A 57,671-nucleotide genomic window follows, 5' to 3' on the forward strand; every position below is an offset into this window, starting at 1 on the left:
CATCCAGCCGAAGCTGAATCGAGGTTATTTGGCATTTGACAAGTGCACGCTGTTGAGTTCTCAAGGATCGGATGCTCCCACGACCCAGTCATCACAACCAGGCCCGAAGGGCAACTTCTCTATCTTATCTGTGCCATTCGGCCTGTCAAATCGACACGCCGTGAGGCTCAGAACCAGATCTGCAGCTCGGGGCTCAAGGCCGCCGAGGCAACTTCACTAGCTTATCCGTTCCGGAGTCGCTGTCAAATCGACCGTTTCTCCGAAGTGGAAGCTCCAGGTCAGACAGAAGTGTGTCTGCGATCTGCTCCGAGGAGCTGATCGAGTGGAGGTGGTTCTCCGCTTGAGGGGGGTAAGGCTCTCGGCCTCTCCGCTTCCCTGTGGGGCGAACAAGTAATAAGTTACGTGGGTTCCGGGGTTCCGGCAAATCCGGGCTGTCCGCCGGGCGTGTCGCCCGGCGGACAGGGCGTCACGCCCCGAGAACCAGCTTCAGCTGCTCGACCGCCCAGTCGAGTTCGGTCGCGCGGATCACCAGCGGAGGGGCGATGCGGATCGTCTGACCGTGGGTGTCCTTGACGAGCACACCCCGGTCGAGGAGCTTCTCCGCGATCTCGCGGCCGGTCCCCTTGGCGGGGTCGATGTCGACGCCGGCCCACAGCCCGGCGATGCGCACCTCGGTCACCCCGTGCCCGATCAGCGGCTCGAGGCCGGCGGCGAGGTGGGCGCCGAGTGCGCGAGCGCGCTCCTGGAACTCCCCGGACTCGAGCATCTCGACGACCCGCAGGCCGACGGCCGCGGCGAGCGGGTTGCCCCCGAACGTCGAACCGTGTTCACCCGGGCGGATGACTCCGAGCACATCCGCGTCGCCGACGACCGCCGACACCGGAAGGATCCCGCCGCCCAGCGCCTTGCCCAGGAGATACAGGTCGGGCACGACGCCCTCCCGATCGCAGGCGAAGGTCTCGCCGACCCGGCCGAGACCCGACTGGATCTCATCGGCGATGAACAGCACGTTCTTCTCGTCGCAGATCTCGCGGATGCGGCGCAGGTATCCCTCCGGGGGGATCACCACTCCGCCCTCGCCCTGGATCGGCTCGATCAGCACGGCGGCGGTGTTCTCGGTGATGGCCGCTGCGACGGCATCCGCGTCCCCATAGGGAACCACGTCGAATCCCGGCGTGTACGGGCCGAAGTCCGTCCGCGCCTCGGGGTCGTCGCTGAAGCTGACGATGGTCGTGGTGCGGCCGTGGAAGTTGCCGGCCGCGACGATGATGCGCGCCTGGTCGTCCGCGATGCCCTTGACGCGATACCCCCATGCGCGAGCGACCTTGATGCCGGTCTCGACCGCTTCGGCGCCGGTGTTCATCGGCAGCACCATGTCTTTGCCGGCGAGAGTCGACAGCGCGGCGGCGAACGGCTCGAGCCGATCGCTCATGAAGGCGCGGCTCGTGAGGGTGACGCGACCGAGCTGCTCGGTCAGGGCCGCCACGAGAGCCGGATGCCGGTGCCCGAAGTTCACCGCCGAATAGGCGGCGAGCAGATCGAGGTACCGCTTGCCCTCGACATCCGTCACCCACGCACCCTCACCCCGGGCGATGTTGACCGGCAGCGGGTGGTAGTTGTGGGCGACGTGCGGCTCCGCCGTCACCTCGGCGCTCACGCCCGGGTCGACGGCGGTCACACCGCACCGCGCAGTTCGAGGGTGCAGCACTTGATGCCGCCGCCGCCGAGCAGCAGCTCGGACAGGTCGATCATGATCGGGTTGTAGCCGCGCTCGCGCAGCTGCTTCTCGAAGCCCTTCGCGCGCGGCGAGATGATCACGTTGTAGCCGTCGCTCGCGGAGTTGAGACCGAAGACGGATCCGTCCTCGTCGGACACGAGGATCGCCTCGGGGAAGCGCTCCTCGAGGATCGCCCGGCTCTCGTCATCGAACGCGCCGGGCAGATACGCGATGTTCGCGCGCTCGGGGCCGCCGTTCTCTACGCCCTGCACGGGGTCGAGCACCGCGATCGCGGTGTCCAGGTGGTAGAAGCGCGGGTCGACCAGGTTGAGCGACACGACCTCACGGCCGAAGACGTCGCCGACCTCGCGGTGGCTGTCGCCGGTCGAGCGGAACCCCGTGCCGGCGAGGATCACGTCGCCGACGAGCAGGAAGTCGCCCTCGCCCTCGTTGACCTCTTCGGGGATCACGGTGTCGTAGCCCGCGGCGCGGAACCAGTCGGCGAACGCGGGCGCCTCGCCCTGGCGCTCGACGAAGCGGAACTTCGGCACGTAGGCGCGGCCGTCGATCAGGAACCCGCCGTTCGCCGTGTAGACCATGTCGGGGAACCCGGCGAGAGGCTCGATCAGCTCGACCTCATGGCCGAGCTCGAGGTACAGGTCGTGCAGCTTCTGCCACTGCTCGACCGCCCTGGCCGTGTCGGTCGGCTTCGAGGGCTCCATCCACGGGTTGATCGAGTAGTTCACCGTGAAGTGCGACGGCGTGCACATCAGGTAGTGACGGTGGTGTGCGGTGCGGACCGGAGCTGCGGTCTCGGATGCCGGCGCAGTGGTTTCGACAGACATGGGGCTCCTCGAACGGATGCGGCGGACGCTGTCCAGGGGCCCGGCGGTCCTTCGACCCGCGCCGCTCGATGAGAGACGGCGCCCGGGGAAGATGCGACTCGGGCACGCCAGCATCCATTCTGTCACCCGCCCCCTGGACGCCGCCAGAGCGCAGGCGCTTCTCGCTCAGGCTCCGCGGACGACGACCTTGCCGACCGTATGACCGGCTTCGAGGTGCGCGAGGGCCGCGCGGGCCTCGTCGAATCCGAATTCGCGCTCGATCACGGGTGTGATCCGCCCCTCGGCGGTGAGCTCGAGCAGCTTCGCGAGGATCTCCGGACGAGGGCTCGCCGCGAGCGGGCGGATGCGGCGGCTCGAACCGATCGACAGGAACGCCGCCTTCACCATCCGCGGGATCGGGCCCAGCACGGGGCCGCCGTCACCCGTCACGAGCACCACCCGTCCGCCGGAGATCACGAGGCGCTGCAGGTCGCGCAGCGGCATCCCTCCGGCGATGTCGATCACCGCGTCGAAGTGCGCTGCGGGCAGCTCCGTCAGCGGCGAGCAACGGTGGTCGAGGGTGCGCACGGCGCCGAGGTGCTCGACGAGGCGCGCGTTGCGTTCACCGCACGTCGCCCAGACCTCGGCACCGCGCAGCGCCGCGAGCTGCACCACGAAGGTGCCCACTCCCCCGGAGGCGCCGAGCACCAGGACTCGAGGGACATGGCCCGCCGCAGTGTGCCTGACGGAGCGGAAGCCGGTCCCCGCGTGGTCGAGGGCCTGCCATGCGGTACCTGCGGCGATCGGCAGGCAGGCCGCAGTCACGGAGGTCACATCCGGCGGGATCGGGACGAGGCGCGTCGCGGGCACAGCGACATGCGATGCGAGTCCCCCTCCTCCGACGAGCTCGCCCACCACGCGCTCGCCGACCTCGGCGCCGATCTCCTGGGATCCGACGGCGACGACGGTGCCGGCCACCTCCATTCCCCGCACCGGATGCTTCGGGCGCGTCAGGCCGAAGACCGGACGCACGAGCAGGGGGTCTCCGAGCATGAGGCGGATATCACCGGCGTTGAGGGCGGTCGCCTCGACGCGCAGCACCACCTCGCCCGGACGCGGGATCGGAACGGGGATCTGCTCGAGGTGCACTCCGTCGGACGGGCCGTACGTCTCACGCACCCAGGCAGGCATCGTCTCGGTCATCTCACACCTCCGTGGTCGTGGGCTCGGGGTACTGGAACAGGTCGTCGATGCCGACGCCGAATGCCCGGGCGATCTGAAAGGCCAGTTCGAGGGTCGGCGAGTACTTCTCCTGCTCGATCGCGATCAGCGTCTGGCGAGTCACGCCGACGCGGCGGGCGAGCTCGGCCTGGGTCAGACCGGCGGCCTCCCGATGCGCACGGATGCGGTTGGAGACGAGCGTCGGCTTGACCATCAGACGAGACCCCTTCGATAGGCCACGACCCGCGCGATCCCGCCCACGATCGTCGCGATCACGAAGCCCGCGAACATGGCGTGGGCGATCCAGAAGACGTCCGCGTTCATCGCGCAGAGCAGGATCACGCCGGTGCCCGCGATGGCCACGAACGCCTGCTCGACACGACTCCCCATGCGACCGATGTCCCGATCGCGGATGTCGGACCTGCCCACGCCGTCGGGGTCGCGGGCGCCGGCGATCATGCCCCAGATGATGCTGATCGCGATGGTCACGACGATTCCGCCGCCGATCATCCACAGCATCAGCGGCGGCCAGTCGACCTCGGTCACGGGACCGCCGGCCGCCTGCTGCAGCACCACGACGACGTACGCCGTGATGGCGATCAGGCTGACGACGAGACCGACCCAGACGTTGCGCTCCTCGTAGACCATGACACCCTCCCGTGTAAAAGATTCTTGACACGAGGTTACGCCTGCGGCAGCCGCTGTGTCAAGAATTCTTTACACCGCGCTCGCGCGGCGTCAGATGACGGAAGCGCTCCAGGCGTCGGGGTTGCCGTAGCGGTGCGCGGTGATCGCGATGGCCTGCTCGTGCACGAAGGGCAGCAGCTCGATGCGCCCGGCGGAGGTGACCTCGCCGTCGTACACCGCGAGGTCGGGATCGCCGCCGACGGCTGTCGCCAGTGCGCGGTGCAGCGCTGCCACGGAGTCGCGGGGCCCGACCAGTCGCACCCGGCTCGGTCGCAATTCGTCGTCGAGGGATTCGAGCGTCGCGGACGACTGCTCGCCGCGCCGCCGCATCCGCTCGATCCACTCGTCGTCGCTCTCCATGTGGACGACGGCGCCGAGCTCGCCGAGAGCGCGGCGAACCGGCGCCGGAAGACCGACGGGCGTCGAGAGCACGAACCGGGCGCCGGCGCGCACCGCGGCGACGACGACGCGCAGCAGCTCCTGCCAGCCGGCATCCGCGGTGGCTCTGATCGCGACCGGAACCGGGCGGTAGCGGAACAGGTTGCGCTCGATCCCGAGGTGCGACACGTCGCGCACCTGCCCGAACTCGCGGTCCCAGGCGAGCGCATCCGAGAGCGCAGAACGACGCAGCCACTCGAAGGCCTCGAAGTCGAGCGACGGCTGCGCTGACTCGATGAGGTCGGTGATGCGCGAGTCCAGCCCGCGCAGATGGAGAGTGCTCGAGACGGTGCCGGACCCGCTCGACCGCCAGGATCCGAGTCCGATGAGGTAGTTCGGGCCGCCGGCCTTGGCGCCGGGGCCCACCGAGGAGCGCTTCCACCCGCCGAACGGCTGGCGCTGCACGATCGCACCGGTGATGCCCCGGTTCACGTAGAGGTTGCCGGCCTGCACGCGGTCGAGCCAGAGCGCGAGCTCAGCCGGGTCCTGCGTGTGCAGTCCGGCGGTCAGACCGTACTCGACCGCATTCTGCAGATCGATCGCCCGCTCCAGCGTCGGCGCGTGCATGACGCCGAGCACCGGGCCGAAGAACTCCTCGGTGTGGAACCGAGAACCCGGCTGCACTCCCACACGGATGCCGGGTCGCCAGAGGCGCCCCGTGGGGTCGTCGGTCGAGACGGCGGGCTCGATGAGCCACTGCTCGTCGCCTTCGAGCTCGGTGAGCGCCCACGCGAGCTTGCCCTCGGGTCGCTCGATCACGGGTCCGACCTCGGCGAGCGGATCGGTGGGCCAGCCGACATGCAGCGACCGAGTGGCATCGGCCAGCTGACGGGCGAAGCGCTGGGAGCGTCCGACGGGTCCGACGAGGATCGCGAGGGAGGCCGCCGAGCACTTCTGCCCCGCGTGCCCGAAGGCGCTGCGCACCAGATCGGCGACCGCGAGATCGAGATCAGCCGAGGGTGTGATGATCATCGCGTTCTTGCCGCTGGTCTCGGCGAGCAGCGGAAGTTCGGGGCGCCACGAGCGGAACAGCGCCGCCGTCTCCCACGAACCGGTGAGGATGACCCGATCGACGGACTCGTGCGAGATCAGCTCACGGCCGAGATCGCCCTCTTCGATGTCGACGAGGGCGAGCACGTCGCGGGGAACGCCGACCTCCCAGAGCGTCTCGGCGATGACCGCCGCGCAGCGGCGAGCCTGCGGAGCCGGCTTGAAGACGACTCCGGAGCCCGCGGCGAGCGCGGCGAGCACGCCGCCCGCGGGGATCGCGAGAGGGAAGTTCCACGGTGGGGTGACGACCGTCACGCGCGCCGGGTCGAACGTGGCGCCGGCGACGGCATCCAACTCCCGCGCCTTGGCGGCGTAGTAGCGCGCGAAGTCCACGGCCTCGCTGACCTCGACGTCGGCCTCGGCGAAGACCTTGCCGGTCTCGGAGGCGGCGACCTCGATCAGGTCTCCGCGGCGCCCTTCCAGAGCGGCGGCCGCGCGCAGCAGCACTTCGGCCCGCTCGGCGGCGGGGCGAGCACCCCAGAGCGCCGCGGCGTCGTGCACGCCCGCGATCGTGGCCTCGAGCGTGTCCGCATCGTCGATCCGGGCGGCCTCGATCGTCGAGACGCCGAGGGTGGAGTCGTCGATCCGGGCGGTGATCTCGCGGGCCCAGTCCCGGTTGGCCGGAAGCGACGGGTCGCTGTCGGGCGTGTTCGCGAAGCCCGGCGCGCCGCCGGTCGCCTCATCGATCTCGCGTGGGGCGTAGACCGCGGTCTCCAGGAACGGCCCGGTCGGGTCATCCGATCCGCGCGAGATTCCGAGCACCGCCTGGGTCAGCCCCTCCTCGGGCGCAGGCGCCACGGGCACGGGCCGCATGGACTCGTGCACGGGTGCGAGTCGGTCCTGGCTGCGCAGCGCCCCCACCTGCAGCGTCGGGGACGCCGAGCGGTCGACCGCATCGAGGAACCTGTCGCGCTCACGCACGAACAGCGCCTCATCGTCACCGAGGCGGAATGCTGCGGACAGGAAGTTGTCGCTCGACGCGTTCTCTTCGAGCCTCCGCACCAGGTAGCTGATGGCGACGTCGAACTCGCTCGGCTTCACGACCGGGACATAGAGAAGCACCTCGCCGACCTCGCGGGAGACGGCCTGCACCTGCCCCTGCGCCATGCCGAGGAGCATCTCGAATTCGATCGGCGGCTGCGAGTTCGCGGCGGTCGCCGATCCCGGATCGAGAGCGCGGACACCCCGCTCCCCCGCGAGCAGCCACGCATAGGCGATGCCGAACAGGTTGTGACCCGCGATCCCCAGACGCACGGCGGCGACGTTCTCGGGGCGCAGCGCCCAGTCGAGGCAGCGCAGATAGTTGGCGTCGGTGTCGAGCTTCGTGTCGTACGTCGCCTGCGTCCATCCGTGCATCCGCGCCTCGACCCGCTCCATCGCGAGGTTGGCTCCCTTGACGAGCCGCACCTTGATGGGGGCGCCGCCGTGGTCGACGCGCTCGCGAGCCCAGGCGGTGAGCTGCTGCAGCGCCGGCAGGGCGTCGGGCAGATAGGCCTGCAGCACGATGCCGGCCTCGAGACCTTCGAGCCGCGGATCCTCGAGGATGCGCGTGAACACCGCGATCGTCAGATCGAGGTCGCGATACTCCTCCATGTCGAGGTTGATGAAGGTGCGATCCGCCGCGGCGGTCAGATATAGCGGAAGGAGTCGCTCGACGACCGACTCCACGACCTCGTCGAACGCCCACATCGAGATGTGGCTGACGATCGCCGACACCTTCACCGAGACGTAGTCGACATCGGGACGACGGATCAGCTCATGGATGCCGTCGAGCCGCCGCTGCGCCTCGGCCTCGCCGAGCACGGCCTCTCCCAGCAGATTGAGGTTGAGTCGTGCGCCCGATTCGCGGATCTTCGCGATCGCAGGACCGAGCTTCGCCGGTCGGGCGTCGACGACCAGGTGACCGACCATCTCGCGCAGCACCCGGCGGGCGATGGGCACCACGGGGCTCGGCAGCATCTGTGCGACTCCGCCGCCGATGCGCACGGCCGACCGCAGGTACCACGGCAGGAACTCGGGCACGATCGGGGCGATGCGGTGCAGCTGGGATGCTGCGGCGCTCAGGCTCTCGGGGCGCATGACCCCGTCGACGAATCCGAGCGTGAACGGCAGCCCGTTGGCATCCTGCAGCACACCGGCCAGGCGCTCGGCCGCCGGATCGACATCGGCGGCCGCGGCCTCGATCACCCAGCGGCGCGCGAGCTCGACCGCACGGTCCGCGAGCGAGACGGATTCGGGATCCGTGGAGGGCATCGGGTCGGCCATGAGCTCAGCCTAGGACCGCGGTGAGCGCCTGGCCCTGAGCGACGATCGCGTCGTGCGGTTCCGGCCGCAGTTCGTGCCGTCGAACGCGCGGGCGGGCGACACGAACTGCGACCGGAAGAGGTGGAACCGCTCAGAGCGCGGCGATCATCTCGTCGTATCCCTCGCGGAACGTCGGGTAGTCGAGATCGCCGAGGAACTCCTGCAGCAGATGCCCGTCGAGCACCGTCCCGCCGCCGACCTCGGGGTCGAGGTGCGGCGGCGGCTCGACGCCGAGCCGGGTGGCGATATGCGCGACCACGTCCCCGAGCAGCACCGGCTCCCGATCGACGGCGTGGATCAGCGGTGGCGCGGAGTCGGCGCGCAGCATCGCCTCGAGCAGCCGCACGAGGTCCGTCTCGTGGATCCGGTTCGTGCGACGCGTGTGGTCGACCGGTGCCGCCTCTCGCACCCGTCGGATGAGGAAGTCGCGTCCCGGGCCGTAGATGCCGGCGGGCCGCACGATGCGGGCACCGAACAGCTCCATGGCCAGCTGCTCGCCCTCGACCAGATCGCCGCCTCGCTCGCTCGAGACCCGCGTCGCGTCGCGCTCGGTCAGCGGTGTCTCGCCAGGACGCCCCTCGAACACGCGCGTCGATGACACGAACACGACCCGCTCCGGCATCGACGGCAGGGCCTTCGCGAGCCCGCGCAGCGCCGGTGGATAGATCGAGTCGCCCTCGGTGCTGGGCGGCAGCGTGACCACGACCGAGTCGAAGGCCGGAAGGTCGCGGTCGAGCGGATGCCGCAGATCCGCCTCGATCGTCGGGAAGGGCAGCTCCCCCGCACTCCGGCGCATGGCCGTGACCTGCGCGCCCTGCTCGACGAGCCGCTCGCCGAGTCGCACGCCGAGCTTGCCGCATCCCACCAGCAGCACCGAGCCCGGTGCGCGCGTCTCGAGACCCCACGGATCGGTCACGGCGTCAGTTCCACACGCTCGGCGCGGAGGTGCGCACGGGAGGCAGAGCGGATGCCGCGGCCCAGTCGTGCACCCACGGATCGATCTCGGGCACGCCCTCGGGCTTGCCCACTGCGGCGAACAGCTCTTCGTTGCTGACCGCGCCTCCGGTGCGGCGCAGCATCCGCGAGCGCACGATCACCCGCGCGTAGATCTCGCCGCCGACGACGGCTCGGTGCTCGAGGAACACGGCCTTGTCGTCGTGTCCGATGAACCGGGACTGCACCTCGAACCGCTGCCAGAGCTGCAGGGACTTGCGGAAGGTGACGGTCTCGCTCGACACGACGGCGTACCAGCCGCGCTCGTTCATCGCGTCGAACAGCCCCGTGCGGATCAGCAGGTCCCAGCGACCGAGGTCGAACAGCGACAGGTAGCGACCGTTGTTCATGTGGCGCAGGATGTCGATGTCGGTGGGGAGCGTCGTCAGTGTGATGCTGCTGACGGAGCCCGCGTCGAGGGTCTTGCCTCGCCGCACGCGGCGACGGGCGGAGAGGATCACGAGGAGAGTGCGCCAGATCACGTTCACGAGCACTGATCGTAGCCAGCGACGAACGATTCGCGAACATCGTTGTGCGATGTCTCCAGCGGCATATCGGTGCTGCGGGAACGCTTCCGTTCGATTTCCTCTTCGCGGACCCCGCGCGTAGAGTCGCGATATGAGCGCCGAAGCCCAGCCTGAAGTCATCGTCCGTCCGGTCCGTGATGTGGATGCGGAAGCCCTGGGTCGCGTGCACGCGCAGTGCTGGCACGAGACCTACGACCACCTGATCAGCAAGGCAGCCCTCGAGAAGGTCTCGCCCCGCCGCATGGCCGAGCTGTGGACGCACTGGGCCTCGCAGGGCCCCGAGTTCACCATGCGCGCCGCGCTCGTCGACGGAGAGATCGTCGGGTTCGTCGGCTCCGGCCCCGCCCGCGACAAGGACGCCCCGGCGTTCCGCGAGCTGTACTTCATCTACCTGCTCGACGCGTACCACTCCACGGGCATCGGCCAGAAGCTGTTCGACGCCGCCGTCGAGAAGGACGAACCTCTCTACCTGTGGGTCGCGGAGGACAACCCCCGCGCCCACCGCTTCTACACGCGCAACGGATTCACGCTCGACGGCGCCAGCCACACCGAGCCGTTCCTCGGCGAGACGCTGACCGAGGTGCGCTTCGTGCGCTGAGCCCGCGCCTCGTGGCCCTCGCGCTCACGTTTTCGCATGAACGGCCCCCTGCCTCAGGCAGGGGGCCGTTTCGCTGCGTCGGAAGCAGTCTGGGCTGAATCGTGGACGCGTCAACGTCCGGAGACGGTGCCGAACAGCTTCGCGATCGGGGCGATGACGAGCGGCCGGGCGGCGACCCAGCCGAGGGCGATCACCACGAGGGATGCCACGAAGACCCAGAATCCGGTCCAGCCGACGGCGTCCGAGGAGGCGTACATGTGGTTGAGGTTGCGCAGGAACCCGGTGAGGAACACCAGCGCGACGTGGCCGATGATGAACACCACGAAGTAGATCATGATCGGGAAGTGCAGCGCGCGGGCCCACTCGATCGGGTAGGCCTTCGAGAGACGCTCGGCCTTCTTCGGCCACATCCCCGACATGCGGAACCCGGTCGCCGCCGCCAAGGGAGCCGCGACGAACACCGTGACGAAGTAGGCCAGCTGCTGCAGGCTGTTGTAGTTCACCCAGCCGTGTTCGGTCGGCCAGTCGAACGACACGTACTGCAGCGCGGCCGACAGCGCGTTGGGGATGACCTCCCAGCTCGTCGGCACGATGCGCGCCCAGTGTCCGGTGACGAACAGCAGCACCACGAAGATCATGCCGTTCACGAGCCAGAGGATGTCGAGCGCCTGGTGGAACCAGATCGTCAGGCTGACCTTGCCCTTGGGATCGTTGCGCGGGGTCCAGAACGCGGTCGGGCGCTTCTCGTTGCGGATGCGGAGGCCCGACCGGATGATCAGCACCATCAGGAACACGTTGAAGAAGTGCGCCCAGTTGGTCCACGGGGCGAATCCCGGTTCGACGGCGACGGCCGGCTCGTATTCGCCGGGGAACGCGGCGAGGAAGTCCTGCATGAACGGGAAGCTCAGCAGCGCCCGCACGAACGCCACGGCAGCGGCCGCCAGGATGCCGAGCGCCGCGGCGCCGAGGAGGACGGCGATCGCCTGGGTCCAGGTCGGCCGAGGTCGGTCGGATGCCGGAGCGGTCGCCGTGACGTGCCGAGGCGCACTGCCGTTCCAGACGGTGCGGGGAGCGGGCAGCGGGATCGAAGGATCCCCGAGCGCGAACGCGGCGGCGGTGGCGACGGCCGTGGTGGGTGCGGATGCCGGAGCGGCGGCCGGTGCGGATGCCGCGACCTCGGGGGCTGCATCCGCGGAGGCCGGGGCATCCGCGGCAGCCGGGGCATCCGCGGCAGCCGGGGCATCGACGGCGATGGAGGAGGCCGCGTCCGAGGCGACTGCGATCAGCGGAACGGTATCCGCCGGGGGCCACGGATCTCCGCCGGCGACTCGCGGCAGACCGCGACGCACGGATCCCGTCTGCGCGACGACCGGGGCCGACTCAGGCGTCGGCTCGTCGAGCGTGGACGGCGAGGCGGACCGGGTCGGCACGTCTGCTGCGGCGTCGGTGGCAGCATCCGCCGGCTCCGGCCTCGAAGACGATGTCCGCGCCGCGGCAGCGCCTGCGCCTGCGCCTGCGACAGCCGCCACGCTCGCGGGAGGCCACGGTTCGCCACCCGGCGTGCGCGGAAGGCCCCGGCGAAGAGACGCGCCACTCGCCGCAGACGGCACCGCGTGCTCGACGACCGAGGACTCGGGCTCCGGCACGGTAGCCACCGGAGCGGCAGCCGCCGGGGCGGCCTCCTCCGACTCATCGAGCGAGGTCGACGGCGCCGAGAGCGGCGATGCGTACTCGGCATCCGCAGGCGCCTCAACGGCGATGTCGCCGGGAGGCCACGGCTCGCCGCCGGGAACGCGCGGGAGCCCGCGCCTGAGCATCCGCGTCGCCATGGCTACTTCTTCCGCGCCTCGAGGGCCGCGATCACCTGCGGGACGATCGTGAACAGATCGCCGACGATGCCGAAGTCGGCGACGTCGAAGATCGGCGCCTCGCCGTCCTTGTTGATCGCGACGATGTTCTTCGCCGTCTGCATGCCCGCGCGATGCTGGATCGCACCCGAGATGCCGAGGGCGACATACAGCTGCGGCGAGACCGAGACGCCCGTCTGACCGACCTGATGCGACTGGGGGATGTAGCCGGCGTCGACCGCCGCGCGCGAGGCGCCGACCGCTGCGCCGAGAGCGTCGGCGAGCTCTTCGACGAGCACGAACTTCTCCTTCGAGGCGAGGCCGCGACCACCCGAGACGACCCGCGTGGCGCCGCGCAGCTCAGGCCGCGTCGACGTGGACTCGACGGCCTCGACCGCGCCGACGGTCGCCCCGACGGTGCCGGATGCCGACACGGAGAGCGCGTCGATCGTCGGCGACTCCACCGCCTCGGCTCGCGCGTCGACCGCGCCCTGACGCACCGTGATGACCGGTGCGCCGAACGTGGGAGCCGAGTCGGTGAGGTACGCGCCTCCGTAGACGGAGTGGTGGGCGACGATGCCCTCGTCATCCCTCGAGACGCCGACGGCGTCGACCGACAGCGCCAGCTTCGCGCGCACGGCGAACCTCCCGGCGACATCGCGTCCGCTGATCGAGTTCGAGATCAGCACAGCATCCGGCCGCACCTGCTCGAAGGCCGCGTGCAGTGCATCGACGATCGGCACGGTGAGCACTGACTGGTCGCCGTCGGCCGTGAGCACGACCGACGCTCCGGCCGCGGCGACCTGAGCCGCCGCGTCTGCGGACCCTCCGACGACGAGCGCGACCGGAGCGCCGACGGTCGAGGCCGCGCCGATCAGTGCCGCCGTGCTGCTGGCGGGGTTGCCCGCGGGGTCGAGGTCGACGAGGACGAGGATGGGGTTCTCGGGGTAGGTCATGTCACACCAGCCTGTTCTGCACGAGGTACTCGACCAGCTTCTCGGCGGCATCGCCCTCATCGACGATCTTCACGCCGGCCGCGCGCGGCGGCTTCTCGGCGACCGACGTCATGATGGTGCGCGGTGCGGCCGCCGGGTCCGCGGAGACACCGAGGTCGTCGAGGGTGAGCACCTCGAGCGGCTTCTTCTTCGCCGCCATGATGCCCTTGAAGTTGGGGAAGCGCGCGTCGGGCAGTGCCTCGGTGATCGAGATCACCGCCGGGAGGGATGCCGAGATCGGCTGCGCTCCGGCATCCGCCCCTCGGGTTCCGGTGATGCCGTCCGAGGAGATCTCGACCGAGGTCAGCGCCGTCGCCTGCGCCCACCCCAGGTGCTCGGCGAGCATCGCCGCCATGACGCCGCCCGAGCCGTCGGTCGACAGGTTGCCGGTGATCACCAGGTCGGGTTCGCCGCGACGGATCGCCGCGGCCAGCGTCTCGGCAGTGAGGCCGAGGTCGGCCCCCGCGAGCTGCTCGTCGGCGATGTGCACTGCGGAGCCTGCGCCGATCGCGAGCGCTCGGCGCACCGATGCCGTCGAGCCGCCAGGAGCCATCGCGACCGCGACCACCTCGGTGCCCTCGTTCTTGTCGGCATGACTCAGCGCGACCTCGAGCGCGCGCTCCGTGATCTCATCGAGCACCACGTCGCCGGCGCCTCTGTCGGCGAGGCCGGTCTCGAGGTTCAGCTTGCGGTCGCTATAGGTGTCCGGCACCTCTTTGACCAGGACGAAGATCTTCATCGATTGCTCCTCACGACTGCGTCGATTCTAGTCCCTTGATACTGAGTCCCACCCGATGAGCGACTGAGGACCACCAGTCGTCTCCCGGGTGCCGGGTCCCGGCTGCGGCGACGCGATGGCCTACCGTAGAACCGTGAACCGACCGCGTCCGCTGCCCGTCGATCCGCTCGCCGAGGCGAAGCGGCAGTGGCTCGCGCACGGATGGACCGATGCCGCCGACGGCATGACCGTCGTCACCTCCGTCATGCGCGCACAGCAGCTGCTGCTCGCGCGGGTCGACGCGACGCTCAAGCCCTTCGCGCTCAGCTTCGCCCGATACGAGATGCTGCGTCTGCTGGCGTTCAGCCGGTCGGGCCGACTGCCGCTGTCGAGCGTCGTCGCCCGACTGCAGGTGCACGCGACAACCGTCACGAGCACCGCGGAGCGCCTCGTGCGCGACGGACTCATCGTGCGCGAACCGCACCCGCACGACGGCCGTGCGGCACTGCTCGCCCTGACCGAGCCGGGCCGAGAACTCGTGGCTCGCGCCACGGACGCCCTGAACGCCGACGTCTTCGCCGACCCGGGGATGAGCCGCGAGGATGCCGCCGAGCTCGTCGCGATCGTCGCCCGCATGCGCAAGGCCGCCGGCGACTTCACCGACCCCAGGCCGCAGCCCGAGCCGCTCTGACATGGCCGCGTTCGTGCTCGAGACGGTCATCGCCGCACCGCGTGAGACGGTGTTCGCAGTCGCTCTCGACCCCGGGATGCACCTGCGGTCGATGGCGCGATACCGGGAGACCATGATCGAGGCTCCGGCCGGCGGCGTGTTCACGGAGGGGTCGACCGTCACGTGGCGAGCACGGCACTTCGGCATCCCGTTCCGGCTGCGGACGATCGTGTACGACGTCGACCCGCCGCGTGGGTTCCGCGATCGGCAGCTCTCCGGGCCGTTCGGAGCGTTCGAGCACGAGCACGTGTTCGAGGAGCATCCGCAGGGAACCCTGGCCCGCGACACGATCGTCTTCCACTCGCCGTTCGGTCCGATCGGACGCCTCGTCGACCGTCTGATCCTTCGCGAGTACATGCGACGCCTGATCGAGGAGCGCAACGCCCACCTGGCATCCGAGGCCGAGGGACGCGGGCGTACACTGCCCGCATGAGCGAACTGCGCCTGCACACCATCCTCGAAGGCCGTGGCCCCGCCGCCGCGATCATCCTCACCGACGAGCAGGTCGCCTCGTTCGGAGCGGGGAAGGCGTTCCCCGTCGCGGTCACGATCGGAGGACGCACCGCCCGGCTGCGCCTGGCCCGGATGGGAGGTGCGAACATGATCGGCTTCAGCAAGGCTGTGCGCGCCGACCTCGGCGTCGAGATCGACGAGGAGGTCGATGCGGTGATCCGGCTGGATGCGGCCGAGCGCACTGTCGAGGTGCCCGCCTCCCTCGCGGAGGTGCTCGACGCCGACACCGCGCTGCGCGCCGCCTTCGACGCGCTCCCCTATTCCGTGCGCAAAGAGCACGCCCGCTCGGTGGCGGAGGCCAAACAGGATGCGACCCGCGAGCGGCGCGTCGCGAAGATCGTCGACGCGCTGCGCGGCTGAGATCTCCCGCCGCCTGCGTGCAGGCTCTGCTCCATGACTCCGGAGATCCGAGGGGGCTCGGGCTTGCCGGCGGGTGCTCGGCACGGAACGGGCGCAGTCCTCCGGAGTTGTGGAGCGGCGCTCAGCGGTTCTGGAAGTCGGGCGCACGCTTCTCCCGGAAGGCGGACATGCCTTCCTTCTGGTCTGCGGTGTCGAACAGCTCGGCGAACGCCCGCTTCTCGTGGGCGAGGCCATCGGCGAGCGTCGTCTCCATCGCCGCGTCGAGCGCGGCCTTCGCGGCGAACACCGACGGCAGCGATTTCGACGCGATGGTCTCGGCGAGCCTCGTAGCCTCGGCGAGGAGGTCGGATGCCGGCACGACGCGCGACACGAGGCCGGAGCGCTCCGCCTCCTCGGCGCCCATGAACCGACCGGACAGCACGAGTTCGGCCGCCTTGTAGTAGCCCACGGCGCGGATGAGCCGCTGCGTGCCGCCCATGCCGGGAATGACGCCGAGGTTGATCTCGGGCTGCCCGAACTTCGCGGTGTCGGCGGCGAGGATGATGTCGCACATCATCGCGAGCTCGCATCCTCCCCCGAGTGCGAACCCTGAGACGGCGGCGATCACGGGCGTGCGCACCGCGGCGAACTCATGCCAGACGCCGAAATGATCGGTCTCGAGCATCTCGGAGGCCGACATGCCCTCCATCTCCTTGATGTCCGCGCCGGCGGCGAACGCCTTCTCAGACCCGGTCACGACGATGGCGCCGACCCCGTCGTCGAGGTCGAAGGCCACAGCGGCCGCGGTGACCTCGTCGGCGAGGCGACTGTTCAACGCGTTGAGCGCCTCGGGGCGGTTCAGGGTGATCCACCCCACACGTCCGCGCTGCTCGACCAGGATCGTCTCGTATTCCGTCATCGTGAAGGCCTCTCCGTCGTGGTCATCTCAGTATCTCGCGCGGCTCACACGCTGCCGTCGCGGATGTCGGTGATGATGCCGGAGAAGTCGCGGGTCGCGCCGTCGCCCGCAGCGAAGGCGGCGTAGAGCTGCTGGGCGAGCCGCCCCATCCGCGCGTCGGTCGACGTCTGCTCGATCGCCTGCAGCGCGAGCCCGAGATCCTTCGCCATCAGAGCACCGGCGAAGCCCGGCTGGTAGTCGCGGTTTGCCGGGCTCGTCGGAACGGGGCCGGGGACGGGGCAGTTGGTCGTGATGGACCAGCACTGACCGGACGCCTGCGACACCACGTCGAACAGCGCCTGGTGCTCGAGCCCGAGCCGCTCGCCGAGCACGAAAGCCTCGGCCACCGCGATCTGCGAGACGGCGAGCACCATGTTGTTGCACACCTTCGCGGCCTGGCCGAGCCCCGACCCCCCGCAATGCACGATGCGCGTGCCCATGATCTCGAGCACCGGCAGTGCGGCGGCGAAGTCCTCGTCCGAGCCGCCCACCATGAACGCGAGCGTGCCGTTCTCGGCACCGACGACGCCGCCGGACACCGGGGCGTCGACATTGCGATGCCCCGCGGCGAGCGCGAGCGCGTGGGCGGCACGGGCCTCGTCGACCGCGATCGTCGACGACTCGATGAACAGGGTGCCGGGGCGGGCTGCGGCGAGCAGCTCGGTGCGGTACGCGTCGATCACGTGCCTTCCCGCCGGGAACATCGTGATGACGACGTCGGCGTCGGCGACGGCGTCCGCTCCGCTGGCCGCGACGGGGATGCCGGCGGCCTGCGCCGCCTCGATCGCCGCGGGCACCAGGTCGAACCCGTGCACCTCGTGCCCTGCGGCGACGAGGTTCTTCGCCATCGGCAGCCCCATGTGGCCGAGTCCGAGGAAGGCGATCCGGACGCTCGACGACTCGCTCATGATGCGCTCCGCATCGAGGCGGATCCCGCCGGTCGCAGCATCTCGCGCCCGACGATCAGGCGCATGATCTCGTTCGTGCCCTCGAGGATCTGGTGCACCCGCAGGTCGCGCACGACCTTCTCGATGCCGTAGTCCTGCAGGTAGCCGTAGCCGCCGTGCAGCTGCAGCGCGCGGTTGGCGACGTCGAATCCGGCATCCGTCGCGAAGCGCTTGGCCATCGCGCATCGCATCGTGGCATCCGGGGCGTGCTCGTCGACCGCCAGCGCGCCGTCGGTCACCATGAGGCGAGCGGCCTGCAGGTCGGTGCGCATGTCGGCGATCGCGAACAGGATCGACTGCTTCTCGGCCAGCGGCTCGCCGAACGCCACGCGCTCGTGCACGTACTGCACCGCCCGATCCAGGGCCCACTGGGCACCTCCGATGGAGCAGGCCGCGATGTTGAGGCGACCGCCGTTGAGCGCCGACATCGCGATCGCGAAGCCACGGCCCTCGTCGCCGAGCATTCCGGATGCGGGGATGCGCACGCCGTCGAGGATCACCTGACGGGTGGGCTGGGCGTGCCAGCCCATCTTCTTCTCGGGCGCCCCGAAGCTGAGTCCCTCGGCATCGCCGGGGACGAGGAAGGCGCTGATGCCCCGGGCTCCCGGCTCGCCGGTGCGGGCCATCACCACGTACACGGCGGCCTCGCCGGCACCCGAGATGAACTGCTTCACGCCGGTGAGGAGGTAGTCGTCTCCGTCCCGCACCGCGCTCGTCGCGACGTTCGCGGCATCGGATCCGACGCCCGGCTCGGTCAGGCAGTAGCCGCCGAACTCCTGCATGGCGGTGAGGTCGGGCAGCCAGCGGCCGCGCTGTGCATCGTCGCCGTAGGTGTCGATCATCCACACCACCATGTTGTGGATCGAGATGTAGGCGGCGACCGCGGGATCGCCCTTCGCGAGCTCTTCGAAGATCGCCACGGTGTCGGAGCGGCTGAGGCCCGTGCCGCCGAACTCCTCGCTCACGTAGATGCCGCCGAGGCCCAGTTCTCCGGCCTTGCCGAGCGACTCGCGGGGGAAGATGTGCTTCTCGTCGCGCTCGGCGGAGAAGGGTGCGAGCTCGGTCTCGGCGAACTCGCGGACGGCGTCGAGAATGGCCTCGCGCTCTTCGGCGGTGGTGGTGACGGTGGTCATTGTCATGTCGATTCCTTGTGGGCGTCGTGAGGTCAGTGCATGGTGGGGATCACGAAGCTGGCGCCGTCGCGGATGCCGGCCGACGGCCAGCGGCTCGTGACCGTCTTGGTCTTCGTGTAGAAGCGGAAGGCATCGGCGCCGTGCTGGTTGAGGTCGCCGAACCCGCTGCGCTTCCAGCCGCCGAACGTGTAATACGCGATCGGCACCGGGATCGGCACGTTGACGCCGACCATCCCGACCTCGACCCGTGCGGCGAAGTCGCGTGCCGCGTCTCCGTCGCGCGTGAAGATCGCGACGCCGTTGCCGTATTCGTGCTCGGATGCCATGCGCAGCGCCTCCTCGTAATCGGCGGCGCGGGCGATCACGAGCACCGGTCCGAAGATCTCCTCGCGGTAGATCGCCATGTCGGTGGTCACGTCGTCGAACAGCGTCGGTCCGAGGTAGAAGCCCTGCTCATGACCGGGCACCGTGAAGCCGCGACCGTCGGCCAGGAGGGTCGCGCCCTCGTCGACCCCCTGCTGGATGTACCCCTCGACCCGCTCGACGGCAGCCCGGGTGACGAGTGGCCCGTAGTCGACGTCGGAGGCGAGGGACGGGCCGATCCGCAGCTGCGCCACGCGCTGGGTGAGCTTGGCGGCGAGAGCATCCGCCGTCTCCTGACCGACCGGCACCGCGACCGAGATCGCCATGCAACGCTCGCCCGCCGATCCGTATCCCGAGCCGATCAGCGCGTCGACGGCCTGGTCGAGGTCGGCGTCGGGCATGACGATCATGTGGTTCTTGGCGCCGCCGAAGCACTGCGCGCGCTTGCCGTGCGCGGCCGCCGTCGAATAGATGTACTCGGCGATCGGCGTCGAGCCCACGAAGCCGACGGCGCGGATGCGGTCGTCGGTGAGCAGCGCGTCGACGGCCTCCTTGTCACCGTGCACGACGTTGAGGACCCCGGCGGGCAGCCCCGCCTCGAGGAACAGCTCGGCGATGCGCACAGGCACCGAGGGGTCACGCTCGCTGGGCTTGAGCACCACGGCGTTGCCGGCGGCGAGGGCGGGGCCCGCCTTCCACAGGGGGATCATCGCCGGGAAGTTGAACGGGGTGATCGCCGCCACCACTCCGAGCGGCTGCCGCATCGAGTAGACGTCGATGCCGGCGCCGGCACCCGTCGAGTACTCGCCTTTGAGCAGGTGCGGCGCGCCCGCGGAGAACTCGATGACCTCGAGACCCCGCTGGATGTCGCCCTTCGCATCGTCGACCGTCTTGCCGTGCTCGCTCGCAAGCAGCTCGGCGAGCTCGGTCATCTCGCGCTGCACGAGATCGAGGAAGCGCAGCAGCACCCGTGCGCGCTTCTGGGGGTTGGTCGCCGCCCACTCGACCTGCGCGGCCTCGGCGTTCGCGATCACATCGGCGACCTCCTGCGCGGAGGCCAGCGGCACGCGCGCCTGGACGGATCCCGTGCTCGGATCGAACACGTCGGCGAAGCGCCCTCCCTCGGGGGTGAGGTGCTTTCCGCCTACGAAGTGGGGAATGGTACGAGTCATTGTGCGATGTCCCTTCGCGCCGTCGTTGGCACTATGACGATGGTACTTCGGCATCCGCATATTTACTAGGGCGTCCTTGCAGTTGCGGAAGCACGCCGGACGACTGTGCTGGAAAGCGCTTCCCCGCTAGGGTCGAGAGAGCAGGCCGAACACCCGACCCAGGAGACTCATGCACTACGGCGCCGACTACAACCCCGAGCAGTGGCCGCGAGAGGTGTGGCCGGACGACGTCCGGCTGATGCGCGAGGCCGGCGTGACGCTCGTGAGCCTGGGGATCTTCTCGTGGTCGCGCATCCAGCCGGCCGAGGGCGAGTTCGACTGGGAGTGGCTCGACGAGATCATCGGGCTGCTGCACGAGGGCGGCATCCAGGTCGACCTCGCCACCGCCACCGCATCCCCGCCGCCGTGGGCCTCGACCGCCTACCCCGAGATGCTGCCGCAGGATGCCGACGGCTCGACGTTCTGGCCCGGCAGCCGCCAGGCCTTCGCGCCCTCCTCTCCCGTCTACCGTCGCCTCGCGGCCGAACTCGTCACCGCTCTCGCGGAGCGCTACGCGCAGCATCCTGCCGTCGTGCTGTGGCACGTCAACAACGAGTACGGATGCCATCTGCACTACGACTACTCCGACGCCGCGCGCGACGCGTTCCGCGCGTGGTTGCAGCGCAGGTACGCGACGATCGACGCCCTCAACCACGCCTGGGGCACGGACTTCTGGTCGCAGCGCTACACCGACTTCGATCAGATCGTGCCGCCGCGCAAGGCGCCGTACAGCATCAACCCGACCAGCGTTCTGGACTTCAAACGGTTCACCTCCGACACCCTGCTCGAGCTGTACGTGATGGAGCGCGACATCATCCGCGCCGCGGGAGCGACCCAGCCGATCACGACCAACTTCATGGGCGCGTTCCCGCCGGCCGACTACTGGAAGTGGGCGGCCGAGGTCGACGTGATCAGCGACGACAACTACCCCGATCCCAACGACCCCGAGTCGTTCCGCGGGGCCGCGTTCGCACGCGAGCTGATGCGCGGTCTCAAGCCCGGGGTGCCCTGGATCCTCACGGAGCAGTCCACCAATGCCCTGAACTGGCGTCCCACCAACGCCCCGAAAGCACCCGGTCAGATGGCGGCGATCAGCGCGCAGGCGGTGGGCCGAGGCGCCGACGGGATCATGTTCTTCCAGTGGCGGCAGTCGCGCCGCGGCAGCGAGAAGTTCCACTCGGCGATGGTGCCGCAGGCCGGGCTCGACACCCGCACCTGGCGGGAGGTCGTCGAGCTGGGCGGACAGCTCGCGCAGCTCCCCGAGATGCCGGACGTCTCGTCGGGGGCGAAGATCGCTCTCGTCTTCGACTGGGAGAACTGGTGGGCGATCGACGGGCGCGACCACCCGATCGTGCTCGACTACCTGACGCTCTCGCACCGCTGGCATGCGGCGCTGCATCGGCAGAACCTCGCGGTCGACATCGTGAACACGACGAGCGATCTCCGCGGCTATTCACTCGTGGTCGCGCCTCAGCAGTATCTGCTGAGCGATGAGGGCGCCGCGAATCTCACGGCGTATGTCGCGCAGGGCGGCAACCTGTTCGTCTCGGCGTTCAGCGATGTCGTCGACCAGGACGACGCGTTCCGCGAGGGCGGCTTCATCGTCTCGCTGCGGGACGCGCTCGGCGTCGCGCTCGAGGACTTCGGGGCGCTGGTGCCGCCCGAGTCGGTGCGATCGGCCGACTCTGCCGGAGAGGTCGCGAGCCACGCCGTGCCCGACGGGCCGGGCCAGTCGGAGGCGCGAGTGGACGGCCCCGCGGGGACGATCGTCGGCCAGTACTTCGCGGAAGAGCTCCTCGTGCAGGATGCCGAGGTGCTGGGTCGCTTCACCGAGGGTCGCACCGCCGGGCGAGCGGCGTTCACCCGCAAGGCCTTCGGGGACGGCAACGGCTACTACCTCGCGACGATCCCGGACGACGCCGGCATGGCAGCCGTGCTGCGCTGGCTCGCCGTCGAGGCGGGAGTGACCGCCGAGATCGAGGGCCTTCCCGAGCACGTCGAGATCGCACGCCGAGGCGGCATCCTCACCGCCATCAACCACAGTGCGGAGCCGTTGGCGGTCGATGTGCCCGGCCGCGATGTGCTCACGGGGTCGACCGCGGCGCGCCGCGAGCTCGGTGCGTACGGCTGGGCGTTCATCGACACGAGCGGGGTCGACGCGCGGGACTGATCACGCGAGGACGGCCGCGGTCGCGCGGGTCGAGGGGTGCGGCGCGCGGGCCGCACCCCTCGACCTCAATAGACGATCACCGGGAGGCTGCGCGTGCTGCGGGAGTCCTGCCACGGCTCCGTGCCGTCGAAGCGGACCGTGAGCAGGTGCACCCCACGGCTCAGCTTCGGCACCGAGACGGTGACCCTGCCCTTGTCGGAGGGAGCCAGCTCGACCGTGGCGACGACCTTGCCGCGTTCGTGCACCGTCACCGTGCCCACCGGCGCGCTGCCGTCGTCGGCCGCCACGGTGACCTTCACGGTGGCGCTCTTGCCCGACTTCACCAGCAGGTCGGAGGAGGCGCGCACCCGCGTATCGATCGGCTGCACCTGGTCGTCGACCAGCACGGCGACCGACCGGGCGGGGATCGTCACGGTGCCGGTCGCGGCGTCCCAGGTCGTGGTCTTGACCACGGCATCCGCTCCGTTCGCCTGAGCCGGGGTCAGCGCGAACGAACGCCCGGCCAGCCCCGCGACGGTCTGCGTGACCGGCGCAGGAGAGGAGTTGAACGCGACGAGCGCCCCGTCGAGATCGGCGTCGGCGTCGGGACCCGTCAGGTCGTCGATCTGCATCAAGATCACGCCCGGAGCCGCCCCCGCCCCGCCGTTCGGGAACGTGACCTTCTGCTGGATCAGCTCGGCCGAGCCGAGCCGCAGCAGATCGACCTCGTCGCGGATGCGCAGCAGATCGAGAGCGGATGCCTCTGCGGCCGCCATGTCGGCCGCGGCCGGCTTGAGCGCAGGATCGGCGAGCAGCGGCGCCATGATCGGCCACTTCTCCTCGTTGCCTGCCGCGGTCGGCAGCCCCGAGCCGAACGTCGACTCCTGACCGGTCCAGTCGATGCGGTTGAACCAGTCACCGGAGTTGTAGCTGTTGCGATCGAGGGACTTCGACCGCAGCAGCTCGGTGCCTGCGTGCCAGAACGACGGCGACTGCGAGAGCGTCACGGTCGCGAGCTCCAGCGTGTTCATCCGCACGCGGTCGGCCATCGTCGTGTCGACCGGGAGCTTGAGCACCGAGAGGTCGTAGAGCGTCTCGTTGTCGTGCGCATCGACGTAGTTGATCGTCTCGTCCGGCTGATCGGCATAGCCCGCCGCGGAGCCGCGATAGTCGATCGCCTCTCCCGCCGTCACCGAGCCGTCGCTCGTCGTGAACTCGAAGTCGCGCAGATTGCCCGCCAGCCCGAGCTTGACGAGATCGGTCTCGTGGCCGAGGTCGGCGAGCGCCTGCTCGACCGTGCCGTTGATCGGATCGCCGTTCGGGTCGGTGCCGAGACCGGTGCCGAAGCCCTGACGGAACGTCGACGACGAGTCGACCGGGCTGCCGCCGTGCACGGCGTCGCGCAGGCGGTCGTTGAACGTGCCGATGCCGGTGCCTCCCAGCTGCCCCTGGGTGGCCTGCTCGAACAGCGCATCGTCCGCCACCTCGCCGAAGTTCCAGCCCTCGCCGTACAGATGGATCGCCGAACCGTCGACGCCGTCCTTCGCGAGGGTCAGGGCGTCGAGCGCGTCGCGGATCGCCTGCATGTTCGTCGTCGAGTGGTGACCCATGAGGTCGAAGCGGAAGCCGTCGACCTTGTAGTCGCGCGCCCAGGTCACGATCGAGTCGACCATGAGCTTCTGCGCGGCGAGGTGCTCGGTCGCGACGTTCTGGCAGCACGTCGAGGTCTCGACGCCGCCGGCCGCGTTCAGCCGGTGGTAGTAGCCGGGCACGACCTGGTCGAGCACCGACTTCTCGGCCTGACCGGATGCCGCCGTGTGGTTGAACACCTCATCGAGCACGACCTGCAGGTCCATGTCATGGAGAGCGCCGACCATCGACCGGAACTCGCTGACCCTGGCGCCGCCGTCGGCGTCGACCGCGTACGAGCCCTCTGGCGTCGAGTAGTGGTACGGATCGTAGCCCCAGTTGAAGCCGTCGGCATCCGCGACCGCCTGGATGCACGCCTGCTGTGCCGCGTCGGCCGGGCCGAACGAGGCGAGGTCGCAGTCGGGCACCGCCTGCGCTGCGCGGTCCTCCTCGATCGAGGCGATGTCGAAGGAGGGCAGCAGGTGCACGGTGTTGATTCCGGCATCCGCGAGCTGCTTCAGCTGATCGGTGCCCGCGCTGTCGCGGGTGAACGCCAGGTACGTGCCGCGCTCGTCGGCCGGAACCGTCTCGTCGCTGATCGAGAAGTCGCGGATGTGCAGCTCGTAGATCGCCCGGTCGACCGCGCGCTCGACGACCGGCGCTTCGGCCTTCTGCCACTGCTTCGGCTGCCAGGCCTTGTCGTCGAGGTCGATGGCGACCGAACGCCGCGAGTTCAGAGTGAGCGCCGTCGAGTAGGGATCGGTGACCCGGTTCGTCTCGATCGCACCGGTCGTCGGCGCATAGACCACGACCTCCCACAGGAACTCGTCGCCCTTGAGATCCTTGGCGCCCGCGACCGACCAGACGCCGGACGCCGCATCCCACGCGGCCTCGTGCCGAGCGGGGTCGCCCTCGGCGCCCTCGTCCCAGGTGAGAAGGGTCGCGCTCTGCGCCGTCGGCGCCCACAGCCGGAACGTCGGCTTCTTGCCCGAGAACGTCACGCCCAGGTCGACGTCGTCGAGGGCTGCGGCATAGAGATCGTCGAGAACCCCGGCGATCTGCACGCCGGTGAATGCGGAGGGCGCACCCGTCTCGTCACGTTGGACGACCGCGAGCTGCGCGCGCAGCAGTGCCGCCGCATCGGCATCCGTCACCCGCAGGGCGAGGTATCCGTCGAGCGCGGGGAACCGGGCGAGCTGCTCGTCCGTCAGGCCGCCCTCGATCACCTCGAGCGCGATCGACTCGCCACCCGCGATGTCGCCGTCTGCCACCGCGAGCGAGGCGTCCGCCGAGGAGTACAGCTGATAGGCGGCCTTGTCGACAGACCCGAGAGTCGCCGGCCAGGCGATCGTCTCGGCGTCGACCCACTGTGCGCGCTGCTCTCCGGTGCCGGGGAGCTGCGGGTCCGCGCTCACGACCTCGAGGACGTGCGTCGCCAGCGTGTAGCGGAACGACGTCACGCTGCCCTCGGCCGCGCTGAACGAGATGTTCGCGCCGCCCGGCACTCCGTCGGCGCCGTAGTTCTCAGCCCAACTCAGGCCGTGCGCCACCTTGAGCTCGTAGGCTCCGGTGGGGAGGTCGGCGGTCGAGAACTCGTAGACGCCGTCGCGGTCGCCGTCGGCCATGAGGGTGCCGAGGCAGTCGGGAGACCAGTCCGCCGCGCAGCCGAGCTCGTCCTGCAGAGAGCCCGGCAGCGTCACGATGGGTCCGTCGGCCGAGGACTGCACGATGTTCGTGCGCGGGTCGAAGTAGAAGGTGATCGGCCCGCCCGCGTGGGTGAGCGTGACGTTCGAGCCGTCCGGCACACCGTTCGCACCGTAGTTGACGGCCCAACTGCCGTTGATCGCCGCCTTGTACTCGTAGTCGCCGGCCGGCAGATCGAAGGTCCCCTCCCATACGCCGTCGGCGCGCAGGGTCAGCTTCGCCTTCTCGCAGGCAGGGTCCCAGTCGCCCGCACAGCCCATCTCGGAGTTGAGACTGCCGGGCACGGTCACCATGTCGATCGGAGACTCGGGCTCCTCGCCGGCCGTCAGCGTCACGGCGTTGCCGACCGACGCGTACGTCGAGGCTGCGGCGTGGTTGCCCGCGGCATCCGTCGTCACGGCCCGGTATTCGACGAGCGTGCCGTTCGCGAGATCGCGGATGTCGTGGAAGACGCGGGGGTCGGTGTCCTCCGCGGTGCCGAGCGCCTGCCACTCCTCGGAGCCGACGACGCGCCAGGCGAAGCTCGTCTGCGCCCACTGATCGGCGATGTCGGCCTGCACGGCGGACTGTCCGGTGACACCGGCTCCGGCGGCGGGCACGACGACCTCGACGGATGCCGCCTCGGACGGCGCCGTGACGGTCGAGTCGGCTTTCCAGACCACCGCCGACAGAGCCGGCACCGTGATCGAGGCGGCCGCACCGGCATCCGTGGCGAGGGACGCGGCGTCACCGTAGAGCACCTCGTACGAGGCGTCGGCGGTCAGCGTGGTGAGGTCGACCGTCTGCGCGGTGGCGGCGTTGTTCACGGCCACCAGGTATTCGACCTTGTCGTCGGCATCCACGCGGGAGAACGCGTACACACCAGCACCGGACGCCGCGTACCGCTCGATCTGCGCGCCCTCGCTGAGCGCCGGGTTCGACTCCCGGAGCTCTGACAGCGCGGCGATGTGCTCGTAGAGCGCGGCATCCGTCGCATAGCGGTCGACCGAGCCGGCCTGCTCGCCGGTGATGAGGTTCTGATTCGCGTAGTCGGCGACCTGGGTGGCGAAGAGCGACTGCCGGGCGTCCTTGTCGCCGCCGGGGCCGGCGAAGCCCTGCTCGTCGCCGTAGTAGACGACCGGCTGACCCCGGGTGAGGAACATGAGCTCGTGCGCCAGCTCGTCGCGCTCGAGCGGAGCATCCGTCGTCTGGAGGAAGGATCCGACCCTGCCCATGTCGTGGTTGCCGAGGAACGTGGGCAGTGCCGTCGCCGACGAGTCGGGTGTCGTGTAGCGATCGTCGCCCGCGAACAGGGACTGCAGGCCCTTGGCCGAATTGCCCGACGCGTAGCTGACGGCGGAGGACTGGAACGTGAAGTCGAGGATCGAGTTCATGTCGGTGTCTCGCACGTACGGTGCGAGCTTCACGGGGTCGGCGTCGTAGACCTCGCCGAACATGAAGAAGTCGTCGTTGCCCTTCTCGTGCGCGTAGTCGAGGACGTCGGCCGTCCATTTCTCCCAGAACTCGAAGTTCACATGCTTGACGGTGTCGATGCGGAAACCGTCGATGCCGAGGTCGATCCACTTGTCGTAGACCTCGACGAAGCCGTTGACCACCGTCGGGTGCTCGGTCATCAGGTCGTCGAGTCCGCTGAAGTCGCCGTATGTGACCGACTCCCCCGACCAGGTCGAGTCTCCGCGGTTGTGATAGAGCGACGGGTCGTTCAGCCAGGCCGGCACCTTGACGTCGGCCTCGCTGTCGTCGATCACCGGCGTGTAGGGGAAGCTCGTCGCCGGGTCGAGTTCGGGGAACCCGTCGGTGCCCGCGTGGTCGGCCGGGTCGAACGCCGTGCCCGCGGCATCCGTGTAGGGACTCGTCGCCTGGTCGATGTAGGAGTACTGCCCCTCGGCGTAGTCGATGACGTCGGCGGTGTGGTTGGTGATGATGTCGAAGTACACCTTGATGTCGCGGGCGTGCGCGTCGGCGATCAGCGCCTGCAGCTCCTCATTGGTGCCGAGGTGCGGGTCGATGCGGGTGAAGTCGGTGATCCAGTAGCCGTGATAGCCGGCCGAGGCGTTGGCGCCCTCACCCTGCACCGGCTTGTTGGCGAAGCTCGGCGTCAGCCAGATCGCCGATGTGCCGAGCCCCTCGATGTAGTCGAGGTTCTCGCGGATTCCGGCGATGTCGCCGCCCTGATAGAAGCCCTTGTCCGTGGGGTCGAAACCGGTGGTGAGCCGGTCGCCCTCGAGACCGCCGGTGTCGTTGGCCGTGTCGCCGTTCGCGAAGCGGTCGGTCATCACGAAGTAGAACTGCTCGCCGGCACCCGCCTGTCGGGCCGGGCTCGCGATGAGCGCCTCATCGTCGGAGGTGTAGCCGCCACGCAGGTCGGTGGACTCGAGCCCGACGCGCTTGAGCGTGTCGTCGAACGTGAAGCGGAGGGTTGTCGGGCCGGCCACGGTCAGAGGGATGTCGTCGGCCCCGCCGTCGAGCCCGTACGCCTCGTCCCAGCCGTCGTTCACCGCGACTTTGTACTGCCACGTGCCCGCAGGGACCTCGAACTCGGCGGAGTAGATGCCCTCGGCGCCCGTGGGCTCGAGCTCGGTCTCGGTGCAGTCGGGCGCCCAGTCCGCCGCGCAGCCGAGCTCGGACTGCAGCGAGCCCACGAGAGCCACGGTGCGATCGGCCGCCGCGGCGGATGAGCCGCCGAGAGTGCCGGCCGCGCCGAAGCCCGAGACGACGAGCGCGGTGGCGGCGAGTAGGGCGAGCGGACGTGAAGCGGTCGTCTTCGACCGAGCCGACTTGAACAAATGATGCTCCCTGATGGCGGCGGACACGACGACGTGTCCGGAGGCTTGCGAGTGAAGCTAGCAGGGCGGGGTCTATGACTGCAAGCGCTTGCAGTAGTGTTCTGGCGAAAAGTCAGGGGTGTGAATGTTGCTGATGGTCTTAAGTCGCAAACGCTTCCAGGATCGCGAATCCCGGGTGAGGAGGATTTCTCGCCGCGTTCACCGCCCGGACACCTTCGCCGACTACAACTGCAGATGCGCGGACACAGACTCAGACCGGATCGGGTAGTCACGTCATCCGCGCATACGGTGAGCGTCTGCTCCCGAAGAGACCCCCGCCGAATCGGGTCGGCGGGGGTCTTCTCTGTCTTGTCCGGCGAACATCGACCCGGCAGGGGCACAGCGGGTGCCTGATGACTGATGCCGGCCTACAGCCGTTCGATGATCGTGGCGTTCGCCATGCCACCGCCCTCGCACATGGTCTGCAGCCCGAAGCGGCCGCCGACCGCGTCGAGGTGGTCGATCAGGGTGCCGAGCAGGCGGGTGCCCGACGAACCGAGTGCGTGCCCGAGGGCGATCGCCCCTCCGCGCGGGTTGAGCTTGGCGGCATCCGCCCCGAGTTCCGCGGCCCAGGCGAGGGGCACCGACGCGAAGGCCTCATTGACCTCGTAGGCGTCGAGGTCATCGATCGTGAGTCCGGTGCGTTCGAGAATGCGCCGCGTCGCGGGGATCGGGCCGGTCAGCATCATGAGCGGATCGTCGCCGACCACCGTGAACGCGTGGAACCTCGCCCGCGGCGTGAGTCCCAGCTGTTCGGCACGCTCGGCGCTCATCACGAGCGCAGCGGATGCTCCGTCGGTCAGCGGCGAGGAGTTGCCGGGAGTGATCCGCCAGTCGACGTCCGGGAATCGGGCGGCAAGAGCGTCGGTGCGGAACGCGGGGCTGAGTCCCCCGAGCCCCTCGGCCGTCGTGCCGGCGCGCACGGTCTCGTCGCCCGCGGCATCCGGAGCCTCGGCGACCGGGATGACGGTGCGGTCGAAGAATCCCTCGTGCCACGAGGCGGCCGCGCGGCGGTGCGACTCGGCGGCGTACTCATCCAGCGCTGCGCGATCGATGCCCCAGCGCTGGGCGATCAGCTCGGCCGAGACGCCCTGGTTCACGAGTCCCTCGGGGTAGCGCTCACGCAGGCGAGGCGACATCGGCGACCCGCCGGACGCAGACGATCCGAGCGGCACCCGACTCATCGACTCGACGCCGCCGACGATGACCGCGTCATACGCGCCGGCCATGATCCCCTGGGCGGCGAAGTGCACGGCCTGCTGGCTGGACCCGCACTGGCGGTCGATCGTCGTCGCGGGGATCGACTCGTCGAAACCCGCGGCGAGCACAGCCTGCCGCGCGATGTTCGACGACTGGTCCCCCACCTGACTCACGCAACCGAGCAGCACGTCGTCGATCTGCCTCGACTCGAGCCCGCTGCGCTCGAGTATCGCGGCGAGAGCACCCGCCGCGAGGTCGACAGGATGCACACCCGAGAGCGCGCCGCCCGGCTTGCCGCGTCCGACGGGAGTGCGGACGACATCGATCAGGACGGCTTCGCTGCGCGTGCTCATGCCTCCTATTCTCGCCCTGTCGCGGAGTGCGGGGACGGATGCCGCGTCGCTGCCCTGCACCAGCCTCGGCCATGCGCGCCCGCGACGGCCGGATTCCCGGCATCCGGCCGTCGCAGGCGCATTCGGCCTTCTGAAGCACCCGGCATCGGTACCCGGCATCGGCACCCGGCACCCGGCACCCGGCACCCGGCATCGGCATCGGCATCGGCATCGGCATGCACCCCGAGATGCCGTCTTCGCGCGCGGCGAAAAACGACCGGCGCCACCCGGCATCCGAAATACAATCGGATACGCGCCCGCACCCCGGCGCATCCCCCACCGTCGAGGCGCCCGTGACCCGGGCGATCCGCTCTTTCCGAGGACCCCACCATGTCCAGCGAACCCATCACCGTCTCCATCCGCCGCGAGGTCGACCCCGAGCATGTCGCCGCCGCCACCGCCTGGGTGCAGACCGGCGTGAATCTGGCGCACCGATACCCGGGGTTCCTCGGATCCGGCTGGGTGCGCGACGGCGAGGACTCGCATGTCTGGCACATGCTGTACCGCTTCTCCGACGAGAAGTCGCTTGTGGCGTGGGAGCAGTCGGGCGAGCGCGAGTGGTGGAAGTCGACCGGCGAGCAGTTCGTGCGCAGCGAGCGCGTGCGCCGCCGCACGGGCATCGAGGGCTGGTTCGACGAGCCGACCACCGACACCATCACCCTCCCCCGCGCTGACGGCTCGACGACCACCGTCGCGATGGTCAGCACTCCGCCGCGGTGGAAGCAGGCCGTGTCGATCTGGCTCGGGTTCTTCCCGCTGAACCTCGCCTTCACCTATGCGCTGAGCCCCGTGCCCGGCTGGAACGAGCTGCCGATCTGGCTGCGCGTGCTCGCCACGACCGTCGTGCTCACGCCGATCATGACCTACTGGGTGCTGCCCTGGGTCACGCGCACGCTGCGCCACTGGCTCAACCGCTGAGGCTCGGTCGCCACTGCCGCATCGGGTCTGCCGCACCTGCCGTGTGCGATCCGTCCGTGAGGGGCGTGCATGAGGTGCATGCGTCCGTGAGGCGCGGCATCCGTGAGTCGCGTGCACCCGCGAGACGCGTGCGTCCGTGAGGTGCGGCATCCGTCCGTCGTGTGCGTTCGCCGCGCGAGCGGCTGCACATCTGTGAGGCCGGGCAGTGCATCTGTGCGGGGCCACTACCGCATCCGAATCGGGCGTTTCCGATGCGAAACTGACTCCGCACCGGATGGTGGATGCGAAACTGACCCCGCACCGGACTCCAGATGCGAAACTGACCCCGCACCGCCGCCGCGACGAGCGTCAGAGGTCGGCGACGGCGGCGCGCAGCGCCTTCTCCACGGCCGCGACCCCGTCGGACAGCGGACCCGGTCGCCGCACGAGATACAGCGTGTTGATCGGCGGATCCTCGGTGGGTCGCAGGTCGACGAGTCTGCCATCGGCGAGTTCGTCGGCGATCAGGTAGGTCGGCAGGGCGGTGACGCCCGCCCCCGCAACCGCAGCGGCGGCGAGCGCGCGCAGGTCGGGGAAGACGAGAGCCGGTTCCCGGTCGAGACGGATGCCGAACACGTGGCGCCAGTACCGTCGGACGATCGGGACGTCTCGGTCGTATGCCAGCAGAGGTACGTGCGCGAGCGCGTCCGGCGAGAGGGCCGGAGACGGGTCGATGCTCAGCGACGGCGAGGCCACGAGCACGAATTCCTCGTCGAACAGCGGCATGCTCGGCAGCGTGCGTCCGCGAGGACGCACGGCGGAGATCACCAGCTCGAGGCTGCCGACCCTCAGCTGATCGAGCAGGTCGTCGGCCAGGCCCGTGGTCACCGCAAGCCGCAGTCCGCCGGCCACAGCACTCGCGAGAGCCGGGGCGGCGACGGCGGCCAGGAACTCCCCCGCCCCGCCGAGGCGGATGACCGGCGGTTCGAGGGCCGGGTGGGTGCCGAGAGCATCCGCCAACGCGTCGAGCGGGCCCGAGAGCCGCGCGGCGAGCTCGTCGGCTCGGGGCGTCGGACGGATGCCGCGGGCATGACGGACGAACAGCGGCTCGCCGACGCTCGCCTCCAGCGCCTGCAACTGCGTCGTGACCGACGACTGCGCGAGTCCGAGCCTGCGCGCCGCCGCCGACACCGACCCGGATCGGTGCGCGATGAGGAAGGTGCGCCACAGCCCCAGGTCGGGCAATCCATCGGAATTCCGATTGCTCATATCGGCAATCTATCGGAATCGTTCGTCATGGCGGGCCGTTGTCCTGGATATCGCATCCGCACGGCATCCGTCGTCCGAACCTTGGGAGCATCCATGTCATCCGTCCTCTTCGTCGTCTCCGGCGCCCGCACCTGGACTCTGTCCGACGGCACCGAGCACCCCACCGGCTACTGGGCCGAAGAGCTGCTCGCCCCCTATCGCCTGCTCACTGCCGCGGGGCACGACGTGGTGTTCGCGACACCCGGCGGTGTCGAGCCGGTCGCCGATGCGTCGAGCCTCGGCGACGGGGATGCCGCGGCGCTCGCGGAGATCCCGGGGCTCAGCACTCCCCTGGTGCTCGCCGATGTCGACGGCGCCGCCGACGCGGCCGTCTACTACCCCGGCGGGCACGGACCGATGCAGGACCTCGCTGTGGATGCCGATTCGGCGGCGCTCATCTCGGCGACCGTCGCGGCGGGACGTCCACTGGCCGCGGTGTGCCACGGGCTCGCGGCTCTGCTGCCCGCACGCGATGCTGCGGGCGAGCCGCTCGTCGCCGGACGGCGCATCACCGGATTCTCCGACGAGGAGGAGCGCCTCGGAGGGCTCGCGGACCGCGCGCCGTTCCTGCTCGAGACCTCTCTGCGCGAGCTCGGCGCCGACATCGACGTGACCGACCCGTGGAGCGATCACACCATCGTCGACGGACTGCTCATCACCGGCCAGAACCCGCAGTCGTCGGCATCCGCAGCCCGGGCGCTGGTCGCGGCACTCGCCTGATCGGAGAGGCGCGGTGCGCAGCCGCGACATCCGTCACCCGCACCTGCACCCGCACCCGCACCCGCACCCTGCGTGCGGGGCCAGTTGCGCACCGGAAACGCCCCATTCGGATGCCGAACTGACCCCGCACCGGGTCCCGGGTGCCGAACTGGCCCCGCATCGGCGCCACGACCGTGCCGCGAGCGACTCGGCCGGCCGCCACGCGTCAGACGGCGGCGATCCGCCAGGATGCTGCGTGCGTCGCGCCGGGTTCGAGCACGACCAGGTCGGTCCCCGAGTTGAACGCGTCCGGCGGACAGGTCATCGGCTCGACCGCGAGGCCGATGCGATGGATCGCGTCGATGCCGGGGTTGTCGGCCGTGTGCACCTGCACCCACGGGCAGCGCTCGTCGAAGGTCATGACGACGCCGCTTCCGGCATCCGTCACCACGCGCACCTCGGCGACTCCGCCCTCGCGGGCGAGGCCGGAGAACGCGTGGTCGATGAAGACGTCGGCGATCGGGCGCGCAACGCGGAAGTCCCAGTGCGGATGCGCGGACACTCCCTCGAGCGCCACCGGGCTCAGCCGGTCGTCGGTGACGGTCAGCACCTCGGATGCCGGCAGGGTCAGCGTCCAGTCATCGACCCGGCCATCGGGTCCGGCGACGAGATACGGGTGCGGCCCTGTGCCCCAGGGCGCGGCATCCGTCCCGAGGTTGCGCGCGGTGACGGTCTGCTGAAGGCCGTCACCGTCGATGCGGTACTCGGTCTCCACCTCGACGCGGAACGGATAGCCGGTCTGCGGCTCGATCACGGCCGCGAGCACGACGCGGTCGTCGAGCACCAGTCGGTCTTCGAACTCGGCCCAGGCGAGCAGCCCGTGCAGCGCTTGTGCGCGAGCGGGCTCGGTGAGGGCCAGCTGATGCTCGGCGCCGCTGAACGTGTAGCGACCGTCGACGATTCGATTGGGCCACGGTGCGAGGGTGGTGCCGCGGTATCCGGGCCGCACCTCGTCGGCGTCGAAGGGCACGACCAGGTCGCGTCCTTCGAATGCGAGCAGGCGCAGCGAGGCGCCGACGCTCGCGATCACGGCTTCGTATCCGTGCCCGGTGATGCGCAGCTGACGCCCCGAGCGCGGCCGGCCGGCTCCCGTCATCACAGCCCCTGCGCGAGTCGGTAGTAGGCCTGGTTCCAGCGGACCTGCTTCTGGAACTCGGGCAGCGTGGTCGCATCGTCAATCACGAGCAGCTCGACCTCGGCCATCTCGGCGAAATCGCGGAAGGCCTCGAGCCCGACGGCGGTCGACATCACCGTGTGGTGCGCAGCACCCGCGGTCAGCCAGGCGGCGGCCGAGGTGGTGAAGTCGGGCTGCGGCTTCCACACGGCGCGGCCGACCGGCAGCTTCGGCAGCGACTGGCGCGGGGGCACGTTCTCGACGACGTTCGCGGTGAGGCGGAAGCGGTCGCGCATGTCGCTGAGGGCGACGACGATCGCGGGGCCGGGGTCGGCGGTGAAGACCAGACGCACCGGGTCGTCCTTGCCGCCGATGCCGAGCGGGTGGATCTCGAGGGTCGGCTTCGCCGTCGTGAGCGAGGGCGAGACCTCGAGCATGTGCGCCCCGAGGATCAGCTCGTCGCCGGGCGTCATGTCGTAGGTGTAATCCTCCATGAGGCTCGCCCCGCCGGGCAGGCCCGCGCCCATGACGTTGGCGACGCGCACGAGGATCGCGGTCTTCCAGTCGCCCTCGGCGCCGAAGCCGTAGCCCTCGGCCATCAGACGCTGCACCGCGAGGCCCGGCAGCTGCTTCAGGGCGCCGAGGTCTTCGAACGAGGTCGTGAAGGCGCCGAAGCCGCCCTCTTCGAGGAACGCCCGCAGACCGATCTCGATCGCGGCCCCGTCGCGCAGCGACTGGTGGCGGTCGCCACCGCGACGAAGCTCCGGCACGACCTCGTACAGCTCTTCGTACTCGGCCACGAGGGCGTCGATCTCGGAGTCGGATGCCGCGGCAACGGCATCCGCCAGGTCGTTCACGCCCCACGTGTTGACCTGCACGCCGAAGCGCAGCTCGGCCTCGGTCTTGTCGCCCTCGGTGACCGCGACGAAGCGCATGTTGTCGCCGAAGCGGGCGAGCTTGAGCGAACGGGATGCCGCGAGGCCGGCGGCCGCACGCTGCCACGTCGCGATCTCCTGGCGCACCCGCGGGTCGCTCGCATGACCGACGACGGTCTTGCGCGGCACGCCGAGGCGCGTCTGGATGTAGCCGAACTCGCGGTCGCCGTGCGCCGCCTGGTTCAGGTTCATGAAGTCGAAGTCGATGTCGGCCCACGGCAGCTCGACGTTCGCCTGCGTGTGCAGGTGCGCGAGCGGCTTCTGCAGTGCGTCGAGACCGGCGATCCACATCTTCGCGGGGCTGAAGGTGTGCATCCACGCGATCAGGCCGATGACCCGGTCGTCGGCGTTCGCCTCGAGGGCCGTGCGCTTGATGGCTGCGGCATCCGTCAGCACCGGCTTCCAGACGATGGTCACGGGCACCTCGCCGGCCTCGTCGAGGATGCGGGCGATCTCCTGCGACTGCTCGGCGACCTGCGCGAGCGTCTCGGGGCCGTAGAGGTGCTGACTGCCGGTGAGGAACCAGACCTCGTAGCCGTCGAGCGAAGTGGTGAGCGGGGTGCGGGGCATGAGAGTCCTTGGGTGTTCCGGTGTCGGCGTGAAGAGTGCGCGTGGGGGTCAGAGAGCGGTGGTCGCGGCGGCTTCGATCGCGAGGCCCGCGCGGTAGCGGTCGAGGTAGGCGGTGAAGCCGGCGACGTCGGCAGGGTCGGGGTCGGCGACCGCGAGGGATGCCGAGGCGAAGACGTCGCGCTCGAGGTACTCCCCCAGCGACGCCGTCTCGGAGTGCGCGAGGTACGACGCGAGCACCGCGATGCCCCACGCGCCGCCCTCGGAGGCGAGCTCGCCCACCGCGACGGGAGCGCCGAGCGCTCCGGCGAGGAAACGCTGCGCGACCCCCGCGGTGCGGAACATGCCACCGTGCGCGAACATGCGGTCGAGTTCGACTCCTTCGGCGGCGAGCACCTGCATCCCCAGCGCGAGCGTGCCGAACACGCCGTACAGCTGCGAGCGCATGAAGTTCGCCAGCGTGAAGGCGCTGTCGGGGGTGCGCACGAACAGCGGGCGCCCCTCGGTGAGGCCGGCGATCGGCTCGCCCGCGAGGTGGTTGTAGGCCAGCAGGCCGCCGGCATCCGCCTCTCCGTCGAGAGCCTCGCGGAAGAGGGTGTCGAAGACCGCGTCATCGCTCAGCGGCTGCCCCGCGGCGGCGGCGAAACGGGTGAAGAGCCCTGCCCAGGCGGCCAGTTCGCTCGCGCCGTTGTTGCAGTGCACCATCGCGACGGCGTCGCCCGCGGGTGTCGTCACGAGGTCGAGCTCGTGGTGTACCTCGGCGAGCGGGCGCTCGAGCACGACCATCGCGAAGATGCTGGTTCCGGCCGAGACGTTGCCGGTGCGCGGCGACACCGAGTTCGTCGCGACCATGCCGGTGCCCGCGTCGCCCTCGGGCGGGCAGAGCGGGATGCCGGGGGGCAGCGCGCCCGACGGATCGAGCAGGGCCGCGCCCTCGGCGGTGAGCGTCCCGGCGGCGGCGCCGGCGGGAAGGACGGTCGGGAGCAGGTCCTTGGCTGCGGCGGGAAGACGGTCGGCGGCGAGGGCGTCGTAGGCCTGCAGCATCCGCTCGTCGTAGTCTCCGGTGGCCGAGTCGATCGGGAACATGCCGGAGGCGTCGCCGACACCGAGAACGCGCTCGCCCGTGAGCCTCGTGTGCACATAGCCCGCGAGGGTGGTGACGAAGTCGAGCTGCGGCACGTGCGCCTCGCCGTCGAGCACCGCCTGGTGCAGGTGCGCGATCGACCAGCGCAGGGGGATGTTCACGCCGAGCAGGTCGGTCAGCTCGGCCGCCGCGGCGCCCGTGTTGGTGTTGCGCCAGGTGCGGAACGGCGTGAGCAGCTCGCCCTGCGCATCGAACGCGAGGTATCCGTGCATCATGGCCGAGATCCCGATCGCGCCGAACGTCTCGGGGCGCACGCCGTGGCGCTCGTCCGCGTCGGCGACGAGACCGGCGTATGCCGCCTGCAGTCCGTTCCAGACCTCGTCGATCGCGTAGGTCCAGAGGCCGTCCTGGAGGCGGTTCTCCCACGAGAACGACCCGGTCGCGAGCACCTCGGTGGCGTCGGATCCGATCAGACAGGCCTTGATGCGCGTGGAGCCGAGCTCGATGCCGAGGCTCGTGCGGCCGGCGAGGATGTCGTCGCGGGCGGTCGTGCGGGTCGTGTCGCTCATCGTCGGGCGTCCGAGTTCTGTCCGTAGACGTTCTGGTAGCGGGTGAAGAGGCTGTCGATGGCCTCCTGCGGAATCGGGATCAGCGGGCCGGCCTCACGGGCGTAGTGCACGGTGCGGGCCACGTCTTCGACCATGACGGCGGCCTTCACGGCATCCTTCGCGTCGACTCCGATGGTGAAGGGACCGTGGTTCTGCATGAGCACCGCGCGGCTGCGGTGGCCGGTGAGCGTCTGCACGATGCCGCGGCCGATCGAGTCGTCGCCGATGATCGCGAAGGGACCGACCGGGATAGGACCGCCGAACTCATCGGCCATGGCCGTGATGACGCAGGGGATCTCTTCGCCACGGGCTGCCCACGCGACGGCGAACGTCGAGTGCGTGTGCACGACTCCGCCGACGTCGGGCATGTGGCGGTAGACGTAGGCGTGGGCGGCAGTGTCGCTCGAGGGAGAGCGGTCGCTGCCCGGAGTGCCGGGGATCACGGCGCCGTCGAGGTCGCACAGGATCATGTTCTCGGGCGTGAGGTCGTCGTAGCTGACGCCCGACGGCTTGATCACGAACAGGTCGGCTCCGGGCACGCGGCCCGAGACGTTGCCGCCGGTCCAGACGATGAGGTCGTAACGGACCAGTTCACCGTGCAGACGGGCGACATCCTCGCGGACGGCCTGGATGGACGCGTCGATCTCAGGGGAGAAGACGGGGGCTTCGTTGCTCACGGATACCTCGGGGTCGGCGGTGGTCACTGTGACCGGTCACAGCAGTGTGTCACGGAGGTCGGCGGACCGTCAAGACACCGGCGACCGCTCGGCGTCGCCGTGTGCGGGGTCACTTTCGCATCTCCCGTCTCGTGCGGGGCCACTTTCGCATCGGATACGGCGTATTCACGTGCAGAACTGACCCCGCATCGCGCCGCACAGGCAGAACTGACCCCGCAGCGCGCCGGCACACACCCTGGCGCCGTTTCAGCGCGGCGGCGCCACCGAATCGCGGGTCACGAGCACGGGTGCCACCGGCGCGAGGTCGGATGCCGCGGCTCCGGCACTGCCCGCCAGCACCGCCGCCACCGCACGACGCGCCAATTCCGAGAAGTCCTGCCGCACGGTCGTGAGCTTCGGCCAGTAGTAGGCGGCATCCGGAGTGTCGTCGAACCCGACCACACTGATGTCTGCCGGCACCGAGAGCCCGACTTCCTGCAGACCGCCGAGCAGACCGAGGGCCATCTGGTCGTTCGCTGCGAATACCGCTGTCACACCCGAGTCGCGCACGGCGCGAGCCGCTGCATAGCCCGAGCCGGCGGTCCAGTCGCCCTCGATGACCGGTCCGGCGGCGAGTCCTCGTGCGGCGAGCTCGACCCGGAACCCCTCAGCGCGGGACTCGGCCTCGAGCCAGTCGGCGGGGCCGGCGAGGTGCGCGATGCGTGTGTGCCCGGCGTCGGCGAGTGCCGCGACGGCGAGTCGAGCCCCGGCCTCCTGATCGACCGAGAGGCCGCGCGCGCCGCGATCGGCTGCGTGCAGGGTGACGACGGGCACGCCGATGCGCACCGAGTCGAGCGCGTCGAGGGTGTGGGCGTGAGGCGCGACGACGACGATGCCCTCGACTCCCTGCATGACGAGGTGGTCGACCGCGGCGACCACGGCATCCGTGTCCCCCGCATCCGCGAAGGCCGCACTCAGCCAGTAGCCGACCTCGCGGGCCGACGCCTCGAGCGCTGCGATGCTGCGCGACGGGCCATAGTGCAGTGCGTCGGTGGCGAGCACCCCGAGGGTGCGGGAGCGGCGGGTGCCCAGCGCTCTGGCCGCGTTGTTCATGCGGTAGCCGAGCTCGGTCATCGCGGCAAGCACCCGTTCGCGAGTCTCGGCGGCGACCTCGGGGTGGTCGTTGAGCACGCGCGACACCGTCTGCCGAGACACCCCTGCGCGCACGGCGACGTCGCGCACGCCGACGGTGCGGCGGGGCTCGCTGCTCGTGTCACTCACGCCGACGAGTGTATGCCGAGCGGCCCCGGCGCCTCGTCTTCGTGCCACTCTGGTGACATGCGCATCGCACTCACCGGATCATCGGGCAAGCTCGGCAGCGTCGTCGCGCGGGAGCTCCGCGCTCACGGACACGAGGTCATCGGCATGGACGTCTCAGGCACCCGCGGCCCTGACTTCGTGCAGGTGGACCTCACGGATTACGGCCAGGTCGTGGATGCTTTCACGGCCGTCGGCGACCGGCACGACGGCATCGACGCCGTGGTGCATCTCGGCGCCATCCCGGCGCCCGGCATCCGCAGCGACGTCGCCACCTTCCACAACAACATGCCCGCCACGTTCAACGTCTTCTGGGCGGCGGTGCGCCTCGGCATCCGCCGCGTCGTCTACGCCTCGAGTGAGACCGTGCTGGGCCTGCCGTTCGACGTGCCGCCGCCCTACGTGCCGGTCGACGAGGACTACCCCGCCCGCCCCGAGTCGGTCTACTCGCTCGTGAAGACCCTCGAGGAGCAGCTGGCGAGGGAGCTCGTGCGCTGGCATCCCGACCTGTCGATCACCGCACTGCGGTTCTCGAACGTGATGAACCACGAGGACTACGCCGAGTTCCCCGACTTCGACGCCGATGCGCTGCGCCGTAAGTGGAACCTCTGGGGATACATCGACGCACGCGACGGTGCGCAGGCGGTGGAGCGTGCGCTCGAGGTGGCGGCACCCGGGTTCGACAACTTCATCATCGCGGCGGCCGACACGGTGATGACGCGTCCGAACGCCGAGCTGCTCGCCGAGGTCTTCCCCGATGTGCCGGTCGCCCGCGAGTTCGGCCCGAACGAGACGCTGCTGTCGATCGACAAGGCCCGCCGCGTGCTCGGGTTCGACCCGCAGCACTCCTGGCGCGACGACGCCTGACCTGACTCCGGCGCGCGCAGCGCCCCTCAGCGCCGGGCGATGGTCGATCCGCGGATCACGAGCCGCACCGGCAGGTGGTGCGCGCCTTCGCCGATGTCGATGCCGTCGATCGCATCGAACACCCGCAGCGCCGCCTGACGACCGAGCTGCTGCAGGTTCGCGTCGATGCTGGTGAGCTCGGGCCGGGCGTTGGTCGCGAGCACTTCCCAGTTGTCGTAGCCGATCACCGCGAGGTCGTCCGGCACGGTGCGGCCGAGATCGCGGGCCGAGTCGAGCACACCGCGAGCGATCTGGTCGGATCCGCAGAACACGGCGTCGATGTCCGGATGCCGCTGCAGCAGCATCGCCGCGGCATCCCGACCCCAGTGCTCGGTCCACTCCGAGAACATGGGCTCGCCCACGAGTTCGAGCCCCGCCTCGCCGAGTGCTGCTCTGGCGCCGGCGAGGCGGTCTTGGGCTGCGGCATAGGTCGGGTCGCCCGAGATGTGCGCGATGCGCCGACGTCCGCAGGCCAACAGGTGCTCGATCGCGAGACGCCCGCCCGCGTAGTTGTCGGGGGTCAATGAGAGGTCGCGCGGGTCATCCGAGGGGGCGTACGCGTAGACCACGGGCACGGGGATCTCCTGCCCGAGCGAGGGGCGCGGATCCGTCTGACGGCCGACGACGATGATGCCGTCGACCCTGCGGCTCAGCAGCTCCTTCAGGTGGTGCTGCTCACGGATCGCGTCACCTCGCGCATCGCACAGGAAGACGTTGATGCGACCTGCGCCGAACGCATCCTCCGCGCCCATGAGGATCGGCAGCATGAAGCGGCCCTCGAGGTCGCTGGTGAGAAGGCCGACCGTGCCGGTGCGCCCGGCGAGGAGTCCTCGCGCCATGGCATTGGGGGTGAAGGACAGCTCCTCGGCGATCGCGCGCACCTTGGCGCGGGTGGCGACCGATACGTCGCCCCGATCGTTCAGCGCCTTGGATGCGGTCGAGATCGAGACTCCGGCGCGCGCGGCGACGTCACTGAGGGTCGCAGCTCGTGCTCCAGTCGTATCCGTCATCCCACTCCTTCGTGCTGAAAGGTTATCGGAACGAGGGTTGACGCGCCCTCCGAAACCACGCTATACCTTTTCGAAAGGGTTTTCGTAACTTTCGAAGAACCTGATCTTCACCCTCATCTCCACTCCCGGCGCTGCACTGCCGAAGCGCCACACCGCACCCGCTCGAGGACGAGCCCAGAGGAGCCCCCGCCCATGAACACCATTCGCACCCACGCCGCACGTCGGGCAGCAGCCGCCGTCATCGCGGCCGGCCTGCTCGTCGGCGGACTCGCCGCCTGCGCACCCGCCGGCGATGACGCCGCCTCCGACGAGCCCATCCCCGCCGAAGGCACCGACGACGGCACGACCCTGACACTGTGGACCCGCGCGCCGATCGAGCGCCAGGCCAAGCTGCTGGTCGACGCCTACAACGACAGCCACGAGAACCAGGTCGAGCTGACAGTCGTGCCCAACGACGACTACGTCGCGAAAGTCGGCGCCGCCGCAGGGTCGAGCGGCCTGCCCGACCTCTTCGCCGCCGACATCGTCTACGTGCCGAACTGGGCGCAGCAGGGCCTGTTCCAGGACATGTCCGAGCAGATCGACGCCCTCGACTTCAAAGACGAGATCAACCCCGGGCACCTGTCGGCCGGCACCGTCGACGGCGCCGAGTACGTGCTGCCGTTCGCCCTCGACCTCTCGATGCTCTTCTGGAACAAGGAGCTCTTCGCCGAGGCCGGCCTCGACCCCGAGAAGGCGCCCGCCACGCTCGAAGAGTTCGCCGAAGCGGCCATGGCCGTGCAGTCGCTGAACAAGCCGGACACCTACGGCACCGCGACCGGCCTCAACTGCGGCGGATGCCTGGTCTTCACCTGGTTCCCCTCCATCTGGGCATCGGGCGACGAGGTCATGAGCGACGACGGCACCGAGTCCCTGCTCGACGGCGACTCGGCTCAGGCCGTCTACGACACGTGGGCGGGCCTCGAAGAGGCGGGTGCGGTTCTCCCGAGCTCGACCGATGAGGCTGGCCCCACCTGGACCGCCGCGTTCAGCGAGGGCAAGGTCGGCGTGATGCCTTTCCCCGCGACGCTGCTCCCCTCGCTCGAGTTCGACGCGGGAGTCGCCGGCATCCCCGGTGTCGACGGCGGCGCCTCGACGTTCGTCGGCGGCGACGGCATCGGCATCTCGAAGGACTCGAAGAAGGCCGCGCAGGCCTGGAACTTCCTCAACTGGATGATGTCCGAGGACGCCCAGGTCGAGGTGCTCGCGAAAGACGGCAACGCCGTCTCCCGCGGAGACCTGGCCGACAACGAGTATGCGGCCGCCGATCCCCGACTGGTGACGATCAACGAGGTCGCAGCCCAGGGCGACACCCCGGTGGCCCTGAACTTCCAGCAGGCGTTCAACGCCCCGGGCAGCCCGTGGCTCACCCTGGTGCGCAACGCCGTGCTCAACGGCGACGACTCGGTGCCCGCCGACAACGAGGAGATCACGGCGATCCTGTCGCAGTGATCATGCGGGGGCGGCGCGCCGCGTCGCCCCCGCATCCCCCCTCGTCAGTCCCCCATCGAAAGAGAACGTGATGACCCAGGCCACACTCCCGCTGCATCGCCGCAGACGGCGCACCGCCTTCGGCGGCCCGGTGCAGGGCTGGCTGTACGCGGCCCCCACGGCGATCTTCGTCGCCCTGCTGTTCATCGTGCCGCTGGTGCTGGTGCTGCAGATGTCGGCCTCGGACTGGCCCCTGCTGAGCGGCAACCAGGGAATCAACTTCCCGGAGAACTATGCGGATGCCGTCACGCACCGCCTCTTCTGGGATTCGATCCGCTTCACCCTGCTCTACACCGTCATCACGACCGTGATCCTGATCGGACTCGGGCTCGGCCTGGCCCTGCTCGTGCAGGAGTCCACCCGCTGGAAGGGGTTCCTGCGCACGGCCTTCCTGATCCCCAGCGCGCTCGGCCTGGCATCCGCGTCACTGCTCTTCTACGTGCTGTACTCCCCCATCGCCGGCCCGTTCGCGAACCTCATGAAGTCGTGGGGCATCACGTTCCTCGGCACGCCGGAGGGCGCACTGTGGTCGACCATCTTCCTGATCGTCTGGCGATACGCGGGCTTCTACATGCTGCTGATGCTGGTGGGCCTGCAGGGAATCCCGGATGACGTCTACGAAGCCGCCCGCATCGACGGCGCGAACCGCTGGCAGACCTTCCGCGACATCACCGTGCCGCTGCTCAAGCCGACCTTCGCGCTCACGACAGTGATGTGCGTGACCGGGTCGCTGCTCGCGTTCGAGCAGTTCTACATCCTCACCAAGGGCGGCCCCGACAACAGCACCATGACCGTCGTGCAGCTCATCTACAACGTCGCATTCCAGGGGCAGAACAGCCTCGGCATCGCCGGCGCCCTCTCGGTGATCGTGCTGCTCGCACTCATCGTCATCAACGTCTTCCAACTGCGCGCGTTCCGCCGCACGGATGAGAGCTGAGAATCATGTCCCAGACGCTGACGCGCACGATCGTCGCTCCGAACCATCAGCCGACCCCGCCGCGCTATCGCTCGAAGGCCGCTCGCGTCGTCCTCGGCATCCCGTACTGGGTGTTCACGACCGCGCTGGCCGTGATCTTCCTCTATCCGCTCATCTGGACCGGCGTCTCGTCGGTCAGCCCGATGGCCGGCACCAGCCAGACCGACGGCTGGGGCTTCGGCAACTACGCGGCCCTCGGCGAATACCAGGCCGGCATCTGGGTGTATCTGGGCAACTCGCTCTTCGTCTCGGTGCTCACCGTCGCGCTCACCCTGTTCATCTCGCTGCTGGGCGGATACGCGTTCGCGCGCTTCTCGTTCCCCGGCAAGAACGCACTGTTCCTCCTCACCCTCGCCATCCTGATGGTGCCGTATGCGACCCTGCTCATTCCGCTCTACGTGATCCTCAATGCGGTCGGCCTGCAGAACTCGCTGGTCGGCGTCGCGCTGGTGATCACGATGTTCCAGCTGCCGTTCTCGATGTTCATGATGCGCATCTCGTTCGAGTCGATCCCGCGGGAGATGGACGAGGCGGCGATGGTCGACGGATGCTCGAGCTGGGGCGCCCTGTGGCGGGTGCTGCTCCCTGCCGTCAAGCCCGGGCTCGTGACCGTCGGGCTGTTCGCGTTCCTCACCGCCTGGAACGACTTCATGGCACCGCTGATCCTCATCAACGACACCAACCGCATGACGCTGCCGCTCGCGGTGGCGAACCTCCGCGGACAGGTGCAGGGCGTCGTCGACTACGGCGCCACCGAGGCGGGAGTCGTCGTGCTGGCGCTCCCCTGCATCCTGCTCTTCCTGATCCTGCAACGACACTACGTGCGCGGCTTCATGTCCGGCGCCTTCAAGGGATGACCATGTTCGACACCACTGCACCGGCCGCCCCGGTGGTTCCCACGCACGGGCGTCTGCGCCCGCTCGGCCTCGACGAGGTGCGCATCACCGGAGGGTTCTGGGCCGACCGCCAGGCCGTCAACGGCACTGCCACTCTCAGCCACATCGAGTCGCGACTCGAGTCCGAGGGATGGCTGCCCAACTTCGACCTCGCCGCCGCCGGCACGCTGCCGGACGGGCGTCGGGGACGCGAGTTCGCCGACTCCGAGATCTACAAGTACCTCGAGGCGCTGGCGTGGGAGATCGGGCGGACGGATGCCGCAGCCGACAGCGACCTCGAGCAGCGATTCCGCCGGGTCGTCGACCGGGTCGCCGCCGCGCAGGAGCCCGACGGGTACCTCAACACGATGTTCGGCCGCGAGGGCCAGGACGAACGCTGGTCTGCGCTGCAGTGGGGGCACGAGCTGTACTGCCTCGGGCACCTGTTCCAGGCGGCCGTCGCCCGCGTGCGCACGAGACCGGATGCCGACGACGGTCTGATCGACATCGCTCGGCGCGCCGCGGATCTCGTCTGCCGCGAGTTCGGCGTCGACGGCCGGGACGCGATCTGCGGGCATGCCGAGGTCGAGGCGGGGCTTGCCGAGCTCGGCCGAGCGCTCGGTGAGCAGCGTTACATCGATCAGGCCGCGCTGTTCGTCGAGCGGCACGGTCGCGGGTCGCTCGGCGAGATCGAGTGGGGGCGCAGCTACTTCCAGGACGACGTGTCGGTGCGCGACGCCGAGGCTCTTCGCGGGCACTCCGTGCGGGCGAACTACCTGTCCTCCGCCGCAGCCGACGTCGCCGCCGAGCTCTCCGACGACTCGCTGCTCGACTCCCTGCGGTCGCAGTGGGATCGCACGGTCGAACGCCGCACCTATGTGACGGGGGGCCAGGGGTCGCACCATCAGGACGAGGCCTTCGGCGACGACTGGGAGCTGCCGCCGGATCGCGCCTACTCCGAGACCTGCGCCGGCATCGGGTCGATCATGTTCTCGTGGCGGCTGCTGCTCGCGACCGGTGAGGCGCAGTACGCCGACCTGATCGAGCGGACCCTGTTCAACGTCGTCGCGACCTCGCCCGGTGACGACGGGCGCTCGTTCTTCTACGCCAACACCCTGCATCAGCGCACGCCGGGGATCCCGGCGGATCCGGATGCCACGTCGCCGCGCGCCTCGTCATCGCTGCGCGCGCCGTGGTTCGAGGTGTCGTGCTGCCCGCCGAATGTGGCGCGCACGTTCGCGAGCCTCTCCGCGTATGTCGCGACGGCCGATGATGACGGCGTGCAGCTGCATCAGTACGCACCGTCGACCGTGCGCACGACACTGCCGGACGGCCGGATCGTCGCGTTCGATGTCTCGACGGACTACCCGGCGAAGGGCGATGTTCGCGTCACGATCACCGAGGATGCCGAGTTCACACTGACGCTGCGAGTGCCGTCGTGGGCGTCGGGAGCAACGGTGCGTGTGCACAGCGGGAATGAGGTCACGGAGCTGCCTGCACCTCCGGGTGCGGTCGAAGTCGCTCGTGCGTTCCGCGCCGGCGACATCGTCGAACTCACTCTGCCGATCGTGGCGAGGACCACATCACCGCATCCGATGGTGGATGCCGTGCGCGGCAGCGTCGCGATCGAACGCGGCCCCGAGGTGCTGGCACTCGAGTCGATCGACCTCGGCGGCGACATCGGCGACGCGGTCGCGGCCGGGGAGCCCGTCGAGCGCGACGGTCACGTGGTGCTGCCGGTGCGCCACCGCTCGACCGGCGAGACGGTCGACGCCCCCTTGATCGCCTATCACGACTGGGCGCGGCGCGGTCCGTCGACCATGCGGGTCTGGATTCCGACGGTGTGAGTCAGCTCCAGAGGTCGGCGACGTGAGCCTCGGCCTCGCGAGTGCGTGCTTGCGCGCGGGCGGCCGCGGTGGCGGCGCTGGTGAGAGCGGTCTGCATGTCGCCGGCACACTCGTTCCATTCGCGGTGAGCGCGGGAGTAGGCATCTTGGGCGGCCCCGGTCCACAGGTGCCTCAGCCCGGTTGCTTCGGCGTCCAGGTCGTCGAGGAGCGCTCGGATCTGCTGCGCGGTGTCGGCCAGCGTCGCGATCGACTGGGCGAGCGGTTCGTGCTCGACGCGGATGCGCATCAGCCGGCGCCCTCTTCGGATTCAGGTTTCGGCCAGCTCAGGTGCAGATCGCGGAGCTCGTAGGGCTGAGACACGTCGTCGGTGAGGAAGTACGTGTAGAAGATGACCGCCGCCTCGTCGGCGGTGAAGACCTCGTGCGGGTAGACCGTGGTGCTGTGGCGACCGTCGTCGTAGTGGATCACCTCGGTGGGCTCGCCTGTGCGGTCGCCGCCGGGCTTGCCGATCGCGTACTGGCGGGGAGTGCCGTCGGCCTCGATGCGGCGCACCTCCAGCGCCAGCGCCTCAGCGGTTCCCGCACACTGCATGTACTCCTCACTGAACGGCATGTCCTCGAGGAGGTCCGCACCTTCGGGCGCACGCCACAGACTGTAGGACCAGAACGTGGATCCGTTCATGCCCTTCAGTGACGCCCGCAGTTGCTCCGGGTACGGGCGGACGTAGTCGACGAAAGGGCCACGGCTCTCACCATTGATCTGGTCGATATGCGTAGGTGTACTCATTTCACAGTCTCCAGGACCACTCGGGTGATCTGTATCGTCTTGCCGTTGAGGGTGGCGGTCGCGGGGCGTTCGGGACTGACCGTGCTGTCGAATCCCTTTTGGGCTGCGTCGCGGCTGCCGGTGCCGCCCTTGACCTCGATGCCGGTGTAGGTCCCATCGGCATTCTCGTAGAGGCCGTCGTAGTAGCGGTGTTGATCTGACGTCGCGTCGGGCTTGTGACGGTACCCGTCGATGGTCGCACGAACTTTATCGTGGATGACCTCGACGCTGCGTCTGTCAGCGACTCGATCCAACCCGATCTTCTCGGTATCGACCCAAGGGCGTTGCCCGTCGCCGTTCCAGTGGCCCTTGATGTCACGGCCCCCGTGTTCAGGGTGGGGTGGCGGGCGCTCCACGATGCGGACCGCATCATCCCCGGTCGCCTCGTTCATCCATCGCGTCCCGGCGTGCCCGGCAGCGGCGAGGCCTGCGCCCGCGACACCCACGCCGGCCCAGGCGAGGCCGGCACCGGGGACGCCTCCAACTCCGGTGATCGCGAGGGCACCTCCGCCGCCGATCATCGTGCCGCCACCGACCACGAGCGCGACTCCGCCGAGGAGTTCGAGGAGGATGTCGGGGTGGTTGATGAGCGCGTTGCCCATCGAGGCGATGAAGTTCAGTTGCTCGATCGCCGGGTTGAGTACGGCGGTCTCGAACATGATCGAGCCGATCGCCCGGACGACTGCCCAGTTCGTCGCGCCTTCGGCCTGCTTCGGCGTCTGCAGGGGCGCGGCATCCGCCGCTGCGTGGATGGCGTTGGCAGCGTCGACGGCGTAGCGATCCAGCACACCCTGTGCGTTCGTCAAGACGTCGACCGCCTGTGCGCGCAGGTCCGCGCCGCCGTCGACGAACGGGACGTCGAGTTCGACGTGTCGCAGGTGAAGGTCGCGTTCCAGCTCACGCACCTTCACCTGGTGCTCCTGGCGTGAGGCGATCGTCGCTGCTTCGGCCTGCTCCCACAGGTCGATGGCGCGTGCGGCTTCGTCCTGCGCCCATCGCAGAGCATCGCCATAGGCCGACAGAGCGGCGGCGCCACTCATCAAGTACTCGCCGCACCTCTGCCATGACGACCGCACGTATTCCGCCCGCTCGAGGTACTTCTCATACGGGTACCCCGTCCACGCGGAATCGACCTCGAGGCCCCGCAACCCGTCCCGAAGGGCAGTGGCGGCCTCGGACCGAGACCGCCACGCGGACGCGACCGTATGCGCCGCGGCATACGAGCCCGGTATCAGCGCGACCGGGTCGTTCGTCGTCCCCAGCTCGGACATCAGTAGTCGCTCTCGGCCCAGATCATCTGGTCGAGTTCGCTGCTCGACGCCTCATCGCCCCGGTCGAACACCTCGGCGGTCTGCCGCAGGTTCTCCGCCACCATGTCGACGTCCGCGAGACGGCGCCCCAGTGCCGTCGTCCATGCGTCGCCGAATCGCGCCACCGCCGCGGTGATCGAGCGTGCGCCCAGCCCCGACGACTGCGCGACCACCGCCGAGCCGAAGTCGCCCCGCAGACTGGCGGCCTTCGTCGCGAAGGCGCGCAGCTCGTCGGTCTCCACATCCGTCATCGCACGCCATCGGTCACGAACGACAACGTTACGTCTTCATATGAGGACGTCACCGACATCCGCAGCTCGAATACCGGTGTTCCGAGATGGGACCTTCAGGGTGCTCAGACATGCGAATGGCCCCACCTCGGTGCGAGATGGGGCCATTCAGGCGATGGAGCGGAAGCTACTCCCGTTTTCGGGTGACCGCCCGCTGCAGCAGCACGAACACGAGCAGGATGCCGCCCGTGATGATCGTCGTCATCTCGGGCGGGATGCCTCCGTCACGCGTGATGAGCACGTTCATCAGACCGAGCACCAGCGCACCGACGACCGAGCCGAGCACGTATCCGTAAGCCCCTGTCAACACGGTGCCGCCGATCACTGCCGCGGCGATCGCGTCGAGCTCCCACCCGATGCCGGTGATGTTCTGAGCGGTGCCGAGTCGTGCGGTGTAGAGCACCGCCGCGAGACCGGCGAGACCGCCGCTGATCACGTAGACGAGCACCTTGGTGCGCTGCACGGGCAGACCCATGAGCAGCGCCGAGCTCTCCGATCCTCCGATCGCGTACACGGTGCGGCCGGTGCGCGTGCGGTGCAGAACGAAGAACGCGGCGGCCACGACGATCACCGCGATGAGCACGGCGGGGGTGATCACGAGGTCGTTGACCTTCGGGCCGTCGATGATCTTCAGCTGGGTGCCGATCCAGCGGATCGGCGACTCCTCACCCAGCCGCTCGGGCTTGGTGCTGAGCAGCGAGGCGAGGCCCCGACCGAGGAACATCATCGCCAGTGTCGCGATGAAGGGCTGCACGTCGAAGTACCGGATCAGCACTCCCGAGACGATGCCGAAGAGCACGCCGATGCCGATCATCGCGACGATCACGGCGAAGGCGTTCCAGCCGGCGTTCGAGAGCATCACACCGGCGACCGACGAGACCGCGATGATCGATCCCACCGAGAGGTCGATGCCGCCCGTGAGGATCACGAAGGTCAGCGCGACCGCGAGCACGATGAGGTGCGCATTGTTGATGAGCAGGTTCGACAGCGTGTTGAACTGCAGGATGCGGCCGTAGGCCACCTCGCCGAAGATCACCATGCCGACGAAGATGACCACCGAGGCGATCGTCGGCAGCACCGAGGGGTTCGCCGTGATCATGCGTCGCAGACGGTCGGCGACGCTCTCCGTCGCCCGAGGGGCCGGAGGGGCGGTCATGACGCTCATGCGGACACCTCTTCTTTCGCGATGATCTGTTCGACCGGGCGGGCTCTGCGTCGCGTCCGGAACCAGCTGCGCACGCGCTGCGACTGCAGCAGACACAGCACGACGATCACGATGGCCTTGAACGCCGGGGTCGCCGACGACGAGACGCCGAGATACAGCACGGTCTTGTCGAGGGTCGCGATGAGCAACGCGCCGACGAAGGCGCCGCTGAGTGAGAACTTGCCACCCGCCAGCGATGCGCCGCCGATGACGACCGCGAGGATCGCGTCGAGCTCGAGCTGGTAGCCGGTGCGGGAGATGTCGACGGTCATGACGCTGCCGACCGACATGATGCCCGCGATCCCGGCGAGGATGCCGCTCATGATGTAGGCCGTGAGCAGCAGTCCCTTCGGCTTGATACCCGCCATGCGGCTGGCCCGGGGGTTGATGCCGATCGCCTCGATCATCAGGCCCAGCGCGCTGCGCCTCACCACCCAGCCGACGGCGATCACGATCAGCACCGCGAGGATGAACACCACGGGGATGCCGATCACGAAGCCGTTCGCGATCCACCGGAACGCATCGTTGGATGCCGTCGTGTTCTGCCCGCCGGTGATCACCTTGGCGATGCCTCGGCCGGCGAGCATGAGCACGAGCGTGGCGATGAAGGGCTGCAGGCCGACATAGGCGACGAGGACGCCGTTGACCGCCCCCAGGATGCCGGTGATGACCAGCGCGAGTCCTACCGCGGCGAGCGCTGCGCCGAAGGAGTCGCCTGCGGCGCTGAGGAACTCCATCGAGACCGCTCCGGCGACGGCCATCAGAGATCCGACCGAGAGGTCGATGCCACCGGTGGCGATCACGAGCGACATCCCGATCGCGATCATCATGATCGGCGCCGCCTGGCGCAGGATGTCGATGAGGTTGCCGACGAGGTTGCCGTTGTTGGGGTTGATCGAGAGCGCGAGGTACGTCGGGTCCTTGATCACGTTCAGGGCGAGCAGCGCGAAGATCGCGACGATGCCCCAGAAGAACGGCTTGTGGATCAGGTCCCGCCAGATGGTGGTGCCGGCTGACGCGGTCATCGCGCTGCCTCCTTGTCGGTCGTGGGGGCGATGCTATCGGGCACGGCGCCGTCGGTGTCGTCGAGCGTCTCGGCAGCGGCCTCGACTCCGTGAGCGGCGATCACATCGACGATCACCTGCGCGGTGACGTCCGGTCCGTTCTGGATCTCGCCGATCTTCCGGTGGTCCTTCAGCACGACGATCCGCTCGGAGAGGCGCACGACCTCTTCGAGCTCGGAAGAGATGAACACCACGGCGACGCCGTCTTCGGCGAGCTCGGCCACCGCCTCCTGGATCTCGGCCTTCGCACCCACGTCGATGCCGCGGGTCGGCTCATCGAGGATCAGCAGCTCGGGCTGCGTGGCGAGCCAGCGGCCGAGCAGCACCTTCTGCTGGTTGCCGCCGGAGAGGTTCTTGATCATCCGGTCGGGGTCGGCCGGACGGACGTTGAACTGCGCGATGTAGCGGTCGACGATCGCATCCTGTTCCTTGCGGCTCATGGGACGCGCCCATCCGCGCTCCGCCTGCACGGCGAGGATGATGTTCTCGCGCACGGTCAGGTCTCCGATGATCCCCTCGTCGCGGCGGTTCTCGGTCGAGAAGGCGATCCGACGAGGCAGCGCATCGGCGGGCGACTTGAGGTCGACCCGGCGTCCATGCAGCTCGATCGTGCCTTCGTCGGTGCGGTCGGCGCCGTAGAGCAGTCGGGCGAGCTCGGTGCGCCCGGAGCCGAGCAGCCCGGCGAAGCCGATGACCTCGCCGGGGCGGATGTCGAGGTCGGTCGCCTCGACCGCTCCGCGTCGTGCGATTCCGGATGCCGCGAGCAGCGGCTTCTCATCGGCCTCGCGCGGCGCGCGGCGGCGGTTGCCTCCGAGCGACTTGAGCGCATCGAGGTCCTTGCCGATCATCTTCGAGATGAGAGCGTGGCGGTCGAGGTCCCGGGTGAGGTACTCACCCTCGTACAGGCCGTTGCGCAGCACCGTCAGGCGGTCGCTGATCGCGTAGACCTGATCGAGGAAGTGCGAGACGAAGAGGATCGCGACCCCCTGGTCTCGCAGTGCCCGGATCACGGTGAAGAGGCCCTCGACCTCGGCGGCGTCGAGGCTGGAGGTCGGCTCGTCGAGGATGAGCACCTTGGCCTTGATCGCCATCGCGCGGCTGATGGCGACGAGCTGCTGCAGCGCGATCGAGAGGGTCGAGAGCGGCCGGCGGGTGTCGAGGTGCCCCAGGCCGAGTCGGGAGAGGGCGTCGGTCGCAGCGCGGTGGGTGGCCGTCCAGTTGATGCCGAACACACCTCGCGTCTCATGACCGAGCATCACGTTCTCGCCGATCGAGAGGTTGGGGGCGAGGTTGACCTCCTGGTACACCGTCGAGATCCCGGCATCCTGCGCGTCGCCGGCGCCGCCGAAGCTGCGCTCCTGCCCGGCGACGACGATCGACCCGGAGTCGATCCGGTAGACGCCGGTCAGGGCTTTGATCAGGGTCGACTTGCCCGCGCCGTTCTCGCCCATGAGCGCGTGGACCTCGCCCTGGAACAGCCGGAAATCGACCTTGTCGAGGGCTTTCACGCCAGGGAACTCGATCGAGATCCCACGCATCTCGACGATGGGCAGTGCTTCGTTCATCGGTGTCTCCTCCTCCGGAAGAGCCCGGGCGGTGCGGCTGTTGCGGCACCGCCCGGGCTCACTGGCTGATCGCTCCGGCGGCGGGGTCAGTACTTGCGGTCGGCGAGCACGGCCTGTGCCGCCTCTGCGGAATCGAACGCCTCGCTGGGGACGACGATGTACGAGTCGACGTCTTCACCCGCGAGAGCCTTCTCGACGACCTCGAGGGCCGTCTCGCCGAAGAGCGGGTTGTACTCGTGCACGTAGCTGAGCTGGCCGTCGGCGAGCGCCTGCATGGCGTTCTTCGTGCCGTCGATCGTGGCGATCTTGACGTCCTCGCCCACCACCAGGCCGGCTTCCTCAGCGGCCTGCGCAGCGCCGAGACCCATCTCGTCGTTCTGTGCGAACACGAGCTGGATGTCGTTGTTCGAGGACTTGAGCATCGTCTCGAAGACGCTCTTGCCCTCTTCCGCCGACCAGTTCGCCGTCTGCGCGTCGAGCTTGGTGAGCGACGAGTCGCCGAGGCCCTCGTCGAAGCCGGTGTTGCGCTCGTTCACGACGCCGACGCCGGCCGGCCCCTCGAGCACGACGTAGTTGCCTCCGTCGGGGAACGTCGCCGCAGCCCAGGTGCCGACCTCCTTCGCGACCTCGACGTTGTCGGGAGCGATGCGGGTGACGTACAGGCTGTCGTCGTCGGGCTCGATGCCGCGGTCGAGCAGGATGACGGGGATCTCCGCCTCCTGTGCGCGCTTGAGCGAGTCCTCCCAGCCCGAGGCCTCGGTGGCCGAGAGCAGGATCACATCGACGCCCTCGTCGACGAACGACGTGAACGCGTCGATCTGCGACTTCTGGTCGAGGTTGGTGGCGGGTGCGTACTTGAGGTCGTATCCGGCTTCCTCCGTGAAGGTGTCCTGGATGTTCTGCTCGTTGGCCTCGCGCCATGCGCCCTCGGGACCGACGGCCACGAAGCCGACCGTGGTGACGTCGTCGCCGTCGCCACCCCCGTCGCCCGAGTCGCCGGTCGAGCAGGCCGCAAGGCCGATGGTGAGTGCGCCGACTGCTGCCAGGCCGAACGCGATGCGAATGCGCTTCTTCGCGGACATTTCTTCTCCTCGTTGAGATGCCGGTGGTCACTCCGGCGGTGGTGGACCAGTCATGGTCCGATCGTGATTGCAGGACACCTGCATCGCATGTCCTGCGGTGATGTTACCGGGAACAATTTCTGGAACACAAGAGGTCGAACGAAAATCAACGATGCATGAAGGAAAAGATCTTGTTACCGATCACAGCTCAACGCTGTGGCTGAGCTCAGCGGCGATCATCTCGACCACGGTGTCGACCGTGACACCAGGACCGTTGCTGAGCTCGCCGATCTTCTCGCGGTCCTTCAGCACGATGATGCGATCACTCAGCCGCACCACCTCTTCGAGTTCGGACGAGATGAAGACCACGGCCACTCCGTCACCGGCCAGCTGGCTGATGCGTCTCTGCACATCGATCTTCGCCGCGATGTCGATCCCCCGAGTGGGCTCGTCGAGGATCAGCACGTGCGGACGCACCGCCAGCGCACGGGCCAGCAGCACCTTCTGCTGGGTTCCCCCCGAGAGCAGGCCGACCGGGCGGTCGAGGTCGGCGGGATCCAGATGCAGGGCCTCGACGTACGTCTCGACGAGTCCCCGCGACTCCGCGTGCGAGAGCGGACGAGTCCACCCGCGCAGCGCCTGCAGCGACAGGATGATGTTCTCGCGCGCCGTGAGCTCGCCGATGATGCCCTGCGTCCCCCGGTTCTCGGCCGACAGCGCGATCCGGTGTCGCAGCGCCGCCGACGGGCTCCGCAGCTGCACCCGTTCGCCGTCGACCCAGAGCTCGCCGCTGTCGGCCCGCGCCGAACCGCTGAGCAGCGACGCGAGCTCGGTGCGCCCGGAACCCCGCAGCCCCGCGAGGCCCACGATCTCTCCGCGTTGGATCTCGACATCCATCTGCTCGAGCTCACCGCGTCGCCCCACACCGGACGCCTGCATCGCGGGCTCTCCGTCGTACGCGTAGTGGTGGGCCTTGCGCTCAGAGCCGAGCGCTCGGAGGCTGTCGATGTCCTTGCCGAGCATCTTCGAGATCAGGTCGGCCCGGTCGAGGTCTCGCGTCGCATACTCCCCCACGCGCCGCCCGTTGCGCAGCACGGTCATGCGGTCGCTGATCGCGAACGCCTGCTCGAGGAAGTGCGAGATGAACAGGATCGCGACCCCCCGCTGCCGCAGACCGCGGATGACGCGCATCAGGGTCGCGACCTCGGCGACGTCGAGGCTGGAGGTGGGCTCATCGAGGACGAGCACCCTCGGCTCGTCGACGACCGCGCGCGCGAGTGCGACGAGCTGCTTCTGCGCAGGCGTGAGCAGAGAGAGCGGCGTCTTCGGATCGAGGCCGTCGAGCCCGAGTCTGGCCAGCGCCTCCGCGGCATCCGCTCTCGTCCTCCGCCAGTCGATGCCGAACCGTCCTCGGCGCTCCCGCCCGAGCATCACGTTCTCCGCGACACTGAGATTCGGGCTCAGCTGGGTCTCCTGGAACACCGTCGCGATCCCCGCCGCTCGACTGTCGGCGACCCCCGAGAACCGACGGGGCTCGCCGTCGACGAGGACCGTGCCCTCCTCCGGCGCGAGGGTGCCGGTGATCACCGCGACCAGGGTGGACTTGCCGGCGGCGTTCTCGCCCATGACGGCATGCACCTCGCCGGGGAACAGCCGGAAGTCGACGTCATCGAGCGCGCGCACGCCGGGGAACTCGACCGTGATGCCCGCAAGCCGCACGACCGGCGCGGGACCACGGTCGGAGGTCATCGCACCTCCCGAGGTGCGGCCGACGAGCCGCGGGCGACGAGCTCGGTCGGGATCCGGGTGAGCGTGGGGATGTCCCGCCCTTCGATCGCCGCGCGCAGCATCTCGACCACCGCGACGCCCAGCGCCCCGAAGTCCTGGCGCACCGTCGTGAGCGGCGGGATGAAGTGCCGCGCCAGCGGGATGTCGTCGAAGCCGACCACGCTGAGATCCCGCGGCACCTCGAAGCCCCGGTCGTGCAGACCGTGGATCAGCCCCATCGCCATGTCGTCGTTCGCGGCGAAGATCGCCGTGTAGTCGGGCAGCCGCGTGAGCCCCTTCGCGAAGTCGTAGGCGAAGTCGGCCGACCAGTCGCCGACGACGATGGGCCGTTCGCGGATGCCCCACGACTTGGCCCGCGAATGGAAGGCCCGCTCCCGAGCCCTCGCGTCGAGCCAGTCGAGCGGACCCGAGAGGTGCAGGATGTCGCGGTGGCCGAGTGCGACGAGGTGGTCGACCACGGATGTCGTGCCCGCATGCTGGTCGATCGACACGGTGAGGAACGTCGGGTCGGCGTCTGCCTTGACGACCAGCATCGGCACGGTGATGGCGATGCGGCGCAGCGCCGCCACGGACGACGAGCGGGGCGCGATGACGCAGAGCGCATCGACTCCCTGGGTCACGAGATTGTCGACCGCCTCCTGCGGAGACAGCGGGTCACCCTCGTGCAGAGCGATCGGCGTGACGGAGTATCCGGTGGCACGTGCGGAGAGCTCGACCGCTCGCAGGATGCTGGTCGGACCGTGCGCCACCGCGCTCTCGACGATCACGCCGATCCGGCGGGTGCGCTGCGTGGCGAGAGCCCGCGCGACGAGGTTCGGGCGGTAGTCGAGCTCCTCGATCGCCTCGAGCACGCGGCGTTTCGTGTCGGGCTTGATGTTCGGGTGATCGTTGAGAACACGCGAGACCGTCATGTGCGAGACGCCCGCGATGGTCGCCACCTGACGGATGTTGGGCTTGTCTGAACCGACGTTCGCCATGCACACCTCCGTCGGCCGAGCCTCGGAGAATGTTACCGAGAACAAGCCCGGTGGTGCAATGGATCCCGCGGCAGCGGCAGGCGCTAGAGGCCCAGGCGCTCCAGGTAGGGGTTCACCAGTCGGCGCTCCGGGTCGAACCGCGCCGCGAGCGCGGCGAAGTCATCCCAGCGCGAGTAGCGAGAGCGCACCTCGGCGGCATCGAGCGTGAACACCTTTCCCCAGTGCGGGCGGGCGGTCTCGGGCAGTGCCGCCTCGAGCGTGGGCAGGAACTCGCGAACGGCCGCCTCGTCGGGCTTCCAGGTGAAGTGGATGCCGACGGCATCCGTACCCTGCGATGAGCTCAGCCAGAGGTAGTCGGGGGCGACCGTGCGGATCTCGTTCACGAGCAGCAGCGGCGCGATCTGGCCGGCGAGCGTGCGGACCGCCTGGATCGCGGCGACCGCATCGGCGCGGGGCACCAGGTACTCGCTCTGGATCTCGGCGCCCGCCGACGGCGTGAACTCGAGCTTGAAGTGCGCGAGACGCTCGAACCACGGCCCCGGCACTCCGAGCTGCTCGGTGCAGGCCACCGGGTCGACGCCGATGATCGGATGCCGCTTCGCTGTCGCAGGCTCCGCTCCGAGTCGGTCGAAGAGATCGGCGCGGGTGTTCTCGCGCGCCTCGGGCTGTCGCTGCTTGACCCAGATCTGGTCGGCGACGTCGGTGTGCTCCCACCGCGAGAAGATGCTGACGCTCGTTCCGATGCTCGTCACCTCGTCGAAGTCGGCGAGGATCGCATCCCACGACGGATGCTCGAACACGTGCTGGGCGACCTCGTAGGCGGGCTCGACATCGAGCGTCACGTCGACGACCGCTCCGAGGGCTCCGAGGCTGACGACCGCGCCGTCGAAGTCGTCGTCTCCGCGAGCGAGCGAGCGGATCTCCCCTGCCGGCGTGATGATCGTCAGCGCGCGCACGGCGGAGGCCAGCGATCCCGTCGCGTCGCCCGAGCCGTGCGTTCCGGTCGCGACGGCTCCCGCGATCGAGATGTGCGGCAGCGAGGCGAGGTTCGCGAGCGCGAGCCCCTCGGCATCGAGCAGCGGGGCGAGGTCCCCGTAGCGCAGCCCGCCCGACACGCGCACGGCGTCACGGGCGTCGGCGACCTCGAACAAGACGGGCAGCCGGTCGAGCGCGATGAGCACCCCGT

General features: G+C 69.4%; 47 protein-coding genes (1 of these 47 running past the window's edge). 12 read left to right on the plus strand and 35 right to left on the minus strand.

Annotated elements, in window-relative coordinates:
* Positions 1-466: 466 nt before the first annotated feature.
* From rocD to LQZ85_RS16380, 8 genes are all read right to left on the minus strand, one after another.
* Positions 467-1,678 (minus strand): ornithine--oxo-acid transaminase, encoded by a 1,212-nt coding sequence (gene rocD / locus LQZ85_RS16345; protein WP_056280654.1) that lies wholly within the window; start codon positions 1,676-1,678, stop codon positions 467-469.
* A complete protein-coding gene (ddaH, locus tag LQZ85_RS16350) occupies positions 1,675-2,562 on the minus strand; it encodes a dimethylargininase (RefSeq protein ID WP_053097827.1) in 888 nt (295 codons plus the stop codon). Before ddaH ends, rocD begins: the two co-directional genes overlap by 4 nt.
* 165 nt (positions 2,563-2,727) lie before the next feature.
* Complete coding sequence (locus tag LQZ85_RS16355; RefSeq protein ID WP_056280652.1) at positions 2,728-3,744, minus strand: NAD(P)-dependent alcohol dehydrogenase; 1,017 nt, start codon at positions 3,742-3,744, stop codon at positions 2,728-2,730.
* Between the two features lies 1 nt (position 3,745).
* The gene (locus LQZ85_RS16360; RefSeq protein WP_053097831.1) at positions 3,746-3,976 is read right to left on the minus strand and encodes a helix-turn-helix transcriptional regulator; all 231 of its coding nucleotides are present in this window, start codon (positions 3,974-3,976) and stop codon (positions 3,746-3,748) included.
* Positions 3,976-4,410 (minus strand): hypothetical protein, encoded by a 435-nt coding sequence (locus LQZ85_RS16365; protein ID WP_056280648.1) that lies wholly within the window; start codon positions 4,408-4,410, stop codon positions 3,976-3,978. Before LQZ85_RS16365 ends, LQZ85_RS16360 begins: the two co-directional genes overlap by 1 nt.
* 90 nt (positions 4,411-4,500) lie before the next feature.
* Positions 4,501-8,202, minus strand: coding sequence for a bifunctional proline dehydrogenase/L-glutamate gamma-semialdehyde dehydrogenase (locus tag LQZ85_RS16370; protein ID WP_230101219.1), 3,702 nt, complete (start codon positions 8,200-8,202; stop codon positions 4,501-4,503).
* A gap of 130 nt (positions 8,203-8,332) precedes the next feature.
* Complete coding sequence (locus tag LQZ85_RS16375; protein ID WP_230101220.1) at positions 8,333-9,157, minus strand: hypothetical protein; 825 nt, start codon at positions 9,155-9,157, stop codon at positions 8,333-8,335.
* A gap of 4 nt (positions 9,158-9,161) precedes the next feature.
* A complete protein-coding gene (locus LQZ85_RS16380; RefSeq protein ID WP_230101221.1) occupies positions 9,162-9,722 on the minus strand; it encodes an acyl-CoA thioesterase in 561 nt (186 codons plus the stop codon).
* A gap of 130 nt (positions 9,723-9,852) precedes the next feature.
* On the opposite strand from LQZ85_RS16380, the gene LQZ85_RS16385 reads away from it, so the two are divergent.
* Positions 9,853-10,359 carry a GNAT family N-acetyltransferase gene (locus tag LQZ85_RS16385; protein ID WP_053097837.1) on the plus strand — a complete coding sequence of 169 codons (507 nt, stop codon included), beginning with the start codon at positions 9,853-9,855 and terminating at the stop codon, positions 10,357-10,359.
* A 110-nt stretch (positions 10,360-10,469) separates the two neighbouring features.
* Here LQZ85_RS16385 and LQZ85_RS16390 read toward each other — a convergent pair whose 3' ends face one another.
* From LQZ85_RS16390 to LQZ85_RS16400, 3 genes are read right to left on the minus strand one after another with little or no spacing between them, the layout of a single operon-like run.
* Positions 10,470-12,188, minus strand: coding sequence for a cytochrome b/b6 domain-containing protein (locus tag LQZ85_RS16390; protein ID WP_230101222.1), 1,719 nt, complete (start codon positions 12,186-12,188; stop codon positions 10,470-10,472).
* Positions 12,189-12,190: 2 nt separating this feature from the next.
* Complete coding sequence (locus tag LQZ85_RS16395; RefSeq protein ID WP_230101223.1) at positions 12,191-13,162, minus strand: electron transfer flavoprotein subunit alpha/FixB family protein; 972 nt, start codon at positions 13,160-13,162, stop codon at positions 12,191-12,193.
* 1 nt (position 13,163) lies between these two features.
* Positions 13,164-13,940, minus strand: a complete 777-nt coding sequence (locus LQZ85_RS16400; RefSeq protein WP_230101224.1) for an electron transfer flavoprotein subunit beta/FixA family protein — start codon at positions 13,938-13,940, stop codon at positions 13,164-13,166.
* Positions 13,941-14,073: 133 nt separating this feature from the next.
* Here LQZ85_RS16400 and LQZ85_RS16405 point away from each other — a divergent pair, with 133 nt between their 5' ends.
* Genes LQZ85_RS16405 through LQZ85_RS16415 form a run of 3 tightly spaced genes read left to right on the plus strand, consistent with a single transcriptional unit; the run spans position 14,074 to position 15,522 of the window.
* On the plus strand, positions 14,074-14,610 hold the full coding sequence (locus tag LQZ85_RS16405) for a MarR family transcriptional regulator (protein WP_230101225.1): 537 nt from the start codon (positions 14,074-14,076) through the stop codon (positions 14,608-14,610).
* Position 14,611: 1 nt separating this feature from the next.
* A complete protein-coding gene (locus LQZ85_RS16410) occupies positions 14,612-15,082 on the plus strand; it encodes an SRPBCC family protein (protein WP_053097845.1) in 471 nt (156 codons plus the stop codon).
* Positions 15,079-15,522 (plus strand): YdeI/OmpD-associated family protein, encoded by a 444-nt coding sequence (locus LQZ85_RS16415; RefSeq protein WP_230101226.1) that lies wholly within the window; start codon positions 15,079-15,081, stop codon positions 15,520-15,522. The genes LQZ85_RS16410 and LQZ85_RS16415 overlap by 4 nt, the downstream gene beginning before the upstream one ends.
* A gap of 121 nt (positions 15,523-15,643) precedes the next feature.
* Here the strand turns inward: LQZ85_RS16415 and LQZ85_RS16420 are convergent, their stop codons facing one another.
* Genes LQZ85_RS16420 through LQZ85_RS16435 form a run of 4 tightly spaced genes read right to left on the minus strand, consistent with a single transcriptional unit; the run spans position 15,644 to position 20,074 of the window.
* The gene (locus LQZ85_RS16420; protein WP_053097849.1) at positions 15,644-16,420 is read right to left on the minus strand and encodes an enoyl-CoA hydratase-related protein; all 777 of its coding nucleotides are present in this window, start codon (positions 16,418-16,420) and stop codon (positions 15,644-15,646) included.
* Between the two features lie 44 nt (positions 16,421-16,464).
* Positions 16,465-17,367, minus strand: coding sequence for a 3-hydroxyisobutyrate dehydrogenase (mmsB, locus tag LQZ85_RS16425; protein WP_053097851.1), 903 nt, complete (start codon positions 17,365-17,367; stop codon positions 16,465-16,467).
* Positions 17,364-18,545 (minus strand): acyl-CoA dehydrogenase family protein, encoded by a 1,182-nt coding sequence (locus tag LQZ85_RS16430; protein ID WP_072591951.1) that lies wholly within the window; start codon positions 18,543-18,545, stop codon positions 17,364-17,366. The genes mmsB and LQZ85_RS16430 overlap by 4 nt, the downstream gene beginning before the upstream one ends.
* Before the next feature lie 26 nt (positions 18,546-18,571).
* A complete protein-coding gene (locus LQZ85_RS16435; protein WP_056280628.1) occupies positions 18,572-20,074 on the minus strand; it encodes a CoA-acylating methylmalonate-semialdehyde dehydrogenase in 1,503 nt (500 codons plus the stop codon).
* A 169-nt stretch (positions 20,075-20,243) separates the two neighbouring features.
* On the opposite strand from LQZ85_RS16435, the gene LQZ85_RS16440 reads away from it, so the two are divergent.
* Complete coding sequence (locus LQZ85_RS16440) at positions 20,244-22,283, plus strand: beta-galactosidase (RefSeq protein ID WP_056280624.1); 2,040 nt, start codon at positions 20,244-20,246, stop codon at positions 22,281-22,283.
* Between the two features lie 65 nt (positions 22,284-22,348).
* Here the strand turns inward: LQZ85_RS16440 and pulA are convergent, their stop codons facing one another.
* Both pulA and LQZ85_RS16450 read right to left on the minus strand, forming a co-directional pair.
* Positions 22,349-28,408 carry a pullulanase-type alpha-1,6-glucosidase gene (pulA, locus tag LQZ85_RS16445; protein ID WP_230101227.1) on the minus strand — a complete coding sequence of 2,020 codons (6,060 nt, stop codon included), beginning with the start codon at positions 28,406-28,408 and terminating at the stop codon, positions 22,349-22,351.
* Positions 28,409-28,788: 380 nt separating this feature from the next.
* Positions 28,789-29,973: a thiolase family protein gene (locus LQZ85_RS16450; RefSeq protein WP_056280621.1), complete on the minus strand. Its 1,185-nt coding sequence runs from the start codon at positions 29,971-29,973 to the stop codon at positions 28,789-28,791.
* Between the two features lie 369 nt (positions 29,974-30,342).
* Here LQZ85_RS16450 and LQZ85_RS16455 point away from each other — a divergent pair, with 369 nt between their 5' ends.
* Entirely contained in the window at positions 30,343-30,930 is a 588-nt protein-coding gene (locus LQZ85_RS16455) for an antibiotic biosynthesis monooxygenase (protein WP_053097861.1), read from the plus strand.
* Between the two features lie 348 nt (positions 30,931-31,278).
* Here LQZ85_RS16455 and LQZ85_RS16460 read toward each other — a convergent pair whose 3' ends face one another.
* On the minus strand, positions 31,279-32,178 hold the full coding sequence (locus LQZ85_RS16460; RefSeq protein WP_056280618.1) for a LysR family transcriptional regulator: 900 nt from the start codon (positions 32,176-32,178) through the stop codon (positions 31,279-31,281).
* Positions 32,179-32,271: 93 nt separating this feature from the next.
* Here LQZ85_RS16460 and LQZ85_RS16465 point away from each other — a divergent pair, with 93 nt between their 5' ends.
* On the plus strand, positions 32,272-32,937 hold the full coding sequence (locus LQZ85_RS16465; protein WP_230101228.1) for a type 1 glutamine amidotransferase domain-containing protein: 666 nt from the start codon (positions 32,272-32,274) through the stop codon (positions 32,935-32,937).
* A gap of 205 nt (positions 32,938-33,142) precedes the next feature.
* Here LQZ85_RS16465 and LQZ85_RS16470 read toward each other — a convergent pair whose 3' ends face one another.
* The 5 genes from LQZ85_RS16470 to LQZ85_RS16490 all read right to left on the minus strand — a co-directional run bounded on the left by LQZ85_RS16470 (position 33,143) and on the right by LQZ85_RS16490 (position 39,221).
* The gene (locus LQZ85_RS16470; protein WP_056280611.1) at positions 33,143-34,072 is read right to left on the minus strand and encodes an aldose 1-epimerase family protein; all 930 of its coding nucleotides are present in this window, start codon (positions 34,070-34,072) and stop codon (positions 33,143-33,145) included.
* Entirely contained in the window at positions 34,072-35,595 is a 1,524-nt protein-coding gene (araA, locus tag LQZ85_RS16475; RefSeq protein ID WP_056280610.1) for an L-arabinose isomerase, read from the minus strand. The genes LQZ85_RS16470 and araA overlap by 1 nt, the downstream gene beginning before the upstream one ends.
* Before the next feature lie 48 nt (positions 35,596-35,643).
* Positions 35,644-37,245 carry an FGGY-family carbohydrate kinase gene (locus LQZ85_RS16480; protein WP_056280607.1) on the minus strand — a complete coding sequence of 534 codons (1,602 nt, stop codon included), beginning with the start codon at positions 37,243-37,245 and terminating at the stop codon, positions 35,644-35,646.
* Positions 37,242-37,961 carry an L-ribulose-5-phosphate 4-epimerase gene (locus LQZ85_RS16485; protein WP_056280604.1) on the minus strand — a complete coding sequence of 240 codons (720 nt, stop codon included), beginning with the start codon at positions 37,959-37,961 and terminating at the stop codon, positions 37,242-37,244. The genes LQZ85_RS16480 and LQZ85_RS16485 overlap by 4 nt, the downstream gene beginning before the upstream one ends.
* A gap of 246 nt (positions 37,962-38,207) precedes the next feature.
* Positions 38,208-39,221, minus strand: a complete 1,014-nt coding sequence (locus tag LQZ85_RS16490) for a LacI family DNA-binding transcriptional regulator (RefSeq protein ID WP_056280603.1) — start codon at positions 39,219-39,221, stop codon at positions 38,208-38,210.
* 57 nt (positions 39,222-39,278) lie between these two features.
* Here LQZ85_RS16490 and LQZ85_RS16495 point away from each other — a divergent pair, with 57 nt between their 5' ends.
* On the plus strand, positions 39,279-40,124 hold the full coding sequence (locus LQZ85_RS16495) for an NAD(P)-dependent oxidoreductase (protein ID WP_056280600.1): 846 nt from the start codon (positions 39,279-39,281) through the stop codon (positions 40,122-40,124).
* A gap of 26 nt (positions 40,125-40,150) precedes the next feature.
* Here the strand turns inward: LQZ85_RS16495 and LQZ85_RS16500 are convergent, their stop codons facing one another.
* Positions 40,151-41,173 (minus strand): LacI family DNA-binding transcriptional regulator, encoded by a 1,023-nt coding sequence (locus LQZ85_RS16500; RefSeq protein WP_053097877.1) that lies wholly within the window; start codon positions 41,171-41,173, stop codon positions 40,151-40,153.
* 192 nt (positions 41,174-41,365) lie between these two features.
* On the opposite strand from LQZ85_RS16500, the gene LQZ85_RS16505 reads away from it, so the two are divergent.
* The 4 genes from LQZ85_RS16505 (at position 41,366) to LQZ85_RS16520 (ending at position 46,401) form a co-directional block, all read left to right on the plus strand.
* Complete coding sequence (locus LQZ85_RS16505; protein WP_056280597.1) at positions 41,366-42,664, plus strand: sugar ABC transporter substrate-binding protein; 1,299 nt, start codon at positions 41,366-41,368, stop codon at positions 42,662-42,664.
* A gap of 70 nt (positions 42,665-42,734) precedes the next feature.
* Positions 42,735-43,640, plus strand: coding sequence for a sugar ABC transporter permease (locus LQZ85_RS16510; protein WP_053097880.1), 906 nt, complete (start codon positions 42,735-42,737; stop codon positions 43,638-43,640).
* A gap of 5 nt (positions 43,641-43,645) precedes the next feature.
* Positions 43,646-44,536: a carbohydrate ABC transporter permease gene (locus LQZ85_RS16515; protein WP_082297903.1), complete on the plus strand. Its 891-nt coding sequence runs from the start codon at positions 43,646-43,648 to the stop codon at positions 44,534-44,536.
* A gap of 2 nt (positions 44,537-44,538) precedes the next feature.
* Positions 44,539-46,401 carry a beta-L-arabinofuranosidase domain-containing protein gene (locus tag LQZ85_RS16520; RefSeq protein ID WP_056280594.1) on the plus strand — a complete coding sequence of 621 codons (1,863 nt, stop codon included), beginning with the start codon at positions 44,539-44,541 and terminating at the stop codon, positions 46,399-46,401.
* 1 nt (position 46,402) lies between these two features.
* Here LQZ85_RS16520 and LQZ85_RS16525 read toward each other — a convergent pair whose 3' ends face one another.
* From LQZ85_RS16525 to LQZ85_RS16575, 11 genes are all read right to left on the minus strand, one after another.
* Complete coding sequence (locus tag LQZ85_RS16525) at positions 46,403-46,687, minus strand: WXG100 family type VII secretion target (RefSeq protein ID WP_056280591.1); 285 nt, start codon at positions 46,685-46,687, stop codon at positions 46,403-46,405.
* Entirely contained in the window at positions 46,687-47,187 is a 501-nt protein-coding gene (locus LQZ85_RS16530) for a hypothetical protein (RefSeq protein ID WP_056280588.1), read from the minus strand. Before LQZ85_RS16530 ends, LQZ85_RS16525 begins: the two co-directional genes overlap by 1 nt.
* Complete coding sequence (locus LQZ85_RS16535; RefSeq protein WP_056280585.1) at positions 47,184-48,497, minus strand: putative T7SS-secreted protein; 1,314 nt, start codon at positions 48,495-48,497, stop codon at positions 47,184-47,186. Before LQZ85_RS16535 ends, LQZ85_RS16530 begins: the two co-directional genes overlap by 4 nt.
* Positions 48,497-48,787, minus strand: a complete 291-nt coding sequence (locus LQZ85_RS16540; RefSeq protein ID WP_053097891.1) for a type VII secretion target — start codon at positions 48,785-48,787, stop codon at positions 48,497-48,499. Before LQZ85_RS16540 ends, LQZ85_RS16535 begins: the two co-directional genes overlap by 1 nt.
* Before the next feature lie 166 nt (positions 48,788-48,953).
* A complete protein-coding gene (locus LQZ85_RS16545; RefSeq protein WP_082297904.1) occupies positions 48,954-49,991 on the minus strand; it encodes a sugar ABC transporter permease in 1,038 nt (345 codons plus the stop codon).
* Positions 49,988-51,055 carry an ABC transporter permease gene (locus LQZ85_RS16550; RefSeq protein WP_053097897.1) on the minus strand — a complete coding sequence of 356 codons (1,068 nt, stop codon included), beginning with the start codon at positions 51,053-51,055 and terminating at the stop codon, positions 49,988-49,990. The genes LQZ85_RS16545 and LQZ85_RS16550 overlap by 4 nt, the downstream gene beginning before the upstream one ends.
* Positions 51,052-52,659, minus strand: a complete 1,608-nt coding sequence (locus LQZ85_RS16555; RefSeq protein WP_053097899.1) for a sugar ABC transporter ATP-binding protein — start codon at positions 52,657-52,659, stop codon at positions 51,052-51,054. The genes LQZ85_RS16550 and LQZ85_RS16555 overlap by 4 nt, the downstream gene beginning before the upstream one ends.
* An 86-nt stretch (positions 52,660-52,745) precedes the next feature.
* The gene (locus tag LQZ85_RS16560; RefSeq protein ID WP_053097901.1) at positions 52,746-53,741 is read right to left on the minus strand and encodes a substrate-binding domain-containing protein; all 996 of its coding nucleotides are present in this window, start codon (positions 53,739-53,741) and stop codon (positions 52,746-52,748) included.
* Between the two features lie 180 nt (positions 53,742-53,921).
* The gene (locus LQZ85_RS16565; protein WP_056280582.1) at positions 53,922-55,469 is read right to left on the minus strand and encodes a sugar ABC transporter ATP-binding protein; all 1,548 of its coding nucleotides are present in this window, start codon (positions 55,467-55,469) and stop codon (positions 53,922-53,924) included.
* Positions 55,466-56,485, minus strand: a complete 1,020-nt coding sequence (locus LQZ85_RS16570; RefSeq protein ID WP_053097905.1) for a LacI family DNA-binding transcriptional regulator — start codon at positions 56,483-56,485, stop codon at positions 55,466-55,468. Before LQZ85_RS16570 ends, LQZ85_RS16565 begins: the two co-directional genes overlap by 4 nt.
* Positions 56,486-56,568: 83 nt before the next feature.
* On the minus strand, positions 56,569-57,671 hold the 3' portion of the coding sequence (locus LQZ85_RS16575; RefSeq protein WP_056280578.1) for a D-arabinono-1,4-lactone oxidase. It continues 157 nt past the right edge of the window; 1,103 of the gene's 1,260 nt are visible here — the last part of the coding sequence; its start codon lies off the right edge, out of view — the gene reads right to left on this strand; the stop codon is at positions 56,569-56,571.

The sequence above is a fragment of the Microbacterium sp. Bi98 genome, assembly GCF_918698045.1.
GTDB lineage: Bacteria > Actinomycetota > Actinomycetes > Actinomycetales > Microbacteriaceae > Microbacterium.

Coding starts and splice junctions, on each gene's coding strand:
- LQZ85_RS16470 (WP_056280611.1), bottom strand. CDS start 34,072: ATGACGGGAGCCGGCCGGCCGCGCTCGGGGCGTCAGCTGCGCATCACC.
- LQZ85_RS16440 (WP_056280624.1), top strand. CDS start 20,244: ATGCACTACGGCGCCGACTACAACCCCGAGCAGTGGCCGCGAGAGGTG.
- LQZ85_RS16500 (WP_053097877.1), bottom strand. CDS start 41,173: ATGACGGATACGACTGGAGCACGAGCTGCGACCCTCAGTGACGTCGCC.
- LQZ85_RS16540 (WP_053097891.1), bottom strand. CDS start 48,787: ATGACGGATGTGGAGACCGACGAGCTGCGCGCCTTCGCGACGAAGGCC.
- LQZ85_RS16410 (WP_053097845.1), top strand. CDS start 14,612: ATGGCCGCGTTCGTGCTCGAGACGGTCATCGCCGCACCGCGTGAGACG.
- LQZ85_RS16570 (WP_053097905.1), bottom strand. CDS start 56,485: ATGGCGAACGTCGGTTCAGACAAGCCCAACATCCGTCAGGTGGCGACC.
- LQZ85_RS16415 (WP_230101226.1), top strand. CDS start 15,079: ATGAGCGAACTGCGCCTGCACACCATCCTCGAAGGCCGTGGCCCCGCC.
- LQZ85_RS16545 (WP_082297904.1), bottom strand. CDS start 49,991: ATGAGCGTCATGACCGCCCCTCCGGCCCCTCGGGCGACGGAGAGCGTC.
- LQZ85_RS16550 (WP_053097897.1), bottom strand. CDS start 51,055: ATGACCGCGTCAGCCGGCACCACCATCTGGCGGGACCTGATCCACAAG.
- LQZ85_RS16505 (WP_056280597.1), top strand. CDS start 41,366: ATGAACACCATTCGCACCCACGCCGCACGTCGGGCAGCAGCCGCCGTC.
- mmsB (WP_053097851.1), bottom strand. CDS start 17,367: ATGAGCGAGTCGTCGAGCGTCCGGATCGCCTTCCTCGGACTCGGCCAC.
- LQZ85_RS16515 (WP_082297903.1), top strand. CDS start 43,646: ATGTCCCAGACGCTGACGCGCACGATCGTCGCTCCGAACCATCAGCCG.
- LQZ85_RS16435 (WP_056280628.1), bottom strand. CDS start 20,074: ATGACTCGTACCATTCCCCACTTCGTAGGCGGAAAGCACCTCACCCCC.
- LQZ85_RS16390 (WP_230101222.1), bottom strand. CDS start 12,188: ATGGCGACGCGGATGCTCAGGCGCGGGCTCCCGCGCGTTCCCGGCGGC.
- LQZ85_RS16355 (WP_056280652.1), bottom strand. CDS start 3,744: ATGACCGAGACGATGCCTGCCTGGGTGCGTGAGACGTACGGCCCGTCC.
- LQZ85_RS16510 (WP_053097880.1), top strand. CDS start 42,735: ATGACCCAGGCCACACTCCCGCTGCATCGCCGCAGACGGCGCACCGCC.
- LQZ85_RS16480 (WP_056280607.1), bottom strand. CDS start 37,245: ATGAGCGACACGACCCGCACGACCGCCCGCGACGACATCCTCGCCGGC.
- LQZ85_RS16555 (WP_053097899.1), bottom strand. CDS start 52,659: ATGAACGAAGCACTGCCCATCGTCGAGATGCGTGGGATCTCGATCGAG.
- LQZ85_RS16385 (WP_053097837.1), top strand. CDS start 9,853: ATGAGCGCCGAAGCCCAGCCTGAAGTCATCGTCCGTCCGGTCCGTGAT.
- LQZ85_RS16460 (WP_056280618.1), bottom strand. CDS start 32,178: ATGAGCAATCGGAATTCCGATGGATTGCCCGACCTGGGGCTGTGGCGC.
- LQZ85_RS16530 (WP_056280588.1), bottom strand. CDS start 47,187: ATGAGTACACCTACGCATATCGACCAGATCAATGGTGAGAGCCGTGGC.
- LQZ85_RS16420 (WP_053097849.1), bottom strand. CDS start 16,420: ATGACGGAATACGAGACGATCCTGGTCGAGCAGCGCGGACGTGTGGGG.
- LQZ85_RS16525 (WP_056280591.1), bottom strand. CDS start 46,687: ATGCGCATCCGCGTCGAGCACGAACCGCTCGCCCAGTCGATCGCGACG.
- LQZ85_RS16565 (WP_056280582.1), bottom strand. CDS start 55,469: ATGACCTCCGACCGTGGTCCCGCGCCGGTCGTGCGGCTTGCGGGCATC.
- LQZ85_RS16450 (WP_056280621.1), bottom strand. CDS start 29,973: ATGAGCACGCGCAGCGAAGCCGTCCTGATCGATGTCGTCCGCACTCCC.
- LQZ85_RS16520 (WP_056280594.1), top strand. CDS start 44,539: ATGTTCGACACCACTGCACCGGCCGCCCCGGTGGTTCCCACGCACGGG.
- LQZ85_RS16400 (WP_230101224.1), bottom strand. CDS start 13,940: ATGAAGATCTTCGTCCTGGTCAAAGAGGTGCCGGACACCTATAGCGAC.
- LQZ85_RS16495 (WP_056280600.1), top strand. CDS start 39,279: ATGCGCATCGCACTCACCGGATCATCGGGCAAGCTCGGCAGCGTCGTC.
- LQZ85_RS16455 (WP_053097861.1), top strand. CDS start 30,343: ATGTCCAGCGAACCCATCACCGTCTCCATCCGCCGCGAGGTCGACCCC.
- LQZ85_RS16430 (WP_072591951.1), bottom strand. CDS start 18,545: ATGACAATGACCACCGTCACCACCACCGCCGAAGAGCGCGAGGCCATT.
- LQZ85_RS16395 (WP_230101223.1), bottom strand. CDS start 13,162: ATGACCTACCCCGAGAACCCCATCCTCGTCCTCGTCGACCTCGACCCC.
- araA (WP_056280610.1), bottom strand. CDS start 35,595: ATGCCCCGCACCCCGCTCACCACTTCGCTCGACGGCTACGAGGTCTGG.
- LQZ85_RS16365 (WP_056280648.1), bottom strand. CDS start 4,410: ATGGTCTACGAGGAGCGCAACGTCTGGGTCGGTCTCGTCGTCAGCCTG.
- LQZ85_RS16360 (WP_053097831.1), bottom strand. CDS start 3,976: ATGGTCAAGCCGACGCTCGTCTCCAACCGCATCCGTGCGCATCGGGAG.
- LQZ85_RS16535 (WP_056280585.1), bottom strand. CDS start 48,497: ATGTCCGAGCTGGGGACGACGAACGACCCGGTCGCGCTGATACCGGGC.
- ddaH (WP_053097827.1), bottom strand. CDS start 2,562: ATGTCTGTCGAAACCACTGCGCCGGCATCCGAGACCGCAGCTCCGGTC.
- LQZ85_RS16370 (WP_230101219.1), bottom strand. CDS start 8,202: ATGGCCGACCCGATGCCCTCCACGGATCCCGAATCCGTCTCGCTCGCG.
- LQZ85_RS16465 (WP_230101228.1), top strand. CDS start 32,272: ATGTCATCCGTCCTCTTCGTCGTCTCCGGCGCCCGCACCTGGACTCTG.
- LQZ85_RS16560 (WP_053097901.1), bottom strand. CDS start 53,741: ATGTCCGCGAAGAAGCGCATTCGCATCGCGTTCGGCCTGGCAGCAGTC.